General features: G+C 44.0%; 35 protein-coding genes and 2 pseudogenes (1 of these 37 running past the window's edge). 23 read left to right on the top strand and 14 right to left on the bottom strand.

Annotated features, from left to right (window positions below; translation table 11 throughout):
* Together lspA and coaBC are read left to right on the top strand one after the other, a co-directional pair.
* Window positions 1-36 carry the end of a signal peptidase II gene (gene lspA / locus KW136_RS01940; RefSeq protein WP_216796776.1) on the top strand. Its footprint begins 477 nt before the window's first position, so the window shows 36 of its 513 coding nt (coding positions 478-513); the start codon falls outside the window, past its left edge; the stop codon is at window positions 34-36.
* Between the two features lie 49 nt (window positions 37-85).
* On the top strand, window positions 86-1,321 hold the full coding sequence (gene coaBC, locus KW136_RS01935; RefSeq protein ID WP_216796775.1) for a bifunctional phosphopantothenoylcysteine decarboxylase/phosphopantothenate--cysteine ligase CoaBC: 1,236 nt from the start codon (window positions 86-88) through the stop codon (window positions 1,319-1,321).
* 484 nt (window positions 1,322-1,805) lie between these two features.
* On the opposite strand, the pseudogene KW136_RS01930 reads toward coaBC, so the two are convergent.
* The 4 genes and pseudogenes from KW136_RS01930 to xseA all read right to left on the bottom strand — a co-directional run.
* Window positions 1,806-3,392: pseudogene (locus tag KW136_RS01930) on the bottom strand (AAA family ATPase); the annotation flags it as partial.
* Window positions 3,393-5,366: 1,974 nt separating this feature from the next.
* Window positions 5,367-6,620, bottom strand: a complete 1,254-nt coding sequence (gene icd / locus KW136_RS01925) for an NADP-dependent isocitrate dehydrogenase (RefSeq protein WP_216796773.1) — start codon at window positions 6,618-6,620, stop codon at window positions 5,367-5,369.
* A 1,089-nt stretch (window positions 6,621-7,709) separates the two neighbouring features.
* Complete coding sequence (locus tag KW136_RS01920; protein ID WP_216796770.1) at window positions 7,710-8,294, bottom strand: superoxide dismutase; 585 nt, start codon at window positions 8,292-8,294, stop codon at window positions 7,710-7,712.
* Between the two features lie 275 nt (window positions 8,295-8,569).
* Window positions 8,570-9,946 carry an exodeoxyribonuclease VII large subunit gene (gene xseA, locus KW136_RS01915; protein WP_216796768.1) on the bottom strand — a complete coding sequence of 459 codons (1,377 nt, stop codon included), beginning with the start codon at window positions 9,944-9,946 and terminating at the stop codon, window positions 8,570-8,572.
* Window positions 9,947-10,355: 409 nt separating this feature from the next.
* On the opposite strand from xseA, the gene lpxK reads away from it, so the two are divergent.
* From lpxK to adk, 4 genes are all read left to right on the top strand, one after another.
* Window positions 10,356-11,387, top strand: a complete 1,032-nt coding sequence (gene lpxK, locus KW136_RS01910; protein ID WP_420885620.1) for a tetraacyldisaccharide 4'-kinase — start codon at window positions 10,356-10,358, stop codon at window positions 11,385-11,387.
* The gene (locus tag KW136_RS01905) at window positions 11,368-11,562 is read left to right on the top strand and encodes a Trm112 family protein (RefSeq protein ID WP_216796766.1); all 195 of its coding nucleotides are present in this window, start codon (window positions 11,368-11,370) and stop codon (window positions 11,560-11,562) included. The genes lpxK and KW136_RS01905 overlap by 20 nt, the downstream gene beginning before the upstream one ends.
* A gap of 4 nt (window positions 11,563-11,566) precedes the next feature.
* The gene (gene kdsB, locus KW136_RS01900; RefSeq protein WP_216796764.1) at window positions 11,567-12,370 is read left to right on the top strand and encodes a 3-deoxy-manno-octulosonate cytidylyltransferase; all 804 of its coding nucleotides are present in this window, start codon (window positions 11,567-11,569) and stop codon (window positions 12,368-12,370) included.
* 204 nt (window positions 12,371-12,574) lie between these two features.
* Window positions 12,575-13,246, top strand: a complete 672-nt coding sequence (adk, locus tag KW136_RS01895) for an adenylate kinase (protein ID WP_216796762.1) — start codon at window positions 12,575-12,577, stop codon at window positions 13,244-13,246.
* Between the two features lie 665 nt (window positions 13,247-13,911).
* Here the strand turns inward: adk and murJ are convergent.
* Window positions 13,912-15,462, bottom strand: coding sequence for a murein biosynthesis integral membrane protein MurJ (murJ, locus tag KW136_RS01890; RefSeq protein ID WP_216796760.1), 1,551 nt, complete (start codon window positions 15,460-15,462; stop codon window positions 13,912-13,914).
* 325 nt (window positions 15,463-15,787) lie between these two features.
* Between murJ and rpsT the strand changes: the two genes are divergently transcribed.
* On the top strand, window positions 15,788-16,063 hold the full coding sequence (gene rpsT / locus KW136_RS01885) for a 30S ribosomal protein S20 (protein WP_216796758.1): 276 nt from the start codon (window positions 15,788-15,790) through the stop codon (window positions 16,061-16,063).
* Between the two features lie 264 nt (window positions 16,064-16,327).
* On the opposite strand, the gene KW136_RS01880 is transcribed toward rpsT, so the two are convergent.
* Window positions 16,328-16,675 (bottom strand): DUF3579 domain-containing protein, encoded by a 348-nt coding sequence (locus KW136_RS01880; RefSeq protein WP_216796757.1) that lies wholly within the window; start codon window positions 16,673-16,675, stop codon window positions 16,328-16,330.
* 391 nt (window positions 16,676-17,066) lie between these two features.
* Between KW136_RS01880 and argF the strand changes: the two genes are divergently transcribed.
* Entirely contained in the window at window positions 17,067-17,999 is a 933-nt protein-coding gene (gene argF, locus KW136_RS01875; RefSeq protein WP_216796755.1) for an ornithine carbamoyltransferase, read from the top strand.
* Between the two features lie 214 nt (window positions 18,000-18,213).
* Here argF and murB read toward each other — a convergent pair whose 3' ends face one another.
* Both murB and plsY read right to left on the bottom strand, forming a co-directional pair.
* The gene (murB, locus tag KW136_RS01870) at window positions 18,214-19,227 is read right to left on the bottom strand and encodes a UDP-N-acetylmuramate dehydrogenase (protein ID WP_216796753.1); all 1,014 of its coding nucleotides are present in this window, start codon (window positions 19,225-19,227) and stop codon (window positions 18,214-18,216) included.
* Window positions 19,228-19,717: 490 nt separating this feature from the next.
* Window positions 19,718-20,356 carry a glycerol-3-phosphate 1-O-acyltransferase PlsY gene (plsY, locus tag KW136_RS01865; RefSeq protein WP_216796751.1) on the bottom strand — a complete coding sequence of 213 codons (639 nt, stop codon included), beginning with the start codon at window positions 20,354-20,356 and terminating at the stop codon, window positions 19,718-19,720.
* 2,170 nt (window positions 20,357-22,526) lie between these two features.
* Between plsY and tsaE the strand changes: the two genes are divergently transcribed.
* Both tsaE and miaA read left to right on the top strand, forming a co-directional pair.
* Window positions 22,527-23,033 (top strand): tRNA (adenosine(37)-N6)-threonylcarbamoyltransferase complex ATPase subunit type 1 TsaE, encoded by a 507-nt coding sequence (gene tsaE / locus KW136_RS01860; protein WP_246583202.1) that lies wholly within the window; start codon window positions 22,527-22,529, stop codon window positions 23,031-23,033.
* Between the two features lie 825 nt (window positions 23,034-23,858).
* On the top strand, window positions 23,859-24,848 hold the full coding sequence (miaA, locus tag KW136_RS01855; protein ID WP_216796749.1) for a tRNA (adenosine(37)-N6)-dimethylallyltransferase MiaA: 990 nt from the start codon (window positions 23,859-23,861) through the stop codon (window positions 24,846-24,848).
* 85 nt (window positions 24,849-24,933) lie between these two features.
* On the opposite strand, the gene purM is transcribed toward miaA, so the two are convergent.
* Window positions 24,934-25,998, bottom strand: a complete 1,065-nt coding sequence (gene purM / locus KW136_RS01850) for a phosphoribosylformylglycinamidine cyclo-ligase (RefSeq protein ID WP_216796747.1) — start codon at window positions 25,996-25,998, stop codon at window positions 24,934-24,936.
* A 632-nt stretch (window positions 25,999-26,630) separates the two neighbouring features.
* On the opposite strand from purM, the gene KW136_RS04155 reads away from it, so the two are divergent.
* From KW136_RS04155 to panB, 5 genes are all read left to right on the top strand, one after another.
* Window positions 26,631-26,825, top strand: a complete 195-nt coding sequence (locus KW136_RS04155; RefSeq protein ID WP_246583195.1) for an HdaA/DnaA family protein — start codon at window positions 26,631-26,633, stop codon at window positions 26,823-26,825.
* A 9-nt stretch (window positions 26,826-26,834) separates the two neighbouring features.
* The gene (locus tag KW136_RS01840; RefSeq protein ID WP_216796746.1) at window positions 26,835-27,527 is read left to right on the top strand and encodes a histidinol-phosphatase; all 693 of its coding nucleotides are present in this window, start codon (window positions 26,835-26,837) and stop codon (window positions 27,525-27,527) included.
* Window positions 27,528-27,529: 2 nt separating this feature from the next.
* On the top strand, window positions 27,530-29,158 hold the full coding sequence (gene pcnB / locus KW136_RS01835) for a polynucleotide adenylyltransferase PcnB (RefSeq protein WP_420885627.1): 1,629 nt from the start codon (window positions 27,530-27,532) through the stop codon (window positions 29,156-29,158).
* A gap of 90 nt (window positions 29,159-29,248) precedes the next feature.
* On the top strand, window positions 29,249-29,731 hold the full coding sequence (gene folK, locus KW136_RS01830) for a 2-amino-4-hydroxy-6-hydroxymethyldihydropteridine diphosphokinase (RefSeq protein WP_216796745.1): 483 nt from the start codon (window positions 29,249-29,251) through the stop codon (window positions 29,729-29,731).
* 216 nt (window positions 29,732-29,947) lie between these two features.
* On the top strand, window positions 29,948-30,766 hold the full coding sequence (gene panB / locus KW136_RS01825) for a 3-methyl-2-oxobutanoate hydroxymethyltransferase (RefSeq protein ID WP_216796744.1): 819 nt from the start codon (window positions 29,948-29,950) through the stop codon (window positions 30,764-30,766).
* A 497-nt stretch (window positions 30,767-31,263) separates the two neighbouring features.
* Here panB and dnaJ read toward each other — a convergent pair whose 3' ends face one another.
* The 3 genes from dnaJ to grpE form a co-directional block, all read right to left on the bottom strand.
* Window positions 31,264-32,391, bottom strand: coding sequence for a molecular chaperone DnaJ (gene dnaJ, locus KW136_RS01820; RefSeq protein WP_216796743.1), 1,128 nt, complete (start codon window positions 32,389-32,391; stop codon window positions 31,264-31,266).
* Between the two features lie 149 nt (window positions 32,392-32,540).
* Window positions 32,541-34,442 (bottom strand): molecular chaperone DnaK, encoded by a 1,902-nt coding sequence (gene dnaK / locus KW136_RS01815; protein WP_281421779.1) that lies wholly within the window; start codon window positions 34,440-34,442, stop codon window positions 32,541-32,543.
* Between the two features lie 85 nt (window positions 34,443-34,527).
* Window positions 34,528-35,145 (bottom strand): nucleotide exchange factor GrpE, encoded by a 618-nt coding sequence (grpE, locus tag KW136_RS01810; protein ID WP_420885626.1) that lies wholly within the window; start codon window positions 35,143-35,145, stop codon window positions 34,528-34,530.
* Window positions 35,146-35,965: 820 nt separating this feature from the next.
* Between grpE and KW136_RS01805 the strand changes: the two genes are divergently transcribed.
* The 6 genes from KW136_RS01805 (at window position 35,966) to proC (ending at window position 48,945) form a co-directional block, all read left to right on the top strand.
* Window positions 35,966-36,862 (top strand): NAD kinase, encoded by an 897-nt coding sequence (locus KW136_RS01805; protein WP_216796738.1) that lies wholly within the window; start codon window positions 35,966-35,968, stop codon window positions 36,860-36,862.
* Between the two features lie 80 nt (window positions 36,863-36,942).
* The gene (recN, locus tag KW136_RS01800; protein WP_216796736.1) at window positions 36,943-38,595 is read left to right on the top strand and encodes a DNA repair protein RecN; all 1,653 of its coding nucleotides are present in this window, start codon (window positions 36,943-36,945) and stop codon (window positions 38,593-38,595) included.
* Window positions 38,596-39,601: 1,006 nt separating this feature from the next.
* Window positions 39,602-43,897 (top strand): YhdP family phospholipid transporter, encoded by a 4,296-nt coding sequence (locus KW136_RS01795; RefSeq protein WP_216796734.1) that lies wholly within the window; start codon window positions 39,602-39,604, stop codon window positions 43,895-43,897.
* 133 nt (window positions 43,898-44,030) lie between these two features.
* Window positions 44,031-45,497, top strand: a complete 1,467-nt coding sequence (gene tldD / locus KW136_RS01790) for a metalloprotease TldD (protein ID WP_216796732.1) — start codon at window positions 44,031-44,033, stop codon at window positions 45,495-45,497.
* Window positions 45,498-47,416: 1,919 nt separating this feature from the next.
* Window positions 47,417-48,121 (top strand): YggS family pyridoxal phosphate-dependent enzyme, encoded by a 705-nt coding sequence (locus tag KW136_RS01785; RefSeq protein WP_216796730.1) that lies wholly within the window; start codon window positions 47,417-47,419, stop codon window positions 48,119-48,121.
* 11 nt (window positions 48,122-48,132) lie between these two features.
* On the top strand, window positions 48,133-48,945 hold the full coding sequence (gene proC / locus KW136_RS01780) for a pyrroline-5-carboxylate reductase (protein WP_216796728.1): 813 nt from the start codon (window positions 48,133-48,135) through the stop codon (window positions 48,943-48,945).
* Between the two features lie 1,143 nt (window positions 48,946-50,088).
* Here proC and KW136_RS01775 read toward each other — a convergent pair.
* A pseudogene (locus KW136_RS01775) lies at window positions 50,089-52,133 on the bottom strand (ATP-dependent DNA helicase RecG).
* A gap of 248 nt (window positions 52,134-52,381) precedes the next feature.
* On the opposite strand from KW136_RS01775, the gene queA reads away from it, so the two are divergent.
* Both queA and tgt read left to right on the top strand, forming a co-directional pair.
* Window positions 52,382-53,437, top strand: a complete 1,056-nt coding sequence (gene queA, locus KW136_RS01765) for a tRNA preQ1(34) S-adenosylmethionine ribosyltransferase-isomerase QueA (protein WP_216796724.1) — start codon at window positions 52,382-52,384, stop codon at window positions 53,435-53,437.
* A gap of 62 nt (window positions 53,438-53,499) precedes the next feature.
* Window positions 53,500-54,630: a tRNA guanosine(34) transglycosylase Tgt gene (tgt, locus tag KW136_RS01760; protein ID WP_216796722.1), complete on the top strand. Its 1,131-nt coding sequence runs from the start codon at window positions 53,500-53,502 to the stop codon at window positions 54,628-54,630.
* Between the two features lie 1,813 nt (window positions 54,631-56,443).
* Here tgt and mnmA read toward each other — a convergent pair.
* Window positions 56,444-57,583 (bottom strand): tRNA 2-thiouridine(34) synthase MnmA, encoded by a 1,140-nt coding sequence (mnmA, locus tag KW136_RS01755; protein WP_216796720.1) that lies wholly within the window; start codon window positions 57,581-57,583, stop codon window positions 56,444-56,446.
* Window positions 57,584-57,671 lie beyond the last annotated feature (88 nt).

Genomic DNA, 57,671 nt, shown 5'->3' with positions numbered 1-57,671 from the left:
GAACTTAGGCGCAGGCGCAATGCCATGACAGCCTAGATTAAGAGACAATCTTAGCTGAGTTATACGCAATAGTGGAAGAAACAATATGAATCTTGCAGGCAAACATCTGCTGCTTGGACTAACAGGTAGCATCGCATGCTACAAGTCAGCTGAACTTACTCGTCTACTAACGCAAGCTGGTGCTACAGTCCAAGTAACGATGACAGAATCTGCCGCGCAATTCATCACGCCGATCACAATGCAGGCACTTTCTGGTCATCCAGTCTATATCAGCCAATATGATGCGCGGATCGATAACAACATGCCGCATATTGCTTTGTCGCGCCGCGCAGACGCAATCGTGATTGCGCCTGCATCGGCTGACTTTATAGCTAAGCTAGCTACTGGATTATGCGACGATCTACTGTCTACACTAGCTATAGCTCGTGACTGCCCTTTACTAATCGTGCCGGCAATGAACCGTCAAATGTGGCAAAATTCGGCAACACAACGTAACGTTGTTCAGTTACGTTGTGATGATATTATTGTACTTGACCCAGATGCTGGATCACAAGCATGTGGCGAAATTGGCAATGGCCGAATGCTTGAGCCTCAAGCTATATACGAAGCGATTATCGCTCTTTTGCATCCAAAGAAGCTCTCTGGGAAACGGATATTGATTACAGCGGGTGCGACTTTTGAGCCCATCGATCCTGTCCGTGGCATCACTAATCGTTCAAGTGGCAAGATGGGATTCGCACTCGCGCGAGCTGCTGCGCAAGCTGGTGGGCGAGTGCATCTTATTGCCGGCTTAGTTGAACTTGCAACTCCATGGGGTGTGAGCCGGGAGAATATACAGACAGCACAGCAAATGTATAACTCTGTTATGGCGACGATTGCTGACATAGATATTTTTATCGCTGTTGCTGCGGTTGGCGACTGGCGTGCCGCTCAAGTATCTGAGCATAAGCTAAAGAAGGCGGCTGGTCAGCCGCTACCACCGCTGCACTTCGTTGAGAACCCAGATATTCTTGCTAGTGTCGCTGCTCTGCCTACGCCACCTTACTGCGTTGGCTTCGCGGCGGAAAGCAGTGAGCTTAGTATTAATGGTGAGGCAAAGCGGCGGCGTAAAAACGTCCCGCTTCTTATCGGTAATCTAGGTCCGAAAACATTTGGGAAGGATGGAAATGAAGTTGTGCTATTCGATAAAACTGGCTCGACACCATTACCTCTAGCCGATAAACAATCACTCGCGCGCACGTTAGTCGATGAGATTGCGCAACGCGTACTAGGTAACACTTTGCATGATCCAGGGGCTATGCATCAACTCTCGGATTGCTAAGCGGTCGGCATACTACCTAATTTTTATCATTATAACTTGTAATACTTAGTTAAATATCACTGATAACAGCTACTCCAGATCGAGTTATATATCAGGCAGAACAATGCACTTAGCTCGTTAACTTATATATCGCGTCAGGTTTCTCTAGGCGAGAGCAACGAAACTGCCAGGTTATTTTTTTAGGTTAACTTATAGAAGACTCGCGATAAGACTTGCGTGCCATAGCACTATGTCGAAAACGATTATAGTGATATGGTTTTTAGATCAAGCACTTTGGTGCTCTGCTAGCTACAAGAGTTGACATCTAACTTACGTTCGTACTCTTCAGCTAAAAAATGTTGAAAGACAACCTAATTGAAGAGTATTTAGTATGCTAAGGCAAGTCGGATTGTCTCCTGGATCAGTCTCTGCATTAGATATGCGCTCATTAATGGGTCAAAACCATGGTTAGCTAAGTGCTTACGAAATACCTTGGCATCATGGGATCCATTACTTGTAGCAGCACATTAAAAATGTCATCGTGCGCCTTTTCAACTTCGTCGAGCAATAGTATGAAACATGGCCTTTTTTGTGATTGACTCCGTTAGAAGCCTACCTTGATTAAATCCAACATAGCTAGGCGGCGCACTTATTAGCTGACTTACCGCATGACGCCCCATATACCAAGAGATATCGAATCGTATTAACTTTAATCTAAACGTAAAAGCTAATTGATGTGCCACCTCCGTTTTACCAACACCAGTAGGCCTAGAGAATAAGAACATATAAATTATCGGTTTATCTATCTCAAATACTATACTTTTCAAGCTATTATCCAGCATTTTTAGCTTGCTACGGTTATTCTGAGATATACTTTATACTGGTAACCGAGTGATCTTAGAAATAAGAGTTTTTATCTTGGCTTTGCTAATCCTTTTCTTTTACTTAGCTTTGGGTAAGATCCGTTGTGTGGCTCCCGCCTTGTCAATCACGTCGATGGCTTTCTCTGGTAAATGACGGTCTGTAATAAATCGTGTGGACAACTCAAACTCTATCGAGAGAGCACCAGATAAGTATGTAATACAGTGGTTCTCCTCAAAACGAAATAACTAGGTTTTAGAGCACGCAGGATCGCTACTGTTTGCTCAGCTGTTAGCTCTCTTGCGTCAATTTTCTGGAAACGCCGGGCTAAATTCCGTATTTTTTCAAAAAAATTTTGCAATTCGGTGAAGGTTGTTGCCCAGATATACTTAAGTTGACCAGAGGTTAAAGCTAGTTTTAGAAAGTTGACGCATCAAGTGTGCCGCCTAAGGCGGTGCCCACGCCAATTCATACATGAATCTCATCGATAAATAGAATAGCATTCGAACAATCCTTTAACTCTCTTAGCACCGTTTTCAGTCTCTGCTCGAAGTCGCCCAGGTACTTTGGCCCTCTAGCAGCGTTCCTATATCAAGTGAATACATGTCCGCATCTTCTAGGAAAATAGCATACTGCTGAATATGATTCATCATGCCAGACTTTTAACGATAGCAATCTTACCTACTCCAGCTTCACCTAAATTAGGAGATTACTCTTGCGACGTCGGCATAGCACCCGCACCATTCGCTCTATAATGGGTCGATATTTCCATTATGCGCTAGATGATTTAGATTTTTAGTAAATTGTGCTAGCGTCGTTTCTACTAGCATCGCTACTATTCACTAATGACTTACTTGTCAGTTTTACTACATCTGGCCCCACAGTCTTCGAAATGCCATGCGCAATAAAGTTGACCACCTCTAACCTAGTTATGATATATTTTTGCAGATAGCGTAGGCCTATGAGTCTTTTCTCTTAAAGATCGAATATAGGTCACTTTTTATCCTTGCTTGATGTCGACTGCACACACATAATCGTACAGTAAATTACTCGCTGGAAACTAAGGGTTGGCTGAGTATCAACATCATGTTTTTAGTACAAGTAGCGTGTTGTCATTACTAAAATTTTGTAGGCTCTTACGCATATTCTTGATATTCTCGTCATATCCACGAAGAACCTCTACTGCAGTAGGGTTATCTAATAATGCAAGCAATAAGTGCTTGACAATGATGCACTCATTCCTGCCTTAGAGGGCCTCTATAAATACCGTATGCAGACTGACTTCTAGCTCCCTGGAAATCATACCTTCTTCATCATGCGCTGCATTACAACTTGGTTAAACTTCGCATGTCTCGAGATGCACTTGGAATATACTCCGCATAGGGGTATAATAATTTTAGAATTATCATTCATTAAAATGGCGCGATATATCGATGGCTGATTAGCTTTTTTTCTTGCTGATCTAGTACCGTAACTTCTTATTTCTGGCGAATGGTAGAAATATACCGATTCTAATGAACTTGTCTACTTAAGTAAGCCCGGAATCTTATTAAAGATAATCCCCTATTCTCAGGTAAGAAAAAATAAGGTTTGACTAACTTTTCTTATGAAAAGTGGTACTGAGATAGCTCTAATACAGCATAATGCAGCTTTTGAATTTTTAGGCTGATAATATATAGCGTTAAGATAACTATTATACGTTATACAACCCTATATTTAATAGGCTAGATAGTAGGTTATCGACCATAAAATTATTAAATCTTTTGTAGATTATTAATAATCAAGTCATAACTTGATAAGAATACTGTAAAAAATTATTTTTACGCTTGTATGGAAAAGAAAGGGTAATGGATAAATTGGGTTAATAACTAAAAATGTCAATAAATTAAGTGGTATCTTAAAAAGAATATTTATTATTTTTAGCTTGAGCCAGTAAAAATCTTTTAGCACATTTTTATGTTTCTAGATAAAACCTTTAATGTACTTAAAGTAGCTAAAATTATTAGCTTTACGATTTTTCGGGAATAAAAATAAATCTCGAATACTGCATCAAAAATCATCTTTAGCAACTACGCAACTATGCAGTACTAATGCTTCCCTCACGTGCAGCTGGTAACTCATTGTCAAGGACCAGTTTAGCAATACCTATGGTTACGCAACTAGCTGGCTATATAAGCCAAATACCTAGTTAACGAGATACATCCTACATATTATTATAGAACATATTAAAACTTAAGCATCAAGGCACCTGACGCGTATAAAGCAGTGATATCTAGTTTGCGTAGTCTTTTCGATGAAAAGCGGCAACATAAACACGTTGATAGGAAGATCGAGTACAGTGTTCGTAACAAACAGCACTTAATGGTGCTAGGAAATGCTTGATACGTTATCTTTCGATAGCCTACAACGGATACCATCATATAGTGACACCATTGCCTGTAATATAAAAATCTACTGGAGTAGAAGCGCTCGCGTTGCGCATTGTCTGTTGGATTTATCGTCTTGATTTTGCTGTAGACAATGCTGACCCCACCAGTCTTTGACTATATTAATTTCGGAACGCGTCAGATTTACTCGTTAATGCTACACATAGTTTCTAAGAATTTCTGTAAGCTATTTTTGTTTAGCGATAGCCCGTTTCGGGATCCGCTTGTCAAACGCACAGTGATTTTTATATATTTTACCCACTTTAGATTAAACTAATTAGAACACTTACTTGAATCTCAATGGAGTCGTTTACAGGTCTCCCCTCTAGTAATACCAGTACTATGGTGGTATTAACATGTACATACGTGTTCGACTTCTAGCGAAGTTGGGTCCGATGTCTGATATATATAAAATCAATAGATTATTAATTCATATTATTAATCCTAATATAGGCTACAGATCCTTAAGCGCGTTCTTCTTTAAGGTAATACAAATGCGCGATGCATCGAAGGAGTGAGTTATATGCATAAAGCGCTGCCTGAGCTAATTTAGGTTGTTCTAATAGGAACTAGAATTGGTATATTACCTTTTGCGATTAGTCAGGGATCTTCTCGAAGACAGCACGGCTACAGATTAGTAGCGAGTTGCTTGAGCCAACGTTATTAACGTCAAGACACCATATTTAGCGCTGTAAACGGCCGATATTATTCATATAATACAGAATCTACATTGTAGACATACTATGTTAGTGTAAAATACCGGTCCGTTTAGAGTTCGATTACATATTTTCAATTAATACTTGACCGAAACCGGAACATGAGACTTGTATTGCTCCATCCATAAGACGTGCGAAATCATATGTCACTCGTTTTTGCAAAATCGACTTTTCCATCGAGGAAATAATTACATCAGCCGCCTTAGTCCAACCTAAATGTCGTAGCATCATCTCGGCTGAGAGGATTTCAGAACTAGGATTCACGTAGTCCTTTCTAGCATATTTTGGAGCCGTCCCGTGAGTCGCCTCAAACATCGCGATAGAATCTGACAGATTAGCGCCCGGCGCACTACCAATACCACCGACCTGAGCCGCTAATGCATCTGAGATATAATCTCCATTTAAATTCAGTGTAGCGATTACATCATATTCAGATGGGCGTAGCAGTATCTGCTGGAGAAACGCATCGGCGATCATATCCTTAATCAGTATTTCAGTACCACTCTTCGGGTTCTTAATTTTCATCCATGGACCACCGTCAATCAGTAGCGCACCGAACTCTTTTTGAGCGAGGGCATATCCATAGTCGCGGAATGCGCCTTCAGTAAACTTCATTATATTTCCTTTATGCACAAGCGTGACCGACTTTCGGTTATTATCAAGTACATACTGAATAGCTTTACGAATCAGTCGCTCTGTGCCCTCTCTCGATACAGGCTTGATACCAAGCCCTGATGTTTCGGGAAAACGGATTTTCTTAACACCCATTTCTTCACGAAGAAAGCGGATTACTTTCTTTGCCTGCGCAGACTCCGCAGCCCATTCAATCCCCGCATAGATATCTTCCGAATTCTCCCGGAAAATTACCATATTAATCTTCTCGGGTTCACGTACTGGTGATGGAGCGCCCTTAAAGTACCGCACCGGACGCAGGCATACGTACAGGTCTAACTCCTGGCGCAGCGCGACATTCAGGGAGCGGATTCCGCCGCTAACTGGCGTAGTCAAGGGCCCCTTGATTGAGACGACATACTCTTTTAAGACCTGTAGTGTTTCTTCTGGCAACCACACATCAGATCCGTAGATCTTGGCTGCCTTCTCACCCGCAAAGATCTCCATCCATGCAATCTTTTTTTTCCCGCCATAGGCTTTCTCAACCGCCGCATCGACTACCCTGATCATTACTGGTGTAATATCAAAGCCAATACCATCGCCCTCAATATACGGAATAACTAAATGGTCCGGAACGTTAAGCGAAAAATCCTGATTAATAATAATCTTCTCACCGGATGGAACTTTGATGTGCTGATATAGCATATTCGACTCTAATAGTGGGGACAGATTAAAAGTGTACTACGCATCAGAAACATGCTTTATTTCTGAGTCGACTGTCAAGATAGCTTGCAATAGCCTTATCTGAGATTTGTAGGTTGGCAGTTCCGTATCGGAGAGCTATTTCAGCACGCCAGAAGATTTAATCTTATTAAGATATCGATCTAGTGTCCCGTAATACTCGCGCGTATTTCACTATTTACTGCGGATGTAGATTTCGGTATCTGTATGTAATTTAGTGATACATATTGAGGTATCGTATACTTGTCTAGTAGGTATTCGATAGAAGGCAGCAAGAAATTTCTATAGCGTACTGATGATGGGCAAACGGGTATATCGTACTAATCTTGCCTTTAGGCAATAAAGATTTACTATTAAACAATAGACTGTGAACTATAGACCATAACGATATGTAAACAAATATTGATAAAGTCATTTTACATAGCATCTTATCTAACTAACGACGGCGCAATTTATTAGCAGTATATTACGGCCTAGTTTTAGAAAAATAGATTAAGTTATATTTAGTTATAACCGCTAGTTAGGATAGAGAGGCGTGGTCGTAGGATTGCTGTTAGAACTCTAATATTATATTAGTAATATTTTCTTAGCATTTAGCCAGTGATACGACCCTGTCTAGTCTGCACCCGCGTCGATGGCACAATCACGGAAGAAGACAACTACTGTTCAACCTATAACAATATTTACTTACTAGCCCATATGAATTTACTTATTCGGAATGAAGTACTTACTTACACGGTAGCATTTAATATACATTAGTGTAGCAGTTAATCTACTTAGTTCTAGTAAGAAACTTTACTAATAGCGCTTTATTATAAGTTATGTAATAATTAGTACATCTAATCTATTAGATGTACTAATAGTAAGTAATTAATTATTCGACTTTAAAAATTAGTTAGGCCTACTATAGTAGGCGATTCCGTTCTTTAATCAAAAGTCAGGCTTTTGGAGTGTTTAACGGTCTTGTATATATTGACATTGCAGGAATAACGTGTCGCTTACATAATGGCGACACGTCATAGATACTCTAAGCATCAACTCTAGGTGAGAATGTCATACGTTAAAGTTCTGAGCGGCAAAATTCCAGTTTACAACTTCCCAGAACATCTCGACAAATTTCGGGCGCGCATTACGATAGTCGATGTAGTATGCATGTTCCCAGACGTCTAGCGTTAACAATGGCATTATATTATCTGTTAACGGCGTCGCTGCGTTGCTTGTAGAGATAATATCTAGCGAGCAATCAGGATTTTTTACAAGCCAAGTCCAGCCGGATCCAAACGTGCCGACCGCTATTTTTGTAAAAGCCTTTTTAAAGGTATCATACGAATCCCACTGTGCATTAATCGCATCATTAAGACTTCCTGTTGGTGCACCGCCGCCCTGAGGCGAAAGGCTATTCCAAAAGAATGTGTGGTTCCACACTTGTGCTGCATTATTAAAAATACTACCCGTTGATTTCTGAATAATCTCCTCTACCGATAGGCTATCAAACTCTGTACCCTGGATCAGGTTATTTAGGTTTGTAACATAAGCCTGATGGTGTTTGCCATGATGAAATTCTAAAGTCTCTTCTGAGATGTACGGAGCCAGCGCATTCTTCAAGAATGGCAAGGGAGGTAGTGTGTGTTTCGTCATAGTGAAAACATCCTTTATAACAGATTGGAAACTAGATAAATGTATACTGCCGGCCATTCGATTTTAGATGAGCACGAATAATCTCGCAAATTTCTATCTTTTTTATATACAGCACTATCTTTTATTTCTATAAATAAGTCTTCACTATCCAGCAATTCAGAAATTAATACTCATATTTATACAAGTTTGTAATACCCGGATGACAGATGAATTACTTCCCCGTCCGCATTCGCATTGCCTGCCAGTTTTGCCGAGTTGAATCACCCAAATATCCACTAGAATTCGTCATTTAGACGCAGCTGCACATGCGCAATACTAATATCTGCACTGCCTTGAGCAAGATGCGCTGTTACCCTCTGACCCGCCTTAAGCTCAGCTGGTGTTCGCACGGCTGAGCCGCTATTCAGGTCTATCAACGCCGCATAGCCACGTTCTAGTGTACGTTGTGGGCTAAGTAGCTCTATACGGGTTGCTAATTCATATACTTGAGAGTTTCGACGTTCATTATATCTATGCATCGCGACGTGTAAGTTCTGCCAGAGCTGATTCATACGTTCGGTTGCCCGGTCTATATCTGGATGACCGCACTTCCAGCGCAACAGAACCATCGTTAGCCGTGCGCGCGCATCGCGCGCCGGACGCTTGCCGGCCAAACGCAATCGCAACGATACCTGCCTTAGGTATTGCAACTGCCTAGCGATCCGCTCAGCAGGGCTTACGAGGCGGTGTGCAATCGAATCTAGGTGTTGAGCTCGGCGCTCTATCATCCGTCTGAAGCCGCCCGCTAGCGCTGCATGGCGATTTACCAACTCACATAATAATACAGCGCGCGGCGCACTAACTAGTTCTGCCGCTGCCGTTGGTGTCGGCGCGCGAATATCGGCCGTAAAGTCTGCAATTGTGAAATCAGTTTCGTGCCCGACTCCAGACACAATTGGTAAGACGCTAGAGGCGATGGCCCGCGCGAGCGATTCGTCATTGAAAACCCATAAGTCCTCAATAGAACCACCTCCGCGGCACAAGATTAGTACATCGACTTCAGCGCGTCGGTTAGCTGTACCAATTATTTCTACGACACGTGAAGCTGCTTCAGCGCCTTGTACCTGTGTTGGATAGACGATAATCGGCACATGTGGTGCGCGTCGTGAAAGCGTGATTAATACATCCCGCAGCGCTGCTGCTTTCGGCGACGTAACAATGCCAATAGCCCGCGGGTGCAACGGAAGCTCGCGTTTTCGTTCAATGGTGAATAGGCCCTCTGTCTCAAGCTGGGTCTTTAGTTTTAGGAAAGCCTCATACAGCCGGCCTTGCCCGGTATGCCGAACTTCCTCTACGTTAAGTTGCAACTCGCCGCGAGGCTCGTAAATCGCAACTGTGGCACGAACCTCGATCAAGTCGCCTTCTTGAGGTATTAGCTGTGCATATTGAGCGCGTCCACGGAACATTACACAACGAATCTGTGCATAATGGTCTTTGATTGAGAAATACCAGTGGCCGCTAACCGCCCTCGTAAAGTTCGAGACTTCACCAGCGATCCAGGAAAGAGAAAACGTGCGCCCGAGTAGAATTCCAATAGCGTGGTTCACATCAGAAACAGGAATCACTATATCTCGGCTTACAAAAGGAATAGAAGAGGGAAGTTCTGTTGTCATAAAGATGATAGGATGTGCTGCACTGAGACGGTAGAGCAGCTATCTACATGTACGCTTATATCAGTTTTAGCATCACACCTACCATCTATGTCGACGCCAGTGCACTAAGTTTTTTTACACCAGACTTTACGCACTACCCTAGTGAGCTGAAAATCACTGACAATTTTCCGTTCACAGACCGCGCTACCCGGCGTAACCCTAGATCCTTACAGGGTTATTTAACATACATAGAGATAGCAGATCTAATTATAAAGAAATATGATCTGGAGTCTCTAGGCCCGGAATAGTGCCTAATTCTAGTTGGTTCTCTCATCGTATAGTCTGCGGCGCTATTATAAAGAGCTACGGCCTGCTGCTGTACCTATGCTTAATATCCAATATCTCTTCCCCCTATTTTCACACTAGTACTATGGCTATACTACTGCACCGTGTCATCGTTACTTATCTCAGTCTCATGTTCTCGCGTGAATGGCAGCGCCGTGGTGTGCTCGCTTACATGTTATGGCCTTTTTCACAACTGTTCTCTAGTATCTCTGCGCTGCGCCGTTTCATGTATGCTCACGGCTGGATCAAAACGCATCATATTAGCGTACCGGTCGTGGTAGTGGGCAATATAACGGTTGGGGGAACTGGCAAAACTCCAACAGTCATCGCACTCATTGATGCATTACGAGATGCAGCGTTCATACCCGGCGTAGTGTCGCGAGGTTATGGCGCACGCATCCTGCAGCCTACCGAGGTTAACCTCGCGTCGACACCCGCGTTGACAGGCGATGAGCCGCTATTAATTGCCCGCCGCACCGGTGTACCGGTGTGGGTTTGCCAAGATCGTGTTGCGGCGGCCCGTGCACTGGTACAGGCTCACCGAGAGATAGACGTAATCATTAGTGACGATGGTTTACAGCACTATCGGCTAGTGCGAGATATTGAACTAGTAGTCTTTGACTATCGACTGGCTGGAAATAAGTTCCTGCTGCCAGCTGGACCCTTAAGAGAACCGTTAAGTCGTACCCGAGACGCAACGCTGATTAATTACTCTAATCGGCATAGCCTACCATTATGGCCGTCTATTTTTACGTTTGCTCTAAAGCCGACCGACGCATGGCATCTAGATAATCCGGACCTACGCCGGCCACTAGTCCAGTTCGCCGGTAAACGCGTGCTCGCTGCTGCTGGCATCGGCGCACCAGAGCGTTTTTTCGAAACATTGCGTGCAATCGGCCTCGTGCTAGAAACACGCCCGCTACCTGACCATTATAATTTCGATAAAAATCTGTTCGTGACCGATATAGCTGATGCAATCCTTATTACTGAAAAAGATGCGGTAAAATGCGAGCTTTGGCATGATCCGCGTATATGGGCAGTACCTGTCGACGCTATATTGGATCCTCGTCTAATTGCGCTTATTGTGGAGAAACTTCGTGGACACTCGTCTGATTGAAATCCTTGTCTGCCCCCTATGCAAGGGATCTTTACAGCATAAGCGCAGTGCGCAAGAACTAATTTGTAATTCTGATAAGCTCGCATACCCTATCCGAGATGGCATTCCAGTGATGTTAATTGATGAGGCGCGTCATATAGTTAAAGACACATTAGGCAATTCAGGTAGAAATTAAACCAATGTCTATTGTAGTTGCGTTTACCGTTATCGTGCCAGCTCGTCTCGCCTCTACTCGTTTGCCGAGAAAACCTTTAGTCGACCTAGCTAAGAAGCCTATGATAGTGCACGTAGCCGAGCGGGCCCGTGCTTCAGGTGCAAGTCGCGTATTAATTGCTACCGATGCTCAAGCTGTACTGGATGTGTGCCAGGCCTATGGGATTGAGGCACTGCTAACTCGAACAGATCATCCGACCGGAACTGATCGACTAGCTGAAGTGGTTGAGGCCTGTAGATTTTCCGACGACGCACTAATAGTGAATGTACAAGGTGACGAACCACTAATCGAACCTCGTCTAGTCGCGGACGTTGCTACGCACCTAGCTGCCAACCAGGATTGTGCAATTGCTACCGCCGCTCATCCCATTACTGAGCTAGAAGAAGTTTTTAATCCGAATATTGTCAAGGTAGTCCTTAACGCTCGCGGTCTCGCGCTATATTTTTCTCGTGCGCCAATTCCATGGTCACGCGATGTGTATCAGCCCCAATGGAGGTCGGAAAATAGTGCTTTACCCGTAACTAGACCGCTTGCTCTAAGTACTGCAGCCGTACATCGCCATATAGGCCTATATGCATATCGGGCAGGCTTTCTACGCCGCTACCCAGGACTGACGCAATCTCCTATTGAGATTACCGAGGCACTTGAGCAACTACGAGCACTATGGCATGGAGAAAGAATTGCGGTATTGCTTACGCCACAAGCATCTCCAGCTGGAGTTGATACTCTAGCAGACCTAGAGCGAGTTCGCGCCATGTTTGCTACGTAAGCACAAACTGCATGGCATAAGCGAAGGCTTTACGCTGGTTGTTATACCCTGCTAGGGGTAGGCGGGGGATAGGCAGTATGTATAGAGCGTCTCAAGCAATAATAAATTTTCAAAACGCATGTTAAAGTTGTAGCTAGTTAAATTGGCGTTCAATGCTGATTGGTTACTCAAAAATTCATCAGTCATATCGGAAAGATAATCATCATGCGTTTAATCTTATTAGGCGCCCCTGGGGCGGGTAAAGGCACCCAGGCAACCTTTATCAAAGATAAGTTTGCGATCCCCAAAATTTCAACCGGTGACATGTTACGAGAAGCCGTAAAAACTAGAACAGAGATCGGCATTGATGCCAAGCCTTATATGGACGCTGGTGAGCTTGTGCCGGATATGCTGACTATTAAATTAGTTAAGGAACGACTACAACATCCAGATTGCAAGCATGGCTACCTATTCGACGGCTTTCCACGTACGATCCCGCAGGCTGATGCAATGAAACAGGCCGACATAGTAATCGACTACGTGCTAGAGATTGATGTACCATTTAATAAAATTATTGAGCGTATCAGTGGGCGACGCACACACACATCATCTGGACGTACATATCATATTAAGTTTAACCCCCCAAAATTTGGTTTGGTTGATGATATTACTGGCCAACCCCTAGTCCAGCGTAATGACGATAAGGAGGAAATAGTTCGAAGGCGCCTAGACGTTTACCTCATGCAAACGTACCCGTTAATTAATTACTATATGCAATGGGCAAGACGTGGTGAGGAAAATGGGCTGAGCCCTCCAAAGTACCGAAAAATCTCTGGGCTTGGTACGGTAGACGAGATTCGAAAGGACGTGTTTGAGATACTACAACCACTAGTATAAAATGCAGGGTAACTCTAAGAATCCTCCATCTAGGATGGAAGTGATGGTTTCTATTCGATTCCTTCCATACGGCAAGCCGCTCTACTTTAGAGTAGAGCACTTATTAGTACTGTTAATATAAAAGACTGATTTAAACCCTGCTACTACTTTTATAGTGTACAGGTCACGTCAGCCGTTCCATTCTCTTGAAGAGCCTAGTTGAGTGCCATAAATCAAATTCCAAGTTATCGCCAATAGTCCCTAGCAAAAGCTAGGGACTATTGGCTCCGGATTATAAAAAATTTACCAAACTATCTCTCATTTGATTATTCGTTTAAAAAACTCAAGCAGTTATGAGACTGCTGGCATTACATTGCTTTCTAATGACCATGAAACCACGCACACTTAATAGTGCAATGTATATTGCCCGCTACCTATAAGCAGGAGCTTGTAGCAAACGAAACTAGATTCCGCATCATTATTTAAATTTTAGGAAACTCTTAATTCCCATGAGAATAAATGATGCAGCCCTAAAAGTTTTGTTCTAGATCATCATATTATGTTAAGTATCTACACTGCTGCAGCACTAGCATATCAATGTCTGAAAGGTTTTTACTATATTTTAGTTTAGTGGAGGTTCTTATACTTTTATAAGTAATCTACTTAACCATTGTCGTATAAACTTATTATTTCGCACGGTGATAGAGGCATTTATACTTAAATCCCATTAGGGATAACATCATAAAATATAGTATGACAAGTATAACTAACGTTACACTTAATACAGCAATACGAATACCTGGGTAACGCCCTAGTTCTACCCAATCAAATAATTGGGCAAACCAGTGCATTACAATTGCTAGCGTGATGCACGCGATAATCAACTGCATAAAAAATACACCCCACCTGGCTGATGGGGTGTAGATTGATCGCCGACGCAAGCCAAAAAATAGAAGCAGCGCATTTACGCATGCACCGATACTAATACTTAGCGATAGACCCGCATGTGCAAGATGGGGGACTAATAAGGCATTACACAGCTGTGTAATGCCCATTACGATCAATGCGATTTTGACTGGTGTTTTAGTGTCTTGTTTAGCATAAAAACCAGGCGCAAGGATTTTAGTCAAGGTCAGCCCGAGTAACCCTACTCCATAAGCAGACAGCGCCTGCGATACCATTGATACGTCATGACTAGAAAACTGTCCATAATTAAATAATGTAGCCGTCAGGGGTTTAGCATAGATAAACAACGCGACAGCGCTAGGAGCGGCTAGTAGAAATGTAAGTCTTAAACCCCAGTCAAGCAGCGCAGAATATTCTGATGCGTCAGCATTAGTATGTGCTTTCGACAAACTAGGTAATAAAATTGTTCCAAGCGCACCACCTAGAAGCGCTGCCGGGAACTCCATCAGTCGATCCGCATAAGATAACCATGATACGCTACCAGCCTCTAGATGCGAAGCAATATTAGTGCTCACTATCAGTGATAGTTGGGCGACAGATACCGCGAAACTAGCTGGCATCATTTTCCATAGGACACGCTTTATTCCGGGGTGTGCCAGCGCGATAACTAGATTAAGCCTAATCCTTGGTATCATGTGGACTCGCTTTAGTCCTAGAAGTTGAATAAGTAGCTGTAGAATACCGCCAGCCAACACTGAGAAAGCAAGTGCGTAGATTGGAGTATCTAATCTCGGCGCAATAACTAATGTGCTGATAATAAAGCTAATATTTAATAAAACTGGAGAAAATGCTGGAAGCGAAAAATTATTATAGGTATTTAAAACGCTAGTTGCTAGCGCAGTCAGTGAGATCAATAAAATATACGGAAACATGATCTGAGTCATTGTCACCGCAAGTGCGAATATTTTATTATTGTGATGCAACCCCGATGCAACCACCCATACAATAAATCCAGAGCTAACAATTCCTAGCATCGAGAAGCCAACCAAAACCCAAGTTAATACGATACTTGTCGCATCAACTAATGCATGCGTTGCACCATGTCCTTTTTGACTCTTAAACTCAGCTAAGATTGGTACAAAAGCCTGCGAAAACGCCCCCTCAGCAGAGAGTCTGCGTAGCAGGTTCGGAATACGGAACGCAACATTAAAGGCATCAGTGTATACGCTAGCCCCAAAAGTGCTAGCAATTAATATTTCGCGCACTAATCCAGTGATCCGTGAAAGAAGGGTAAAGCTAGTAACAGTAAAAAGAGTGCGAAGTAGATTCATACGCTAACATTATACGGATCCTATGCTAAAAAACGACCAGGCTATGTGCTGTTAGCTGCGCCCTCTAATCAAGAAGTAGCAGACACTTGCCTATCTTCAGAACTAGGGTGGATCTCTATTGCTAGGGTCCTGTGTCAATGGTAAATTAATCACTTCCCCACTAATAGCTCATCCATCTAGCTAGATGCTTCTGCCTAGCGGATTTAAAAGAGTAAACGTCGATTGTGTGTCCTCAATTTTATTGATACACTAAAGTGCCTTGTTAGGCACCACAATAGCCCGCTTCTTATGATTATATTCCGTTGTAAACAGGATAAAAACCGTTATGGCTAACTCCGCGCAAGCGCGAAAGCGTACCCGTCAGGCTGCGAAAGCTAACTCACATAATTCTGCGCTACGCTCCAAAATGCGTACCGCGATTAAGGTTGTTCGTAAGGCGATTAACTCCGGCAACAAAGAAAGGTCTATCGAGGTGCTAAAGCAATCGTCAAAGACACTAGATATTATCGCTGATAAAAAAATTATTCATAAGAATAAGGCCGCTCGCCACAAAAGTCGCCTAGCTTCCGCTATAAAAGGCCTTATGCAAACTGCAGCATAAACCCCTTGCAGCCCGCTTTTTACATATATTACAGGTAATCAATCGGGCTGCAAGAAAACAGTTTAGTGCAATAATGCAGCACTGAGTAGACTTACGTAATCATGCTAGTTTTTCCAACTCGATTAGGAAGTAAAACTATGAACCTAAATCGATCGTCGTATACCAGGAGCAATCTAGGCTGCTGTACTACCGTATAATTAAGATAAATAAATATCCAAAGAAATAAGACGGCTATCTACTAAATCAATTACCAGATCTTAATACTTAACTACTGTTGCGTATAGTGACAGCTCGCTGTGCTGGATGTTCGAGTGGCAGCTCGCAAGCTTCGGTCATCAGCAGATCATTATCTCGAGCAAATTTCATTACGAAATCGAAAGCCATGGGCTCTACATCGCGCAGCCGCGAATCGACAATCACTGTCTTAATATCACCGAGCATTACGGGCCGTACATATAGTGAATACTTTAGTCTCGCGTTAGGTCCTGTCGCACCTGGACCAAACGAAGATACCACGCCGCATAGCCGTTCTGACCAGTCACTCGGCCGAAACTTTTTTCCACTCTTAGTAATGCCTTGAATGAAATATTCAGTTGAGGATGAGTTGCCCATGTGGAACACCCCGAAAGACAACCCCCCCGACGACACCTAGAGGTTCCCGCAGCATACAGTGCGTGTGTTTTCACACGCCCCACTATCGCGGTGATACCTCGGCGGTAAAATCGCCAAGAAACTTGCTTGTTATAAGCCCATATATTCCCTAGCCGCAGCACACCACTACACGCTAGACGCTTAATCCGCGGTTTTTTGTCGTTCCGCTATAATTCCACAATAACTTGTTAGTAAACTATATATTTTCCGCATCTAACTATTAGATGTTACACCACGTGGATAGGCGGCTCGTCAAAGTCAAAAAAATCCTTTATGCTGCATAACGTTTATTAAACATAGCAATGGCGGCGCTTCACGTACTAACCGGCGTCAGTCGGCTATATTTGTTTCTATGACTTCTACTAAGATAATTCGACACTACCTGCGGTTCCAAGATTTTTCTGCCGATGATTACGATTACGTGTTGGAGCGCACTCGGATTTTGAAACGGAAGTTCAAAAACTACGAAACTTATCACCCATTGCACGATCGAACGTTAGCCATGATCTTTGAGAAAAACTCAACGCGTACACGGCTCTCGTTCGAGGCCGGCATTTTCCAACTGGGGGGGCACGCCGTCTTTATGAGCACGCGAGACACACAACTAGGCCGTGGCGAGCCAATTGAAGATTCCGCACAAGTGATATCGAGAATGGTCGATATCATTATGATTAGAACCTTCGGTCAGGATATTCTGCGGCGCTTCGCGGGTAATTCACGAGTGCCAGTTATAAATGGATTGACTAATGAGTACCACCCGTGTCAAGTGCTAGCTGATGTCTTCACATTCTACGAGCATCGGGGATCAATTCGTGGAAAAACCGTCGCCTGGGTAGGTGACGCGAACAATATGGCCTATACATGGATCGAAGCTGCGTATATTCTCGGTTTTAAGCTTCGCGTTTCTACACCGCCTGGATATAGGCTTAATCATGCATTAATTAACTCAGTACATCTAAGTTCGGTTGAAGAAATAGACGATCCACGTGCTACATGCAACGGTGCTCACCTAGTTACAACTGATGTATGGACAAGTATGGGTTTCGAAAAAGAGAATGATATACGCAAGGCTGCATTTGCAGAATGGTGTGTCGATACGAAACTAATGGCGTGCGCACAGCCCGATGCGCTTTTCATGCATTGCCTGCCTACGCATCGCGGCGAGGAAGTAACTGCTGAGGTTATTGATGGTCGGCAAAGCGTTGTGTGGGATGAGGCCGAGAACCGACTGCACGTACAAAAGGCTTTAATGGAATTTTTAACGCTCGGGCGCCTAAATCATTAAATTCTAATATCGGGCGCGCATCACAACAGAACAATAAACTATTCCACTGTACTGTTGTGCGGTGCGCCAATAGATTCAGATGAGTCATGCATGCCCCGCACATGCTACGGCACTGACCTGACCTAGATCTAGGTTTATGTTAGACTATATAAATATAAAAAACTTATGTTTGTAATTGCAGGACGGATAGAATTATTGCTGAGGATGTGAATATTTAAATAATACGCGGCTCTATATCTAGCTTCAAGCCGAAGCGCCGGCTGACATCAGAACGGATTGCCCGTGCCAACGTTAATATCTGTTCCCCGGTTGCACCGCCACGATTAACTAGTACAAGAGACTGACTCTTATGTACGGCTGCTTTGCCAATGGAGCGCCCCTTCCACCCACAGCGATCAATCATCCAACCAGCCGCTAGCTTAACTCGCCCATCACGTTGGTTATAATATACGATATCCGGCTCTTTTTCCCGAAGTACTAAAAACTGCTCAGTATCGACAATCGGATTCTTAAAAAAGCTTCCTACGCTGCCTAAAATTGCAGGGTCAGGTAGTTTTTCACGACGGATCTCGGTAATCACGTCAAAAATTTGACGCGCGGTTGGCTTGCTAATATTATTTACAGCAAGACGACTTGCAACATCCGCATATAAATTACGTGCGCACCACCGCTTCGGTAAGCGGAATACGACGGACAGAATAATTAGCTGGTCGCGAACGGCATGTTGAAATATGCTATCACGATAGCCGAATGCGCACTCCTGAGAATCAAGCTCTACAATACGGCCATTAATCATATCTAATGCACGCAAGCGTTCGAAGCGCTCAGCAAGTTCAAGGCCATATGCGCCAATATTTTGCACTGGTGCAGCGCCAACGGTACCGGGGATCATCGCGAGATTTTCCAATCCAGGCATGCCTTGTTGTAGTGTCCAATCAACGAAGTCATGCCATCGCTCTCCGGCAGCGACCTCAATAATGTAGGCATCATCTATCTGTGCGATGACACGCCTACCACGCAAGTTAATCACGAGAGCTAAGCCATCAAAGTCTCGTGTAAATACAATGTTACTGCCTAAACCAAGTACTATGCGCGGCATATTAACCATACGCTGATCAGCGCGTAATGCAGTAAGATCGGCCTCCGAGCAGATTGGGCCACCTATGCGCGCGCGCACATCGAATCCAAATGTATTAGAACTTCGCAGTGAATAATTCGTCTGCAGCATATTAAACTTTACATTAGTATTTGTTAATCTGAGATATCTAATCCGGGATATCTCAAGGCGCTTATAATTCACCGAAACTATCATACACAGAGTTAGCCTTGGTAAAACAGACATAGCGCCTACTTTTATTAAAGTGCAAAAATTAATAATCTTATAAAACTAATTTTAGTGCTATATAACGATTACCCTAGTACATGCCTAGTCTAGGAATTACAACACTAGCATATCTGTAGTTTTTTGCCAAAAATATAAATTTAGTACTATCTCTGTTTAATACAGTATTTACATTAACGCGGTTTATTTCAAGAATTTACTTAAGTAGTGAAATAATCAAAGAGACAATAATATTAAGGTACAGTGAACATATAAGATACGCGCAGCGTGCGTATCAATTAGAAATTTGAGAATTTTAATTTGGAAATGCGATATTAAAAAGTGCGTGAGCAACGCGCTTGACTTCAGTTATTTCTAAGATTGTATAGCGAGTTACTTAATAAGCCGAACCATTGCTGCTGCAGTTTAGCGCTCTTTCCTTATCGCCGATCCGTCTTTCCCGTTTAGCTAGTAGATTACTAATGTTTTTTCTGTGTCGCCATACTAGTAATATGCCCATTAAAATAATAGCCACAGCAATTGGATTACAGCCAAATAGGGATAGATAGCAAAACGGCACGAACAGCGCCGTAATAAGCGCAGCCAATGATGAGTATCGAAATAAAAAAGCAATGATCAACCACATGGCAGCAGTTGCTATGCCGAGTACCGGTTCAATCGCAAGCAGCACGCCAGCTGCAGTTGCCACACCCTTACCACCCTTAAAGCAGAAAAATACAGGATATATATGGCCCAAGAATACGGAGATCGATACCAACGCTACCGCGCATGCGTCAAGTTGGTATGCGGGACCGATATTCTTTACAAGCCACACAGTAATCCAGCCCTTAAAGATATCTCCAAATAGAGTTAAAATAGCCGCCACCTTGTTACCGCTCCGAATTATATTAGTTGCACCAGGGTTTTTTGAGCCATAAGTTCGGGGATCGGACAGCCCCATTACGGCACTGACTACCACTGCAAACGATATCGAACCAATTAGGTAAGTAATAACAATAATAAGTAACTTGGCCATAAGAAAGACGTAACACTCGCTTAGAGTACAATGTTCTACCTAAAGCTGCTTATCAAACCTTAGGTCTGCATAGAACTCGCTGTGCTAATATGTAATATATACACCATTAAAGATATGGTGCTGCTCATTATAAATCCTAAGATATTCGCCTATACCCTCTAGGGTCTATTAGTGTAACAAGGACTAAACTAGTAGTGGCACCCTTCCATAAGATGGGGGAATCGGTACACACCCGGTGCCTGTTATACAGATAAATATCTATTAGTGCGATAAGAATCGCACGGTTTGTATGTAATACAATATCCGCTCTCAAAAAGCTGAATAGCGGCAAGAACCGAGCATTAGTAATGCGGCGCGTATGCCGGTATTAATGTCATTAAGAATGACAGCTTGACACTATATTTGCAGTGCTATTGCTGAATACTTCAGCCTACTAATCGAGGTATATTGCACATTGCAATAATTAGTGCAATAACCCCATAAATAATGTATGGACTAATAAATATCGGTATTGTAGGCTGACGCAGCATTCTGTAAAAAATGAAACTTATTAATTAGAATCACGACCCTGCGCGTAGCATTTTATGCTATACACCCTATTATTTTATATATCGGCCTATTAAAGCCGGTGCTTGGTTATGCGCTTAGCACATTGCACATATTTGTTTAAGTACTTTTGTACGACGCAGGTGTAGATTAAGTATCGCTGTGTTTAAATAGTATGCGCACTGTACATAAATTTTTATTATTAATATTCTAGAGGTGCCGGCCGATCTACCCTACTTTCATATGCTGTTTATAAGAGTATATTGGCTCTGAGAGTATTCAGAAGGGGCGTACTCGACGTATCTTACGAAAGTAGCACTATTTAGTCTTAGGCCTTATTGTACATACCACACTTTTTTAACCTAACTTTAACTATCTTAGTATAGACTGAAAATAGAGCGGCTGCAGGACTGAACATATGTGTGGTGTTAGATTAACCGAGATATACTGCTTGCGCAGTACTCATACAGAGTAGTATCTAAATATTGACAGGAGCCGGTTTCTAAAACTTGTTTTACTAGCGCAGAGAACCCTAGCGTGTACTCACGAAGAGCAGACTCTCGCACCGTATCCAGTAGGCATTTATTCATCACTAAGGCCAGCTAAAATTTAGTAACTAGTTATAGGAACGCCGCATCTAGCGTATTACTAAATAATTCATACTAGAGCTATTGGGAAAAACGCGTCACTCTCTTATGCTCTTCTTGTATTACGACGATATGAGCTAATTGTCTATTGAATATGCTATTCATGTTTATAACCTACTTTCTACAAAAGAAAATGCTATAGGTAGCGAGCAGACAATACCGAATTCCACAAACCCGCTAACCTGCATGATATGCAAAGCCGCTAAAGCTGCTAAAGCTGCTAGGTGGGTTCCGCAAACCTTACCCACTCTCATCGAAGAATTCGATTGGTTTCATGCTATTACAAGCTCTTGCGCATATTTAAAGCTATATAACTTGCGCGCTGGGATGCGCTAGCTTACAGTTTCTCTATCCGTGTATGTAAGCACTCAAATAATGCACTAGCCTCGCTATCCCAAGCAATGCGCTGCTATTATCACCATCAGAATTTAACTTCTTGCATAAGTACACCCCCTAATGTTATTAATAAGACCCGCCATCCTATATGGGTAAATCTATTCTAATATTTTTAGATAATTACTTATAGGTACTACTAGCTAAACCAGCTTTATAGTAAATTGCTACAATGCATATAAATTGAGGGTGGCGAAGCGTCTAAAATCAGATAAGAAGCATCTATCAGATAAGAAGCATCCTCACTCACAATACGTGGTTAGAGTATTGCTTGGGTAGTTGCAGTCTTTGTACCCTAATAGGGTTATAGACATACATTCAGCTAGCGGAAAAGTGTAAGCTGTGTATATATTATTTATTTTTCTATAAAAGATAAATTAATTCTTTAGAGAGTGCTACAAGCCAGCCTAAGACAGGAACTGATATCACAACCACATTATGCTTAATTAAAGATCGTGTCTTATATGGGTACAAAATGCGTTTGTAACGATGATGGATCAGTCTTGGTACGAGGCAATGGTATCTCTGAATCTTTGGCCGTTATTGAGCCATCTCTATTATATGTAGTGAAAAATATACAGGCTTTGCCTTATCCATTGAGGGAGCGCATACTCATTCTAGAAGATGAGTATGCGGCTAATGACTTCGGTCTAACGATTGCCATGGCGCTCCTAGAAGCGATGCATGCTGCGCCAGCATGTGGTATACAAGTGCACTTAGTTGGTGACCTGGGTGCTGGTAAGACAACCCTGGTACGTGCTATGCTGCGTGCGCTAGGATATACACAGCACGTGCGCAGTCCAACCTATACGCTGGTTGAGTCCTATACAATCGGGAATATTAAAAGCGTCCCACTATTAATTTATCACTTCGACCTGTATCGTTTTGAGGATGCATCAGAATGGGAAGACGCTGGTTTCCGCGAGTATTTCGAAGCTCAAGCGCTATGCCTAGTCGAGTGGCCAGAGCGCGCTGGTAGTATTCTGGGTATACCAGACTTGCATATTGTTTTGGAAATTCAAGGTAAAGGCCGCAAGCTAACTGCACGAGCTTATAGCAAAATTGGAAAAGCGTGTCTTTCCCAATGCTGACTAAACTAGTCTGCTTAATTTCATCCACTGACATCTCATTCCGATATCTCTCTAAATCTTGAATATAGGAGGTAAATTAATGGAGCAATAATTACCTGTGGACTGGCTGTAATATTAAGCATTTATATATAGTATAATGTATGCTAATCGATCTAAAAACAGCCAGCTTATGCTAAGCACTACTAGCTATTTAGACGAGAAGTAAAGATCAAAACCTTTGGCGCATAGTGCGACTACATAAATAATGTAATACCGAATAGTATCGGGGCACTGCTTCACCACACATTTATCGCTTTAGAATTGGTCTAAGCTAGCGATAACGTAGCTTTTATACCTCATACCCAGAATAAATTGGCAAAAAATAGCTATCTAATAATTTTTATAAAATATATAAATATTATTAGATAGCTACGGGCAAGCGAAATATGAGTAATAAATAGCCGAGCACAATCATATCAACACGGCCTACAGCAATTTTTAAAAACATTTAAATCATATACTTGTAAGTATATGATTTTATGTTAGATATATCAACTTACTGCTGTCTTAGTGACATACTGGCGCTCAGTGCCAACTAATCTGCAGATATATAGCATAGCTGCTCCTAAGTACTAAACACACACCAGCATAAGCTTCTCAGTACGCTAGTATATCACTATGTAGTTCGCGCCAATTAGTACTTAGGTATTGATGAGATTAGTTAGATGCTATAACTAATAGAAGCTACCGAGTGTACCCGTTAATGTAATTATAATCGTTTGGTGCGCCTTTATCTCATACTTAACGAGTTAAACCGATTGTTTATAAGAGGCTAATAGTTACACTATGTTATCCGCTCATGTTATCGCATGCCTGCTTGGGCCAACTTCTTCTGGTAAAAGTGCTGCTGCGCTTGCGCTAGCACGCTATGCACCGGTCGAGATTATCAGTGTCGATTCAGCACTTGTCTACCGTCAAATGAATATTGGGACTGCTAAGCCTAGTGCGTCTGAGCTTAGTGTAGTATCTCACCATCTGATCAATATCATTGACCCGTTCGATAACTATTCTTCAGTACAATTTCGCACTGACGCACTGCGTCTATGCTCACAAATTATCGAGCGCGGCAAACTACCATTACTGGTAGGTGGAACAATGTTGTACTATAAGACACTGGTAACAGGCCTAAACGACTTGCCGCGAGCTAACGCATCTATCAGATCTGTACTGAACCAGTATGCCGCATGCGTAGGCTGGCCTACTCTGCACGCAAAATTGGCGCAGATTGATCCTGTATCGGCGATACGAATCGCGCCTAATGATTCGCAGCGGATCCAACGTGCCCTAGAGGTGTGGTGGTTAACCGGTCAGCCAATGTCTTTGCTATTGCAGCGATCTTCTAACCTGCCCGTTAATCCAAGTGACTTACACCCAACGGATATAAGTGCCAGTGTGCCGCTGTTACCTCGATTTTCAGCTGTTTCTCTGGAACCAGCTGACCGCTCCATACTCCACGCGCGTATCGCACGTCGTTTTGACACTATGTTAGATAGTGGGTTAATCAACGAAGTTCAACAATTACGCGAACGCGGCGATCTACATTCTAAATTGCCATCAATGCGCTGTGTTGGATACCGACAAGTATGGGCGTACCTGGATGGCGAGTATACTTATAAAGTAATGCGTGACAAAAGCATATTCGCAACACAACAGCTCTGCAAGCGCCAATTAACATGGCTGCGCTCGATGCCTGAGCGCATTGTCATTGATTGTGATAAAACTGATGCTGGCTCACGTGCTGCTGATGCTGTATGTCGAATATGGGCCATAAAGTAGACACTGCTATTTTTAGGGCTATAGATAGCCATCGAAAGCGAGCAACTTTCTTCTGCAAAAGCGTCGTCGATTCTATTGCCTATAGTCATACCACGATTATTTTCGCCCCCCCAGTATTATGCTTGCATACTGTGCCGAGTATCCATACTTGTTCGCCACTTTCCGAGAGCGAGTTGACCGCTATCTGTGCGTGCTTTGCGGCAACAATGACTACCATCCCAATTCCGCAATTAAAGACGTGATGCATTTCTTCGTCAGTTATACCGCCAAGCTGCTGTAGCCACGCAAATAGTCTCGGCAACGGCCATGCGCAGCGCTCTAGCTTCGCACATAGCCCTTCAGGAAGAACGCGCGGCATATTTCTGATAAGCCCCCCACCTGTAATATGGGCGATACCCTTTATTGGGAGTTGCTCCATTAACCTGCTAATAGCTTTTGCGTAGATGCGTGTAGGTGCCATCAGCGCATCGGCCAGCGATCGCTCCCCATCGAAATCGGCGCGCAAGTCCGGTTCTGCACACTTAATAATTTTTCGAACTAGCGCATATCCATTTGAATGGATGCCGCTCGAGGCTAGGCCCAGCACAATATCTCCGGCGGTAATTGTTCTACCGTCGATAATCTTGCTTTTTTCGACCACCCCGACCGCAAATCCAGCAAGGTCGTATTCACCCTCTGGATACATCCCAGGCATCTCGGCTGTTTCGCCACCGATAAGTGAGCATCCAGCTAATTCGCATCCGACTGCAATACCCCTCAGCACACTCGATGCTATCTTGATATCGAGTCTACCGCAGGCAAAATAATCAAGGAAAAAAAGTGGTTCAGCCCCTTGCGCTAGAATATCGTTAACGCTCATCGCTACTAAATCTTGACCGACCGTATCATGCTGATTTAAATGAAACGCTAGTTTCAGTTTTGTGCCTACACCGTCAGTACTAGAAACCAACACCGGCTCACAGTATTTATTTGGCACTTCGAAGAGTGCGCCGAATCCACCAATTCCTGACAGCACGCCATCTCGCACTGTTTTTTTTGTAAAGGGCTTAATACGCTCAATAAGCTCTTCTCCTGTGTCGATGTCGACGCCCGCATCACGGTAAGTTAGGTCTAACGGCTGAATACTAACAGTGGATTTCAGTTGATTCATGGCGAAAGCGCGAGAATCTCGCGTGAAAGTCCGTAAAACGGAATTTTACCCGATGTGTGTTGCCACCTGCACGAACTCATTAAACCGCATTCTAGAACCCTTGCCACCCTTGCCGACCTTGTCTGCTTCTTAGCGTCAACTGATACTCGATCTAGGCACACCGCCGGCGAAGACATTCAAAAACTTCTTCGCCGGTAACCATGGCGAATTAGTTGCCCGTATCGCTAGCTGGATATAGCTCTTTCAGCTAAACCCAGCACAGAGACCATATATTCTATGTATGGGGTGGCATAGGTAGCACGGGAGAATCCATTTACTTCAAGCGCTGGTTGCTAGCGCATCTAATAACCGCGCTCGCTTTATCGAACCACTTAGTCTGATCTCCGTATTCGGATATGATTAACATTTGAGATCTATGCGGTCGACGATGTTGATCAACTCGCTGGTGCGTAACAGATAGTTTTGTAACCCCCCGTTTACGCAGTGTGCACTAGACCAGGCATTGCTCTAGTAGCCACTGGAAACGCCGCCGCCCCCTTCACCTAGCGATGCGCGAGGACATACGCACTCGCCTGGGTTAGAGTCTATTATTTTATCTTTTAACGTACTAGTTTGACGATAATAATGCAACTGTGCTTAAGTATGCTGCTTGTGAACGTGGTTTGATGTTCACCGATGATGTGTCAAGATGGCTGCTTACACACTACCGCCGTAATATGCCTAGTCTAATGCGTATGCTAGAAAAACTCGACCGTTTTGCCTTAGAGCATCAGCGCGCAATTACACCGTTACTCCCACGCGCGATGCCAGCCGACAGCTTCCAGTAAAATATCTCTATGAATAAAATAAAACGCAGCCTTGCCCTATTTGACCTAGACCATACGTTAATCCCTATCGATAGCGACTATGAGTGGGGGCGCTTTATGGTCAGGCTTGGAATTGTAAACGCTGATAGTTTCTCACTCGAGAATGACCGTTTCCACTCTGATTACCAGGCAGGGAGGCTAGATATCCAGATGTACTTGCGCACTATGCTTGCCCCACTGGCTAGATACTCTCGGCAGCAGCTAAATAGCTGGCATAATCTGTTTATGCGTGAGGTTATTAATCCTCAGATCAAGCCTACTGCACGCGCATTGGTGGCGAAGCACCAAAAAGAAGATAACCTATGTTGTATAGTGACGGCTACGAACTCTTTCATCACTACACCAATCGCAGAATCATTTGGCATTAAAACGTTGATCGCGTGTGAAGCTGAAACGACGGACGGGAATCCTAGTAGCCCATACACAGGAAACCCGATAGGTGTTCCAAGCTACCGAGAGGGCAAGATTACTCGAGTACGGGCGTGGCTAGATTCAATCGAATGTAGCTTGGAATGCTTTGCAAGCACTTACTTCTATAGCGATTCGCATAACGACATCCCACTGCTTGAAAAGGTTACAGACCCGGTAGCGACTAATCCGGATGAGAAGCTACGCGAGTATGCGCTCGCTCGTGGTTGGAGTATCCTTAAACTCTTCCAATAGAAGTGATTACGAAATTTATCAGAAAGTTGTTCAGCTTACGATGCGGCGATAACGATAAAGATCGCGCAAATGCTAACCCGAACATCGCTATAGCAGACCATTGTTACGGTATGGGACAGGACGAGCAATGCAACGTACCGTCTGAGGCGCTGGCAGTGCAGGATGCTGGGCTGCCGCCTAGCAAGCCATCGAATGGGATGTTGTACCCCACCCGGGCTATTAGCAAATATACCAGCAGACATACGCTCGCTAGCTATGAAGCCAAAATACCGGTGATCGTTTCAGCCGATATCCATCATATTGATCTATCGTTGATCTCGCATAACGCAATCCGTGTGACTCATATGCTCCAGAAATCTGGTTTTCAAGCATTCATCGTTGGCGGCGCGGTACGCGATCTTCTGCTTAATATTGTACCAAAAGATTTTGATGTCGCTACAGATGCAACGCCTAATGAGATCGTTAAAATATTCCGACGCGCTCGGTTAATCGGCCGGCGTTTTCAGATTGTTCATGTTCAGTTCGGGGCTGAGATTATCGAGGTATCAACGTTCCGTGCGCCAATAGAGATAACGCCAGTCGGTGCTAAAGAAAGCTCAGATAGCAAGCCTAATGCGCTGTCGCACAAGATGCGATGTAGTATAAACCGGCGTATGCATGCGGTAGACTCAAGCGGGCGCGTTTTGCGCGATAATGTCTGGGGTAAACAGCATCAGGATGCAACACGTCGCGACTTCACTATCAATGCAATGTACTACGATCCAGTGATGCAAATTGTACTGGATTACCATTGCGGGATGGACGACATTCGTGGACGAGTACTCCGAATGATTGGAGAGCCGGCTACCCGCTTTCGCGAGGATCCTGTCAGGATGCTGCGTACTGTACGTTTCGCAGCTAAACTGGATTTTATAATTGAACCATCAACGCAGGCGCCTCTTGCTGAATTAGTGTATTTAATTAATAACATACCGGCTGCGCGACTGTTTGACGAGATTCTTAAACTTCTGCTTTCTGGATATGCACATAACTGCTTAAAGCAGTTACGTGCGCTAGGCTTGCATCACAGAGTGTTTCCTCTTTTAGAGGTAACACTTGAGCAGCCAGATGGAGAGCAGTTTATTATGCTTGCTCTAACTAATACCGATGAACGCGTACGATCCGGTAAACAGGTCTCACCAGGTTTTTTATTTGCGTCGTTGCTATGGCATGCAATGCAACTACGCTGGAAGCAATACGAGGCTAGCGGTGAACCTTCGATTCCGGCTCTATATCAAGCTTTAGATGAGGTGCTAGACCAGCAAACTGCAATGCTTGCGATACGGAGACGATATACCACCGACATGCGTGAAATATTGGAGCTCCAGCCACGGCTGGAGAAGCGCTCCGGTCGCAGTGCGTTAAAACTTATAGAGCATCATAGTTTTAGGGCGGGTTATGATTTTCTCTTGTTACGCTGCGAAGCGGGCGAGCTAGACGAATCTATCTGTCAATGGTGGAAAGATTTTATCGCTGGCGATCCGAATTTTCGAGAGGTGATGCTGAAACAGAGGGAAAAAGAACGCCAGAACCGCCGGCGGCGCGGCAGCGGCTCACGTAACCGTAAAAATTCTAGCGCAAATATCTTATAGACCTTGTCTTGAGCTGAAAGCAAATCTCATATTCATAGAGGCACTTCGAAGCTTATGAAAACGTCCGGTAGTATATAACAGGAAGCCGCTATGACTGTTGCTTATCTTAGCTTGGGCGCTAACCTTGGTAACGCGCGCCAGACCTTGAAGGATGCTGTAATGTACCTTACACAGCAGGAACCTATCATGACGCTTGTAGAATCAAGCCTATATCGCACCGCCCCGGTTAATGCCGATGGTAACGATTTTTATAATTGTGTAGTGAAGATTAACACTACACTTGCTATACGGCAGCTACTGACTCTGTGTCATAGCACGGAAAATTATTTTGGTCGCAAACGCTTGTACCAAAACGCACCTCGAACACTGGACATCGATATTCTGTTATACGGCACTATACAGATTGACTGGCTCGATCTGAAAGTACCTCACCCTCGATTAATCGAGCGGGCATTCGCTTTAGTGCCGTTACTTGAATTGGAGGCAGAGATTGAAATTCCTAATCTAGCCCGGGCAGATTATTACTTGCCTAATGTTTCCTCGCAGCGTATCGCAAAGATTACCCCCTACTAGTATTTATTCTAATGTTCGATGATATGATCTTAAACTATAAGCATGATTGGCTTTAACTAGTCGTGACTAACTAGGCGATTTCTGAGTTACCTTTATATATTTTTTATCCTTATCGATACTATTAGATGCTTATAGCAGTCTAGCATGCTATTCATCTCAGACTATCCAGGGCAGAAACTTTCTTTATTAATAAGACCCTCTAAGGATTATTTAGATATGAGCTATCCGATGAATTCCGGTCGTTGTACTGTTACTGTTCCGCTCCTGCAGAAGATGCGTGATTCTGGAGAGCTAATCGCAATGCTGACGTGCTACGACGCAAGCTTTGCAGCATTACTCGAGCGCGCAGGCGTAGATATACTCCTAATTGGTGACTCGCTTGGTAACGTACTACAAGGCCAGGCTACGACCTTACCTGTTAAGCTCGAGGATATTGCATATCACACTGCTATTGTTTCACGCGGTAGTTGCGGAAATGCACTAATTATTTCGGATTTACCGTTCGGTAGTTATGGTACATTCGTAGAGGCATATTCAAGCGCCGTTAGACTTATAAAAGCGGGTGCGCAAATGGTTAAACTTGAGGGTGGTTTATGGGTTGTTGATACCATTCGTTTTCTAGTCGAACGGTCGATACCAGTGTGTGCGCACCTAGGACTTACACCGCAATCAGTACATACGTTTGGCGGCTTTAAAGTCCAAGGTAAAAACGATCTAGCGGCAGAACAACTAAAGAAGGATGCTGAGTCGATTGAACGGGCTGGAGCACAGCTGCTTATTCTCGAAGCAATCCCAGCAGCGTTAGGAGCTCAGATTACTGCATTACTAACAATTCCAACTATTGGTATCGGCGCCGGAAGCGAATGTTCAGGCCAGGTGCTGGTATTGTACGATATGCTAGGCTTAACTGCTGGAAAACTACCTAGGTTCGTCAAGAACTTTATGATTAGTCAGCCCTCGATCGAGGAAGCCGTCTATTCTTATGTTCGCGCTGTAAAAGAAGGTACTTTCCCTGCTAAAGAGCACACATTTTAAATCGATATCGTACAGCTAGAAATCAATTTTCCTAATTTAGCTTTGGTTAATAAAAACGGGCTGTTATATAGCAAGCCGTCGATATTTATATTATAGGTAAAGAGCATCTAACACAGATGTAACTCGTTAAGAAAGCACAACGCACGCGGATATAAAATTAATTACATTAGTTGTAATTACACTGACATATGTAGCCCGATCACTAAATAACACTAGGATAGAAAATGTTTAGCAGTCTGAGATATCAGCATGTAAGCTTTTATATGCTGCAAGTGCTGGGATGTACAACACTGTGCACAGAGCTTTTATTTTATGAAGAATGATAATGAAAACTATGTCAAGTCGGCTTTATATAGTGCGTCTGTGTCAACTTTAGCGGTCCCTAAAGTTGACACAGACGCACTATACTTGGGATATTGTCACAGACCTAACAAGCTAATAAAGCTATTATAATGTAAATCGTTCTCAGATTCGCTTATGCATTAACTGATATTATATTATTCAAAGAAACTTTTTACACGATCAAACCAACTCTTACTCTGCGGGCTATGTCGCGCCCCCCCTTCAACCAAGGACTTCTCAAATTGACGCAGCAGGTCGCGCTGTGTGTCGGTTAACTTAACTGGAGTCTCCACCTGTACATGCACATATAAATCACCAGGTAGGCTCGATCGCAAACCTTTAATTCCTTTCCCCCTCAAACAAAATGTTTTACTTGATTGCGTGCCCTCTGGTACGGTAAAACATGCTTTTCCAGACAGCGTTGGCACCTCAATCTCCCCACCCAGTACCGCGGTGGTGAAGGCAATGGGCATCTGGCAATGTAAGTCATTACCATCACGCTCAAAGACGGTATGCGGTTTAATATGAATTTCTACGTAGAGATCACCGTTTGGACCATTATTAATACCCGGCTCACCGTTACCAGAAGAGCGGATTCGCATCCCATCATCAATGCCCGCAGGAATCTTGACCTCTAGTGTTTTAGTTTCTTTAATCTTACCGTCGCCATGACAATAAGTACAAGGATCTGGAATATGCGTTCCAATACCATGACACTTTGAACATGTTTGCTGGATACTAAAGAAACCCTGTGATACACGCACCTGGCCCTGCCCATGACAAGTTGGACATGCTTCTGGCTTAGTTCCCGGTTTCGCGCCAGCACCATAACATACCTGGCAGGACGTCCAATTCGGCACTCGAATTTGTGTCGAATAGCCATGCGCAGCCTGTTCTAGAGAGATCTCCATACTGTAGCGCAGATCCGCACCATGGTATGACTGTGTACCAGCACGGCGACTGCCACCTCCAGCCTGCCCAAAAATATCTCCGAAGATGTCACCGAATGCATCAGAAAAGCCGCCGAATCCTTGTGCACTAGCCACACCCATATTTGGGTCAACTCCTGATCTGCCATACTGATCGTATGCGGCGCGCTTTTGCGTATCAGATAGGATTTCGTAAGCCTCTTTTACCTCTTTGAAACGCTCTTCCGCACCCTTATTTCCAGGATTTCGGTCTGGGTGATACTTCATTGCTAGCTTTCGATACGCTTTCTTAATGTCGTTATCAGAAGCATTCTTAGCGACACTCAGCACGTCGTAGTAGTCCTGTTTGGCCATATCGAATCAATGCTAAAATGGGTTTAGCGAGCGCCATAAGCCCGCTAAACGCCTTGTCTTTTTTCACCGTGCCAACGCACGATGGCATACTAAATAGCTGGTATGCTACCCAGTACGCAATGCGCACTGGGTAGCCCTTACTGTTTTGCTTAATTTTTCTTTACTTCCTTAAAGTCGGCATCGACAACGTCATTCGCTGGCTTGCTTGTCTGGTCCTGTATATCGGCGTACATTTTTTCACTGAGTTTCTGTGAGGCTTTAGAGAGTACTTCAATTTTTGCCTCGACCTCTTTCTTGTCTGAAGCATTTTTAAGTGTTTCTTCTAATTCCTTTAGCGCAGTCTCGATTGCAGCTCTCTCATTCTCATCAATTTTATTACCGTAGTCAGATAAGGCTTTTTTCGTGCTATGCACTAGCGCGTCACCTTGATTATGTGCGTCAGCCAGCTCTCGTAGGCGATGATCCTCTTCGGCATTGACTTCAGCATCCTTTACCATTTTCTCAATCTCAGACTCAGATAAGCCGGAATTTGCCTTGATAGTAATTTTGTTTTCTTTGCCAGTACCTTTGTCACGTGCATGTACATGCAAGATACCATTTGCATCAATATCAAATGTCACTTCAATCTGCGGAATTCCCCGGGGTGCGGGCGGGATACCCTCTAAATTAAATTCGCCTAACATTTTATTGCCAGCCGCCATCTCGCGCTCACCCTGGAAAACTTTGACCGTTACCGCGGATTGATTGTCGTCGGCTGTTGAGTACACTTGTGTATGCTTGGTTGGGATCGTGGTGTTTTTATTAATCATTTTTGTCATCACGCCACCAAGGGTCTCGATACCTAGCGACAATGGCGTTACATCTAGTAGTAGCACATCAGTACGATCGCCAGAAAGAACTTGACCCTGAATCGCAGCGCCTACTGCGACCGCCTCGTCTGGATTCACATCGCGCCGCGGCTCTTTACCAAAGAACTCCTTAACTTTATCCTGTACCTTCGGCATCCGGGTCATACCACCTACTAAGATCACATCATTAATATCAGCGACTTTTACGCCTGCATCTTTAATTGCAGTACGACACGGCTCAATTGTGCGCTTAATTAACTCCTCGACTAAGGCCTCTAATTTTGCTCGGTTGATCTTTAGGTTTAAGTGCTTTGGTCCAGATGCATCCGCTGTAATATATGGAAGATTAATTTCGGTTTGTGCTGAGCTTGATAGCTCGATTTTAGCCTTTTCAGATGCTTCCTTTAGCCGTTGAAGCGCGAGCACGTCTTTAGAGAGATCAACGCCTTGCTCCTTTTTAAATTCACTAATAATATAGTCGATAATTCTCTGATCAAAATCTTCTCCACCTAGGAATGTATCACCGTTGGTTGATAATACCTCAAATTGCATCTCTCCATCCACATCTGCGATCTCTATGATCGATACATCAAACGTACCACCACCAAGATCATAGACCGCAATTTTTCGGTCTCCTTTTTCGGTTTTATCTAGCCCAAACGCTAGCGCTGCGGCAGTGGGCTCGTTAATAATTCGCTTTACCTCCAGACCAGCTATACGACCCGCATCTTTTGTTGCTTGCCGTTGACTATCGTTGAAGTATGCCGGCACAGTGATCACTGCCTCTGTTACTGGCTCACCGAGGTAATCCTCGGCTGTTTTCTTCATCTTACGTAAGACTTCAGCAGAAATCTGCGGTGGCGCGAGCTTTTTGTCGTGTACCTGTACCCAAGCATCACCATTATTTGCCTTAATAATTGGATAAGGCATCAGACCAATATCTTTTTGTACTTCTTTCTCTTGAAAACGACGACCAATCAACCGCTTAACGGCGAACAGCGTATTCTTCGGGTTGGTCACAGATTGGCGCTTAGCTGGAGCACCGACAAGAATCTCACCATCACTCATATATGCGATAACTGAAGGTGTTGTGCGAGTGCCCTCTGCGTTTTCAATAACTCGCACTTGATTTCCTTCCATAAGTGCCACGCAAGAATTCGTGGTACCAAGGTCGATCCCAATAATCTTACCCATTTTACTAATCTCCTGGCTTTGATCTAGCAGACCAGCGCAGAACGCTAGTCATTTATTCACACGTGATCACAACATAGGTACAACAGCGCTAATTTCAATGCCCTGCCGTAGACTCTGGCGCAGCCACGGTGACTAGCGCTGGACGCAGTACGCGGTCAGCGATTACGTAGCCTTTTTGTAATACACTGACGATTGTATTAGGTGCCTGCTCAGTTTGTACTATTGAGATTGCTTGATGTCGATGTGGATCGAATTTTTCGCCGATAGGATTAATCTGGATAACTCGGCCCTTCTCTAAAGCACTTGTTAATTGACGTAAAGTCAGTTTTACTCCCTCTCGCACCTTCATCAAGTCTCCTGCGATGTCCGAGAGCGCGGCCTCGAGACTATCGACAACTGGTACAAGATGTTCAGCGAAACTTTCAATGGCAAACTTATGCGCCTTAGCAAGGTCATCTTGGGTACGTCGCCGTACGTTCTCTGTCTCCGCGCGTGCTCGAAGCAAACTTTCATGCAGTTCAGCAATCTTGGTATGCGCTTGCTCGAGAGCCTGGGCATTGGTAACGCCTAGATGTGCCGCTACATCGTCTTCATCATGCTCTCCGGATGGCCGCAGATGTATGTCAGTTGACGACGGTGCTCCATCGCTAGAGAGTTCGGCATCCGATATAGGAAAATTCTGGCTGACTTGCTTTTCTTCCATAGTAGACATGGTCAATTTCAGTCAATAGTTTAATTCGACTATTCCAGCTCTTAGCTGACCTAACGGTTATTAGGAGCGGGATATATACAGTTTTACTTAGCTGACTTGGGGGTCGACGTAAGACTTTTCAATAGCCCACCCCAAAAGTCACATCGTCATACGATATAGTGGCAGACGGGATACAACACAGTAAGTCACTATATGACTCCCAGTCATACGCTACATATCTGCGCTGTTTACATGCAGCGCTTTTTCTTTTGCACAATATTGCCGGCAAATATGTCTTTTGCTGACTTTTTCAATTATTAAGACGCGCTAGCTCTTGCTAAGCGCTTTAGGAATTTAGTGCAAGAGTCTTAAATAATTTTTCTCTATAGTATCTCTATTAGTTTACTGGCCGGCTTATGATTAATAAATAGATTACAAGCTAGATACTGCTTGGCTGATGCAACAGGACTAAAAGCACCTACAGTGCACTAGACCAGATGATATGGCGGCGTAATAGAAGAATCAGTAAGCTCAGGATAATCTATCAAGTGTCTCATGTAAGTGATTTTTATCTAGGAGTAGCACATTATCGCAGTTGTTTCTAGTTGCACTACTAAGCTTAGGGATCTAATCTAGATTATCTGCATTATTCTACTGAGAAGCCCTCGACTTCTTCATGGCATCTGTGGTGTTGTTATTGAGCAATAAATTTACATAATGCATGTTGCTATAACTAAATAGTTTAGTCATTTACTATGTAAAATAGTCGCAGCAGGCTCGCTATTAAGGCCCAAATTACTCGGGCATATAGTTTTTCAGAAACCTGTGATGTAATGCGAGCATGAAAATTAGTCCATTTAAAATCGTTGCACTGATTGGCCGCAACAACTCTCTCAGCGTCGGTAAGCTTCTTATCGCGCTCGCTGGGCGCCTGACGCACTGTGGGTTTCAGATCGTCTTCGAATCTAAGACAGCATGCGAAAACGGACTGCACTCCTATCCAGCTCTTTCTCTAGCCGAGATCGGCACTCATGCCGACGTCGCTATTGTACTTGGTGGCGATGGCACAATGCTGGGTATCGGCCGGCAACTCGCTCCATACCGTACCCCTCTAATCGGTGTCAACCACGGCCGGCTTGGCTTTATCACAGATATCGCAATCGATGATATCAACCAGTTGCCGCAAATGCTATTGGGAAGTTATGAGCGTGAGGAGCGCTCATTAGTAGAGGCTCGAATCATGCGAAACGGAGCTCCGATTTACCATGCACAGGCGTTCAACGACGTTGTTGTCAACCGGAGTGGCTTCTCTGGAATGACAGAGTTACGCGTGTCGGTCGATGACCATTTTATGTCGGACCAGCGATCGGACGGGTTGATCGTTGCCACGCCCACCGGTTCAACTGCGTATGCGCTTTCTTCTAACGGTCCATTACTGCATCCCCAATTGCAAGGGATTGTGCTAGTGCCGATCGCACCACACGCATTGTCGAACAGGCCGATCGTGCTGCCTGACACGTGTCGGATCACGATCCAGATTATTGGTGGGCGAGATGTGAACGTTAACTTTGACATGCAGTCATTCACCGCGTTGAAACTTAAAGATACTATCGAGGTCCGACGCTCTAGGTATACAGTGCCGTTTCTACATCCGCTTGGATATAGTTATTACCGGACTTTACGTAAAAAACTGCATTGGAACGAGCACTCATCTCTAGGTGAGGGAAAATCTGGCTAAACTAGCGCAGATATTGCTCGGCGCTTAATATTTTACAAATCCGGCTAATTAGCCTTGCACAACGACCGCTTTCTTCGCCTATGTTGCGTCATCTATCAATCCGGGACTTTGTTATCGTCGCCTCGCTCGACATCAAGTTCGATCGCGGCTTTACAGTTTTTTCTGGTGAAACCGGCGCCGGCAAATCGATCTTGATCGATGCGTTAGCGCTAGCATTGGGCGGTCGAACCGATGCATCGGTAGTCCGAATTGGACGGAGGCGCGCAGAGATCACTGTTGAGCTTGATGCACATGAAGCAGCTGCGCAGTGGCTTACTCAACATAAGTTTGATAATAGTAATGAGCATGTGATGCTACGCCGCGTAATTGATACTCATGGTCGTTCACGTGGATTTATTAACGGTACGGTAGCTTCGCTTAGTGAATTACGAGATATCGGCAGAATGCTCGTGGATATTTATGGTCAACACGCATATCAGTTTCTTATGCGTAGTGATGCACAGCGCGAACTATTTGATTCCTATTCGGGGTTAAAAACTCTGGCTGCGGACGTTGCCCGGGCGTGGCACGGTCTGCGCGACGCGGCAGCGGCTACAAAGATTGCAGAGATACAAGAGGGTGAGATGCAACTTGAGCGCGAACGGCTAGTGTGGCAGCTTTCAGAGCTTGAGAAGCTTGCGCCGAAGCCTGGAGAATGGACTCAAATCAGTGTTGAGCACGACCAGCTAGCGCATACAGAAAACTTAATTAATGGTGTGCGGTCAGCACTAGACGCCCTATCTGAATCAGATAATGCCATGATTACACAGCTTGGTGAAATTATCGCCAAATTGCGTGGCCTGGCCGAAATAGACAGTACACTTAACGACACATTAGAGACCCTAGAGCCTGCTAAAATTCAACTACAAGAAGCAGTTTATTCACTAACCCACTACGCACAACGGCTAGATCCCGACCCCACTCGACTTATGCGGATTGAGGCTCGGCTTGATGCGCTATATTCGACTGCACGCAAATTCCGGACACAACCAGATGCACTAACAGATGAGTTAGTAGCATGGCGTACACAGTTGCAGTCGCTAGATGTAGTGCCTAATATTAATACCTTGCGAGCTGCGCAAGTGTGCGCAGAGCAAACCTATATAATTCTTGCAGAGCGACTATCTAAAGCTCGAGTTAAGGCAGCTAAGACACTAAGCATTGCAATGACAACCTGGATGCAAGACCTATCGATGGCTGGTGGTCGGTTCGAGGTTGTATTAGGATTATTATCCGAAGGCAACCAGCACGGGCTTGAGCGGGTCGAGTTCCGAGTAGCTAGCCATGCCGGAACGCTATTAAAGCCATTAGCAAAGGTAGCTTCCGGTGGCGAGTTAGCGCGTATTAGCCTCGCGTTGTCAGTTATTGATAGTACTTTGAGCCCGACGTCAACACTCATTTTCGATGAGGTCGATAGCGGAATCGGCGGCGCGGTGGCTGAGGTTGTTGGACGCTTGTTACACCAGCTAGGCCAAATCCGGCAAGTATTGTGTGTTACCCACTTACCACAGATTGCCGCCTGCAGCGAGCATCACTTCAGCGTATCTAAGTTTACTGATGCTGAGGGTACAGCGCACACGGAGGTGACTGCGCTGGATTATGCTATCCGCGTCGAAGAGATCGCGCGTATGCTCGGAGGTATCGAGATTACTGATACTACACGAAAGCACGCAAAAGAAATGCTAGCTTCCTAAGGTGTCTGCACATGCCGAACACGCTCCTATAACTCGTGGCTATCTCGTATTTTCTCGACAGGCTTCTCTACCCAAATTTAAAAAATATTTGTACGATGACTTATAGAGCTATTCGTCATAGTTAGCGACTACAGATATATTAAAAACTCAGATCAATAATAGTAATTGCAGGTAGTCGCCTGATCGGGGGGGAGGTTGTACAATTTCTCGCTGTGCGAACATATTGAAAATACTAACTTAGTACCCCGAGATTTCAGGGTTGATCGAGGACCTGATCCGAAAAAACTTAAGATCTCGGTCCTATAAAAGCACAACGACGATCCTTAAGCATGTTTCTAGCTAGATTTGTACCTTACCTAGATCGCCCGAGAGCACTCTCAAAAAATGCTACCAGTGCAGGTAAACTGTTTGCCCTGTATGATTAGGTGACGCTATTAATCACACGCCGCCTTTAGTTCATATCTTAGATATGCTATACGTTATACATTAATAGACTGCATAGTGTATGTACATATCTTCGCATGTGCATAAAGTGTTCCTTCAATATACTTATGCAGTATAAGAGTAGATCCAAATTACTCTTTAGATACGGCCGCCTCTCTACATAGGGCATATATACGTCCACGATAAAAATATACGCTTAAGAATAAATATACAATGACCTCTAATTTAAGTGAAAAGTCTACTTTGAAAGTAGCGTCTAGAAACTACCTTACCTTGCTGCCTATTTCTAGTCAAACGATGGTTATATACGATCGTTACGACGCATTTAGCACGTATGCTATATAACACCCAAACTGTTGGCATAGTTTATACAGCATGGGATGAGGGACAACAACTTAGCTACGCCTATTGTATTCTGCGTTACTGCTGGTACTGCTATAAGACAAATAAGGCGCACTTGATTATCACCGTTCGAAAAAGCTCGATGTGTACTAATTCGCATGCTATACATTAACATTTTGCTTTTCTTTGCCCTCTCCACTATACATTTCACGCCCCTTGCATGCTAGACCGCCAGGAAAGACGCAATTCTAAAGATGCGCGCAATACAACAGCGAGGGGTAGATGGCTACATTGGCCAAGCAGCTGGATTCTACAACGTATATTCAGATTCTGTGCGATCCTAGCTATCACACTATACCTAGGAGTGGCAGCTGCGTATTTTAGTTTGCGCTACATTATTTTTCCTAAGCTAGATTCAATGCGTCCGTATATCGAGCAGTGCATCTCAGATACGCTTCATGCCAAAGTCCACATAGGCGGGCTAACTGGTCGTTGGAGCGGACTACAGCCTACAATAGAAATTAACCAGCTAATAATTATGGGTCCAGACGGACAGCATATGCTATCTGTTCCCATGGCTATTGCAGCGCTATCATGGCGTTCATTACAGCATCTAGCGCCAGTACTATCAAGTCTAATAGTAGAACAACCTGAGATCTTTGTAGAACAATATGTTGATGGCACTTATACGATTGCCGGTGTACGGGTTGATCCCCGTGAGCATAGTAATAGCGCATTCCTATGCTGGCTGATGGTGCAGCGCGTCATATTATTGCGTGGTGGAATCCTGCACTGGACTAATGTGTCATGCGGCTTGCCGACACTGACATTTCGTGGTATCCGCGTAGCCATTAATAACCACGGCCTCAGTCACAAGTTCAGCATTCAAGCGAAACCAGATGGACATTTTCTCCATAGGCCGATTGTATTGTGCGCTCGGTTTGATCATTCGCCACTGAAACTGCTCACGGAGCCGGCGGGTTGGAGCGGAACGATATTTGCTTCGAGTAGCAACATTGTCTTACCCGGACTAACCCGCTATATAGATACGCGCATAGATGTGCAGAGCGGTATTCTGGATGCGGTCGCGTGGTTTAACTTCTCAGCTGGAAAATGGAGTAATGCGCGAGGTATATTGTCTGGATCTGGGTTACGGATTCGCACAGACCCGAAGCTACCGCAACTAGACGTGCCTAGTATTCAGCTAGATTGGTCACTGCGTCATAATGACATACACAATATCGATTACACGCTAAATTTGGGCAATATACAGCTTGAGCTCGGCGGGCAGGCCCCACTTGATGACGGCACACCGATTACTCAAGTGCTAAGAATTAGCAAATTTAACGGCCAGTTCCGCCATAAAACACTAAGCCGAGGACAATTAATCGGTATTAGTGGAGATACGCTTGATGTCGGGCTACTTGCGCAGATTATGCAAGCTTTACCACTACCGGCTCATATACTTAATGCATTAGAGCGACTCAATCCTCGCGGCACACTAGCAAACTACGCGATACAAATTGAGCGCCGTGCTACGCATAGCAGAGAAGCCTCTAGAATAGCTATGACTGGGAGGGGCATCGACCCAATTATACGTTATCGTATCAATGCCGAATTTAAGGGAGTCAGCCTAAGCGCGCGGGAGATGTTGCCTGGTGCAGAAAATATATGGGGTAAAATTAGCGCTGATCAGAATGGCGGTTATGCCATAATCGATACCACTAATGCCGCAGTTATAATCCCGGAAGCATTTGATAATCCACGATTTACGTTTAAACGATTTATAGCCGAGGCGACATGGATCACGCATCCACTAACCTCAAATTTGTTCTACCCGGCCGTTACAGTCAATATCTCTCGATTTATGGTCGATAACCAGGATCTATGCGCCAGAGCGAGTGGAATATATTCCAATCCGGGGCACGGATATGGAAGGCTCGACATAGAAGCAATATTCGACCGTCTATCGCTTTCTCATCTTGCTCGGTATCTACCAAATGGCGTCGGAAAATATAATCGAGCCTACTTAAACCATGCGCTGATAGCTGGAACCGCGCGCAATGCGACAATCTCTATCCACGGCGAACTATCGAAGTTTCCTTATATACGTGATCCACAGGCCGGTATATTAAAGATAGTTGCGCCGTTTCAAAATGGTAGTTTTAATCCAATGTCGAGTTTGCCGAAGAGGGTAGGTAAGTGCACGCCAGAAATATGGCCCGTATTCGATGGCATCGACGGTCTATTCTGGATGAGTCAGCATGCATTGCACTTTAATATCCAACGTGCACACCACCAACGTGTCATTCTCACTAAGTTGACGGGTCATATTGATGATTTATCTACATTGCACTCGGATCTTGCGATCTATGGCACAGCTACTGGCCCGCTAGCCGACATGATTAATTATGTTAATCGTAGCTCACCATCAGCACCATCTCACCACCTAACCAAAATCTTGAAGGCTAAGGGCAACGTAACGCTTGCCCTTCGGCTGGCGATTCCACGCTATCAGAACAGCGCACATATCCGCGTGAACGGCTCACTGAAGCTAATGCATAATACGGTATCGTTTGTTTCTGGCAAGAAGATCGGGGCAATTCCCGCCATTACGCAGATCCATGGCAAGGTAGATTTTACCGAGCATACAATAACGATTGGACGCATTACTGGCCAGTTTCTTGGCGGAAATATTTATGCAAACGGATGGATCCATCCAGATAAATCGGGCTGCTTTAATATATCGGGCAACTTGTGTACTAATGCGATCCGATCTGCAGTTCCGCCCGGCCCACTAGCTACGCTACTCACTCGCGTATCTGGATGTGCTCCTTACTCGGTAGCCGTACACACGCGTAATAACAAACTGCCTAATATCTTAGCTACTGCAGATCTAAGCGCGCTCAAGCTGCAATTACCAGCGCCATTCACGAAGCAGGCTGGCTTACCCATGCCGTTTTCATTACGCCTTCGGCCCTCGGCTAAGAATAGCAACCAAACCTTGATAGATACTAGTAGACTAGATGCACAACTCGGTCCGATCAACCTTATTTATCTAATAAGGCGAGGAAATAACAATAAGCCAACAATTATGCATGGTGCAATCGCCGTGAACCAAAAAGCAGTCTTATCTAATAAAAGCGTAACGACTATAGCGGCAGATTTATCAGCCTTCGATGCAGATGCGTGGCGCGCGCTGCTCACTAGCAGATTGTCCCACACTAGCACTATACCAACTGAACTAGTTACTTCTACGCCATTGCATCCTACCACAGCTCACACTAGCCCAGTGCTTTGTAAGCTAGACATAGATGCTGAGTCTAATTTACTAGATAACGTGGGGGCACTTATTCCTACCTGCGCCACCTTGCACTTCAATACATTAACATTGTTAAACCGTTGTTGGGAAAATATCATAATTAATGCAACGAAGACATCAGAAGTATGGGAGGCTAATATTGTATCGGATGCAGTATCCGGCTATATTGCATGGCACGTACAGAAACCGCGTAGTGCATACGAGCAATTTTACGCGCGGCTAAAGAAACTAGTAATTCCAGAGAGTTTTAAAGCAACACCAAGGAGCTCAGAACTCGCAAGGCTGGCGCAGGATCTCCCATTAATAGACTTAGTCGTTAACGATTTTACTGTATGTAAACATAATCTTGGAAAGCTCAATATTCATACACGTAACATCGATGAAAACGGCATGCGAGTCTGGCGGTTAGATAAGTTAGATGTGATAAATTCGGCAGCTAAGTTATCGGTCACTGTAACCTCTCAAATAATACGCCACACTAGAAACCAAAACTGCAGGAATACTAGTAGAGACAATAACTTACGGAGCACCATACTTAATTTCGAGCTTGATATCATAGACGGGGGCACTTTACTTGATTATCTCGGTATGCCATACATACTTAAGGGAGGCAATGGTTCTCTGCTAGGTAGAGTGCACTGGCAAGGCATACCGACGCATATTGATTATGCAACGCTGAGCGGAAACCTATTGCTCAAACTGGCTAATGGACAGATCTTAAAGATTGAACCTGGCGCAGTGAAGCTGCTCAGCGTACTTAGTCTGCAATCGCTTGCACGTCTAGCGACGTTAGATTTAGGAGCGTTGTTTGGAAAAGGACTACCATTCTATAATGTATCCGCTAATAGCGTGATTAGAAACGGTATCGCTAGGATAGATGACTTTTCATTGAATAGCACATTTGCTAAGATCACCCTACAAGGCAATGTGAATTTTAAACGTAAACAGCAGAACTTTATGGTAAAAGTATCGCCATCGTTAAGCGTAGACACGGTAGCACTAGCCACAGCCGCAATCAACCCGCTACTTGGATTGGGAACATTTATTTCTGGTGGTGTTCTATCTAATATTATTACACAGTCGTTCGAACGATATTATATAGTAACCGGATCGTGGTCCTATCCTCAGGTTGAGCTGTTGACGAGCGATCGCGCTAAGACAGAAAGATTCTCATCTCATGCGTCATGGCAATAAACAACTCTCTTTTCTGAGAAAGTAATGCTGGGCAAAAACCTACATCTCTTCTAACAATAAATCACTCGCGCTTTAAAGCGCGCTATCGAAACATTAACTCTCGTCTATTTACCAGACAAATGGGCGCGTCCGCATGAATATTATTGAACCAAACCCTTATCATCTAGCTACTGCTAAAAACCTTCTTCTTACAGATCATGAGATTGATGAGCCCATGCTTCTGCGCACATTGGGCGATATTTTTTCTAATTGCGTCGACTACGCAGATTTGTACTTCCAAACCACCCGTAGTGAAGCATGGAGCCTAGAGGAAGGTATTGTTAAATCGGGCAGTTTTAGCATAGACCAGGGTATAGGTGTGCGCGCGATAGTCGGCCAGCATACAGCTTTTGCATACTACGATGATTTATCGCCTCAAGCGCTAAAACAAGCCGCCCAAGCTACACGCTCAATCGCTCGTCTAGGTGGCGGAAAAGCTTGCGTGCGCGCCACAGGCGCATTGCATAGTCATGCTAGTCGAAACTTATATCAACCGACTGATCCGCTGAACTCTCTGAATTCAAATGCAAAAGTAGCCTTGCTCGAACGTGTCGAAAAAATGGCGCGCGAGAAAGATACGCGCGTTACGCAGGTTATGGCAAGTTTGACAGGCGAATACGATGTTGTTCTAGTAGTGCGCAGCGACGGTGTACTAGCTGCTGACGTGCGGCCCCTTGTTCGCGTATCAGTTACAGTTATTGCTGAGCAGAATAAAAGACGCGAGATTGGTACTAGCGGTGGTGGAGGCCGCTACGGCTATGCCTACTTTACTGAAGAGGTGCTAGCGCGCTACGTCGATAATGCTGTGCATTCCGCACTGTCAAACCTAGAAGCACTCCCCGCACCTGCTGGCACGATGACGGTTGTGCTCGGTCCAGGATGGCCAGGCGTGCTACTACATGAAGCAATTGGTCACGGATTAGAGGGCGACTTCAACCGTAAGGGATCATCAGCGTTCGCTGGACAGATTGGTGAGAGGGTTGCTGCTAACGGCATTACAGTAGTCGATAATGGGACGCTGGCAAATCGGCGTGGATCGTTGAACGTTGATGACGAGGGTAATGCTACACAATGTACAACATTAATAGAGGACGGAATCCTGACCGGTTATATGCAAGATACGCTTAACGCTCGGCTTATGAAGACCAAAGTAACTGGCAATGCTAGGAGAGAATCATATGCAGCGTTACCGATGCCTCGAATGACAAATACCTATATGTTAGGGGGCAACAAAGATCCTCTCGAGATTATTGAATCAGTTAAGTATGGTCTATACGCGGTTAACTTTGGCGGCGGACAGGTGGACATAACGAACGGCCAGTTTGTATTCTCAGCCTCTGAGGCTTATATAATTGAGAATGGCAAGATTTCCTATCCTGTTAAGGGTGCGACACTGGTAGGAAACGGACCAGAATCGCTTAAATATGTTTCCCTAATTGGGAATGACATGTCGTTAGACATGGGCGTAGGCATGTGCGGTAAGGAAGGTCAGAACGTGCCGGTTGGCGTTGGGCAGCCGACACTGCGTATAGATAATATGACGGTGGGTGGAACTCTATAGAACTAACTATAGAAACACGGCACGTTCCCTAAAACGCACATTAAATAATACAATGAGTACTATCCCTTATCGGCTCTCTCTATTACCAATAAGGTTTAATCTAAATATATCAAGCCGCTTTTAAACGGAAATATAGGTTCGGACAAGTATATTCTCTATATTACGATGAATAGCGAACACTACTACAAGCGCCGAACACTACCCGTAAGATTTGTATAGTTAAACTGAAAAATTAAAAGCAGACTAATCATATCCAAATCTAAAAAGATCGTTAATTGCTTTATGAGATTACACTTAGAATAAGTAGCCTATATCCTATCGTTATAATTTAATCCATGCCTAATTATAATACGCAGGTGGCCTGAAGGTAGGTGTCGGTGTGCGGTAAAGTAATATAAGTGCTTTGCTTAGGGAAATTGCAAAAAACGTCTTCTTCTAAAATTTAGATCACTGATTATGCCGAAAGCAGGTAATGATATAGAGATCGATAACACTCACAAAATGTATTTGTACCACAATAAATAGTTTTTATAGACTAATATAACCAGGATTGGCAACCAAGCTGGGTAATAAGAATTAGAATATGTTCTGCTAAAGCAGCTATATGTTAAAAACTAATCTCTGATCATATACCTGGTTGACTCAAAAACAGAGCCGATGGCAGTTTGAGGAGTTTGAGGATCTTTATTTACTCAGTATTGATAATATAGTTATCAATACTGAGTAAATAAAGATAGATATTCGGCTAATTTTTTAAATTAACTAGCTTAGGATACTATATCTTTAGAAGATGAACCAGTAACTTATTCAAATGTATATTCTCAGTATGCAGGTCTTAACTGCTATTGCTGCTTAAAAAATTAATACTACATGTATTGGCTGGGAAAAATTGTGCGGGCGTTATATAATACGGAAATTATAATCTAGTAATATAATGTCTGAGTAGCATAAAGTTCTAGTAATTCCACATGAAGATACTCATTGCTTTCAAAATACCTGCTCGAGATATAGGGCCGCATGACGATTAATCTCTCTGGAAAAAGCTTGATATTATTAACTGATACGCATAGCTTACAATTAATTCGCAAGCCAGTGTATATACAAGATTATTAATGATGAATTACACAACTCACTGAGTTTTACTTTTATAGATATATATAGAAAAAGTCTATCGTTATATATAAGCGGGGTTTTTACGATATGATTTCAAAAGATCTCTGGACTTATTAATATTAGTGTTGGTCAATCGGTGCGATCATAATCATAATCTTATATCATCTTGTGCTCGTAAAGCATTTGCTAGAAAAGCAACCTAATGCACTCTTTTATTAGCTTAGAGCCGGCCTCAATATAATTATTGAGGCCACTCTTCCCATGCGTCTATTGCCAGACGTAATTTCTAAGAATTTCTGAGTTCCTATACACATAAAAATTTGTGTCTGTATGAGGTGAGCTACATATGTGTCTAACCACTGGGCAAACCTGGTATTGTGTTAGGGTATGGAAAGTGCTTTTTTGGAAAAATAAATAGTTTAGGGCGTTGTAATGCTATAAAAATAGACGCACGCCCAGAGCCTATAGTCATAGGCTACACGCATACTGTACATGTAGGAAAATTTATAGCTTAAACAAATGTGCTAAGCCTATAGCCTTCTAGGCGCTATGTAAAAACGCATTTTCGATCTCTATCTCCAGAATTTGAGGGGCGGGTTAGACAGCCTAGGCGAGCGCTTATCTAATATTTTTATTACAGAATACTTACCAGTGATAGTAGAATCTCTGCCTGAATTTCAGTAGATTTCTATAGGTTAGATAGCAATTCGACGTATTTTTATACGACCAAATTGAACTAAATGAGTTACGCTGGAGCTCTCTTGTCAAGAGCCTCTTTCCCGATTAAACTCATTTCTTCTCGCATTATGCCTTCTATTATTGCGCAAAACCTAGATGTAGTTCGCCGACGAATCTCGGCCATGTCTTTAGCTGCCGGCCGAGATTCGTCAAGCGTGCAATTACTTGCTGTTTCTAAAAATTTTTCAGCTGACGCTATACGTGCCGCGCATGCAGCAGGCCAGAAAGCCTTCGGTGAAAATTATATGCGTGAAGCATTAGGTAAAATGACTGCACTGTATCCGTTGCGTAGATTTATTGAATGGCATTTCATTGGACCGATACAATCGAATAAAACACGGGCGATTGCAGAGCAATTTGACTGGGTGCATTCAATTGACCGACTTAAAATTGCATGTCGCCTATCAGAGCAACGGCCTACCCACTTGCCACCGCTTAATGTTTGCGTGCAAGTGAATATTAGCGGCGAAGCATCTAAGAGCGGAGTCTCGCCTAGTGAGATCGCTGCGCTGGCACGCGATATTGTATTATTACCACGGCTTCAACTGCGCGGGCTAATGTCGATTCCTGAACCGGTGTCCGGTTTGCACATAAAAGGCGCTCCACACCGAAGATTGCGTGAACTATTTGATGCTGTCAATGCGCAAGATCTTCATCTTGATACACTATCTATGGGTATGTCCTCTGATTTCAGCGAGGCTATCTTAGAGGGTGCAACGATTGTACGAGTCGGCACTGCGCTTTTCGGAGATCGACCTTACCAGACTCACTAAGCAAAATCTTTATGAAAATAATATTTATTGGTGCGGGTAACATAGCTAGCGCGTTAATCGGAGGTTTGCTCAGACAGGGCATCTCGTCAGATGATCTACACGCTATCGATCCATCAGCCGGGGCGCGCAAGCGCTTAAACAAGCGATATCCGATAGAGACGAGTAAAGCTGCAAGCTCTATAGTAGAAAACTATGATGCGCTTATCCTCGCGGTCAAGCCACAAGTGATGAAAAAAGCGATAGAACCACTTGCACCATGGCTGAGTACACAATTAATTATCAGCGTTGCAGCTGGTATACGCTTAGCAGACATCTCTCGTTGGCTTAATGGCTACTCGCACGTAGTTCGCGCGATGCCCAATATCCCAGCTCTGGTTGGTGTAGGCGCGACTGGCCTGGTATCTCTACACAGCGCTGATGATGCCGATCAAGCTCTTGCTGAACGGGTGCTGCGAGTCGTTGGAGAGATTATATGGTGTGAAGATGAATCTCAAATAGATGCAGTGACAGCTATCTCCGGCAGTGGTCCCGCCTATGTGTTCTACTTCATTGAAGCTATGCGGAATGCTGCATGCGAGCTAGGACTTAACGATAAACAAGCTCGAGCTTTAGTACTTTCCACATTTTCTGGTGCCATTCAACTAGCCGCTCAATCTGATGAGTTTTCTGGCATCTTACTAGAGCGCGTGGTCTCGGAAGGCGGTACAACCGCTGCAGCACTCCAGTCTTTTGAGGCCGATAATATTAATAAGGCGATATCACGAGGAGTTTCAGCGGCTTATACTCGAGCGATACAGATAGGTGTGACATTTGGAAAACAATAACAGATAAAGCCTAATCAGACCATTGATCTTATATAATAATGTAAAGAAATGCTGCTGAATAGCATACCGCTAAGCCAATTATTATGCATGATCGCTGAAAAACACCGCATCCCGTCTTAGCCTTGAATTAAGATATTATAGGAATAATTGCTAAGTAAACTAATCCATCCAGCTCAATACACGATAGACCAATGTAGCTTGTAGCCAATCCATGCCTTAATCCTTAGCGTTACTACATGATTAGTATAAAAGTGACATTGCCGCAAATAAAGCTACTAGGACAAGGACTTTCCACGGGGTAATCTAGCTTGCTGTAATAGGGCAATTTTATATACGCCTCACATATTTATCTAAATCCCAGTCAACGTAATCGTTAATCGCATATTCAGATAACCGCATCAAAAGGGTACCAATTGTAAATATAAAAACAATATAACCGTCTGACAATACCCATAACACATTGATCATCGGATATAGCAACGGCCCGGTTCCAATTAGCTGATGAAAATGTCAGTAGACAGAAATATAACGACAGACACAAAATGATGATACCATGCTCCATTATTCTGGAATTCTGGATACAATTGTAGTCAATATGCTGCTTACAGCCTATATCTTAAAACAGCTTCGAGAGGCTACTAGTATCTAGAGAATAACCGGATAAATCAATAATAATAATAATACTACGCCAGCTAATAATAATTACTTAGTGGATCTACTTGGTTCATATATCTGCAAGTGGCCGGATATAGCCTTGATTATCTATGAGTTTAAGTAACTAGTTTCTTAATTGCTGCATTTGATTATTAAAAATCTGCTAAGTCAACGTTGTTGAATAACAAGTTCCATACGATGGATTACTCTACCTTTAAATATTTAAACCTTATATGTTTCCGTTTGAAAATTGATAGGATAAACCTACTTAGATAAGTAGATCTGTTTTAATTTCATATCTTGCGACATGCCTACTTACGAGTAAGGCGGGGGTGATATTGACCCTCCCTTTGCAAAAAAGTGTTCTTAAATAGAGTGATCTTTATATTATCTATCGATACAAGTAGATCCATCCTCAAATTAACTCAATCGATTGGTACTGCATACTACGCTAAGCTTGAAGAAATACTAAAGGTCTACATATGATCCTTACGCCTTCAAATATAACTCGCGCCCGTCAAGCCAACGCGCTAAGTGCTCGGCAGCAGCTTTCGGGTGCTCGACTAACAATCGCTCAGCTGCGCGCTGTGCCCGCTCGATAAGCCAAGCATCCTACTTGATGTCTACAAAGCGTAATAGCGCTGTGCCAGACTGACGCGCACCGAAAAATTCACCGGGACCGCGAATTTCTAAATCCCGAAGGGCAATCTCAAAACCATCGGTAGTCTCGCGCATCGTTCGTAGTCGTTCGCGTGCCGCTAACGATAACGGGCTAGCATACATTAGCAGACACATCGAAGACCGGCTGCCTCGACCAACCCGGCCGCGTAATTGGTGTAATTGCGTAAGACGAAAGCGCTACGCATGCTCAATGAGCATTAACGAAGCATTCGGGATATTAACACCTACCTCGATCACAGTAGTGGTTACCAACAAATGGATCTGATTGTGTATAAAGCCAGTCATTAACTCAGCCTTGTCGGCGGCTGCTAAGCGGCTACGCATTAGCCCAACTCGCAGTTGTGGAGTGCAGCAATAAGCACCTCATAGATATCTACTGCAGCCTGCAATTGCAGCACCTTGCTTTCTTTAATCAACGGACATACCCAATATACCTGACTTCCGCTTAATGCTGCCTTACATACACGGGCTATCACTTCGTCACGACGTATATCCGACACTAGCTTAGTAAGCACCCCGGCGTTCGCCCAGGTGGTAATTCATCAATTGAAGACACATCTAGGTCTGCGTAGTACGTCATCGCAAGCGTGCGTGGAATCGGTATTGCAGACATTATTAATTGATGCGGCTGAAATCCTGATATTGTAGTTTTAATTTGTGCTTGGGCACATAAGGCAAGCCGCTGCTCAACACCAAATCGGTGTTGCTCATCTACGGTCACAAAACCTAGCCGAGCAAATTTAACCCCCCTGAATAATCGCTTGCGTGCCAATTACTAGCAGCTGTACGTCACCGTTAGCAGCCGCCTCTAGTGCGATACGCTTATCACATGCCTTCATGCTGCCAGCTAACCACGTAGTGTACACACCTAGCGGGTCTATCCAGCTACGCAGTTTATGCAAATATTGTTCGGCTAGAAGTTTGGTTGGGCTCATTAGTGCCACCTGATAGCTGGCGTCAATTGCCTGAGCTGCAGTAAGCGCAGCAACTAGCAACTACTGTCTTACCACTGCCCACATCACCTTGTAGCAACCGCTGCATCAGATAGGTTGCGGTTAGGTCTGCTGAAATTTGCTCACTAGCCCACTGCTGCGCGCTGGTCAGCTGAAATAGTAATGCTATACGAAATCGTGTGACAAGCGTATTATGATCAGCGCTCGAACGAAGCGCAAGCGCTGATGCTACACGCAAACGTCGCTTGTTATGAGCCTGCTTTAGCGATAATTTCTGCGCAAGTAATTACTCAAACTTAATGCATAACCAAGCCGGGTGAGTGCGATTTATAAAAATTGCCTCATACATATCTGCGCGCGGGTTATGCAGAATACATACTGCATGAACCAGTCGTACTTGGGTAGATTGGCGTTAATACAACAGGCAATGGCGCGTCTTTTTGATTATGTGATGGGCCGGGTGTACCATCTCTATCCCGTATAAACCCACTCGCACGTCGCTATGCACTCGCAAGCGAGCACCAGGCACAAGTTGCTTTGTCTGAGAATCCCTAAATTTTAGAAACCGTAGAATTAGTACATCACCATCTTTATCGCGCACTCGTACTGGCATCTGGCGGCGTGGTCGATAGATAATTTTATTATCTACGACTTTACCTGAAACCTGCGAAGTCATCCCAGGCAGAAGTTTACTGATTAGCGTTAATCTTGTCTCATCCTCATACCGGATTGACATGTGTAGCACTAAGTCGATATCGCGATTAACCCAAGCCGGGCGAGTTTATCACGTGTCTTTCTACCTAACTTATGATCGGGAGGAGTAAGAGTATCAGTAGCGGGTTTGGTTAAAACTTGGGTAGCCGTACTCTGCCTCGTGGATACTTCTCTAATACGCTGAATGGCAAGGCTATAAAAAGCTTGGACTATCTGGGTGTGTTTATAAGCTAACAGCCTAGGATAATTATCGACTATCATAATATCATCAGGCGCGGCGTCAGATTCAGCTGAGTCAGGTTCAGTTGATCTAGATAATGAGGTTTTCAGATAACGGGACAAAGGTTTGTTCTATCACAAGTATAATATTAGTTTCTTGTTGAGATTCTATATCGTGCATCAGGGTAGTGGTATTGTTCTACTCGTCTAATTTTATGTACACGCTGCTCGATTTCAATTTTAATCTCCCTTCAGAGTTAGTCGCGCAAAATGCGTTGCCCGAACGTAGCGCAAGCCGATTACTTGAAGTAACGCCAAGTGGCTCGCTTCTAGACCACCGTTTTGCTGAACTGCTAGCTTGCGTTAAGCCTGGAGATCTACTAGTTTTTAATGATACGAAAGTGCTTAAGGCTCGATTTGATGGGGTCAAGGCAAGTGGCGGCCGCGTTGAGGTACTCATTGAGCGAGTGACCGGTCCGCGCACCGCGATTGCACAAATCCGCGCAAGTAAACGCCCTGCGCCCGGTTCAATCATCCGACTCGCGGGCGCGTTCGATGTAAGTATTGGTCAGTCCGTAAAACTATTTCATACGCTGCACTTCTCGCACGATTGCATCGAATTAATGAACTGGTATGGGAGGATTCCGCTACCTCCATATATTAAGCATTATCCAGATAGTTACGATGATATACGGTATCAAACCGTGTTTGCAATGACGCCTGGCGCAATTGCAGCGCCTACTGCTGGTCTGCATTTTGATGTACCAACACTCGTTGCATTAGAGATGCGCGGCGTCCGCTGTGCAACGCTAACGTTGCATGTAGGTTCTGGTACGTTCCAGCCCGTGCGTACTGACGACATTCAACAACACAAGATGCACAGCGAGTGGTATACCATCCCGCCAGCTCTAGTCGAAGTAATTAGGGCCACGCATGCTGCCGGACGCTCAGTAATCGCGGTCGGAACGACGTCCATGCGCGCACTGGAATCGGCAGCACTCGATGCTGAGCGTGAAGGCCGTGAACTCGGTTCTATCTGTTCAGAAACGGATCTCTTTATTACGCCAGGTTACCAATTCCGAGTTATTGACCGGCTTGTGACAAACTTTCATTTACCAAAATCGACCCTGCTGATGTTGGTGTCCGCATTCGCGGGTGTCGAGCCGATACGCCGCGCCTATGATTATGCTATCTCGAAACGCTACCGTTTTTTCAGCTACGGTGATGCAATGCTACTGACTAGGGCTACCCACTCTCTTGTACAACCATAAGTTAATATCACGCCACTCTCTCCTTTATTGCACACTGAGATAGAGCGAGCCTTGCATCCATCATGATAGAATTCAATGTTTTGCGCACCGACGGACTTGCACGACTTGGACAACTAATCCTAGATCATGGCACGGTCGATACGCCGATTTTTATGCCAGTTGGCACATATGGCGCTGTTAAAGCAATAGCTCCACGCGAGCTTGAGGATGTCCGGGCGCAAATTATCTTAAGTAACATGTTCCATCTATGGCTACACCCAGGACTTGATACGATCATCGAGCATGGCGGGCTGCATCGGTTTATGGGCTGGGAGCGACCAATTCTAACCGACTCCGGTGGCTTCCAGGTATTCTCGCTTTCTAAACTGCGTAAAATTACCGAGGATGGTGTAACATTCGCCTCGCCAATAAACGGTGATCGATTATTCTTGTCTCCAGAAGTATCAATGCAGGTGCAAACGGCACTAAACTCTAACATTGCGATGCAATTCGATGAATGCACCCCATACATGACTGATGGTGTGCCTATAGCATATGATGCCGCAGCGCGTTCAATGCAGATGTCATTACGCTGGGCTAAGCGCTCGTTTGATGAATTTAGGCGTCTTTCTAATCTAAACGCATTATTCGGTATCGTGCAGGGCGGTATGTACGAAGCGCTTCGCGAAGAATCATTAGATGGATTACTGGATATAGGTTTTGATGGCTATGCGATTGGTGGCTTGTCAGTAGGCGAATCCAAAGGGGATATGCTGCGTGTACTACAATATATCAGCTATAAGCTCCCAATTAATAAGCCGCACTACTTGATGGGGGTTGGCAAGCCAGAAGACTTAGTGGCCGGCGTTGCCGCTGGTATTGATATGTTTGACTGTGTCATGCCGACACGCAACGCGCGCAATGGTTGGCTATTCACACGGTTCGGCGACTTAAAGATCCGCAATGCAATACACCGTAAAGACACGCGCCCGATAGACGAAAGCTGTGCCTGCTATACGTGTCGCCACTTTTCTCGAGCGTACTTACATCACCTGCATCGTATTGGTGAAATCCTCGGCGCACAGCTTAATACGATCCATAATTTGTATTACTATCTCAACCTTATGCAAAGAATCCGAAACTCTATCAAAGAGGAAGCGTTTAATGTATTTGTCACTCATTTTCACGAAGACCGCGCTCGGGGCATCTCATAGTAATTCGCTCGATAAAATGGCGAGTCTAACATCCTAGCACTATAGCTGAGACAGGGCTAATGGTTATAAAAACGTCTAGTATATGCTGGACAAGCCGCATACCGTATTGTTAATCATCATCATATGAACGATTCGGTATACTATACTTTCACAACCGCTCAAATAGGCGCTTGTTACGGGCTTCTGAATATTTACAGTTACCCCGCAACGTATTATCTCTAGGGCATCTTTACATTATATTATACCCAGGGGCACTCTCTGCGTAGTATTGAGTAATGTGTGTATCTTTTGAGAGGGAGAATCCATGTAATAGACGATATAACATACTATAGACAATAGACCTTGCTAAACGTACACTAAATTTTTTTAGATAGTACATAGCCCATTTTAGTAGATAACACAATCACTCTATTGCTTGTGCTTACTCACAAGCAATCGACCTACCGTAGCCTATTTACTACATACAAAACCTATCGAGATGATGTTTGAGACATATAATAATGCATTGAACAGACCCAAGTGTGAGAATAGCTGCTGTTATATCGCTTACTAAAGTGTCTCCCGCAAAGACACATAGAGCATTTGTGCCGTAATCACCTACCATCTCTTTAAAGGGGGGCAATGTATATTCCTTAAATAAGCTCTCTATATTATTACGCGTATTCTTGCATGTACCTTTAAACAGCCTCTCGTTAAGGTTATAAGCAATATCACTACATGTAGTTATAGTTTTATATTTTTAATGCTACATAAAAGTCGCCTATATTCTATTTCAGGGGCTACGCATATAAAAATAGATCCAGCGCACCCTACAATACAGCCTGTAATTTAAGTGGTAGGAGTGGGTAAACTAAGTAAAAGTCCAGGTATCACGCAAGTATGTTATTAATCTCTCATCAAATATAAACTATACTTAATTAGTGGTGGTTAGCTATAAAATATTAATCTATCTTCGGGCTAGACTACAGCTAGTTCTACAGCTGCAATATAAAAGCCTATCCTAAAATATAGATAGAAAATCTTAAGCAATAATAATAGTATATCTGCTAAGAGACCTAAGCCCTATTAAGGGTGGGACATCTTAACAAATGTATTTATTTATGTATTTTATAGAAAACTAGAATACGTATATCTAACCGGTTATTGTTATCCTACCTATCCGGGCGTGTATCGAGCATATCCTCTTTCTACTTATCGTGTTGTATACATGTATGTCGCAGCACTAATAGTTTCTTTTTTCTGTTAGCCAGCCCCCCCTCCTATCTTATCTAGAGGCTTATAACAGCAAGGGCCTGTAATCAAAAATTACTTTACCCATGCTAATCAATACATAAGAGCAATAGATCTTATTTTCTACGGGTTATTTTATTGAATGGCTATATTCAGCTTATCTAAGAATGCATGAATAAGACGTTAGTATTTATTAAGATAGAGATATCCAGAGAATAATTTATACTTCGGACAATATACTGACAATTAGCAAGGACCGATTTTCAGGTCCTAGTATCAATGCTGATTAAGCTATATGCAACGTACACTATACTATTCATGTGAGCTTTTACTAAAGTAGCTTAACTTTCTCTCGGGAATCAAGTTCTCGTAATAATCTTTCCCGTAGCAAGTTGTATATGTGATCCTAGCAAAGCTCATAGTCGTACAGATTATCTGTAGTCTTCTGACTTAAGTGATTATTGCTAGATATTGTGTTAGTCACCGTATATTCTTGAGCGTGTTATTTTCATAAAAAATACAATAAACTTTTGATTATCGGAGTCGGCTAAGATTAATATAAGCTCGAGCCTAGATAAATATTTTACGAGGCAGTTGTATCGGTAGGCGTTTGCCGATACATTACCGTAGGTATGCGTGGCATCGATGTATCATCGATGATACCGCCGCCTAAGCAAACATCGCCATCATATAGTACTGCAGATTGCCCTGGCGTTACAGCCCATTGCGGCCGGGAAAAACGCAACGCGAAGCGTCTATCTAGCATATGCTGGAATATGCAGTCCGCGTCTTGCTGACGATAGCGTGTCTTAGCTGTATACGGCTGACCTTCCTGCGGTGCTGTACCTGAAATCCAACTAGCATCCTCCCCACGCAAAGCTGAGCTGAGTAAGCATGGATGATCGTGACCTTGCACAATGTGTAGCGTATTGCTCTCTATATCCTTACTAGCGACAAACCATGGCTCTCCGCTGCCATCACTCCAACCGCCCAAGCCAATCCCCTTACGCTGGCCCAATGTATAAAATGCGAGGCCAATATGTTTTCCAACGACCCTGCCATCGCAGGTCTTCATCTGGCCAGGGTAGAGTGGTAGATAGCGATGTAGGAACGCACGAAACGGCCGCTTTCCGATAAAACAGATACCCATCGAGTCTTTTTTTTCTGCGTTAGGCAGCTTGATTTGTGCTGCAATCTCCCGCACTTGCGTCTTCAACATCTCACCAAGCGGAAACAGTGTGCGGCTTAATTGCGATTGGTTTAGGCGATACAGGAAGTAAGATTGATCTTTAGATAAGTCTAGCGCTTTTAGCAGTTCAAACCGCTCGCCGATCTCGCGAATACGCGCATAGTGGCCAGTTGCAATAATTTGTGCACCCAGAGCTGTAGCGTGGTCTAAAAACGCTTTAAATTTTATTTCTGCATTACACAACACATCCGGATTAGGCGTACGACCAGCCGAATACTCTCGTAGAAACTCAGTAAAGACCCTGTTCTTATACTGTGAGGTAAAGTTTACTACTTCGATTTCGATACCGACGAGGTCGGCGACTGATACGACGTCAATCCAGTCCTGTCGGCTTGAGCAATATTCTCTATCGTCATCATCCCAGTTCTTCATAAATAAGCCGATTACTTCGTAGCCTTGCTTTTTAAGAAGCCACGCAGCGACTGAAGAATCTACTCCGCCTGATACTCCGACAACGACGCGTTGCTTCGCCATAATATATTACCTATGTGCTACTGCTACTAGTTAGCTTCCTACAAAGCCAGTTTCCACATGCTACAATAGTATGCTCAAATAAGTATGA

Source organism: Candidatus Vallotiella hemipterorum (assembly GCF_910593725.1).
Classification (GTDB): Bacteria; Pseudomonadota; Gammaproteobacteria; order Burkholderiales; family Burkholderiaceae; genus Mycetohabitans; species Mycetohabitans hemipterorum.
Note: the sequence above shows the minus strand (reverse complement) of the source record. Positions and strands in the feature narration are given on the sequence as shown.

Coding starts and splice junctions, on each gene's coding strand:
- coaBC (WP_216796775.1), top strand. CDS start 86: ATGAATCTTGCAGGCAAACATCTGCTGCTTGGACTAACAGGTAGCATC.
- icd (WP_216796773.1), bottom strand. CDS start 6,620: ATGCTATATCAGCACATCAAAGTTCCATCCGGTGAGAAGATTATTATT.
- KW136_RS01920 (WP_216796770.1), bottom strand. CDS start 8,294: ATGACGAAACACACACTACCTCCCTTGCCATTCTTGAAGAATGCGCTG.
- xseA (WP_216796768.1), bottom strand. CDS start 9,946: ATGACAACAGAACTTCCCTCTTCTATTCCTTTTGTAAGCCGAGATATA.
- lpxK (WP_420885620.1), top strand. CDS start 10,356: ATGGCTATACTACTGCACCGTGTCATCGTTACTTATCTCAGTCTCATG.
- kdsB (WP_216796764.1), top strand. CDS start 11,567: ATGTCTATTGTAGTTGCGTTTACCGTTATCGTGCCAGCTCGTCTCGCC.
- adk (WP_216796762.1), top strand. CDS start 12,575: ATGCGTTTAATCTTATTAGGCGCCCCTGGGGCGGGTAAAGGCACCCAG.
- murJ (WP_216796760.1), bottom strand. CDS start 15,462: ATGAATCTACTTCGCACTCTTTTTACTGTTACTAGCTTTACCCTTCTT.
- rpsT (WP_216796758.1), top strand. CDS start 15,788: ATGGCTAACTCCGCGCAAGCGCGAAAGCGTACCCGTCAGGCTGCGAAA.
- KW136_RS01880 (WP_216796757.1), bottom strand. CDS start 16,675: ATGGGCAACTCATCCTCAACTGAATATTTCATTCAAGGCATTACTAAG.
- argF (WP_216796755.1), top strand. CDS start 17,067: ATGACTTCTACTAAGATAATTCGACACTACCTGCGGTTCCAAGATTTT.
- murB (WP_216796753.1), bottom strand. CDS start 19,227: ATGCTGCAGACGAATTATTCACTGCGAAGTTCTAATACATTTGGATTC.
- plsY (WP_216796751.1), bottom strand. CDS start 20,356: ATGGCCAAGTTACTTATTATTGTTATTACTTACCTAATTGGTTCGATA.
- miaA (WP_216796749.1), top strand. CDS start 23,859: ATGTTATCCGCTCATGTTATCGCATGCCTGCTTGGGCCAACTTCTTCT.
- purM (WP_216796747.1), bottom strand. CDS start 25,998: ATGAATCAACTGAAATCCACTGTTAGTATTCAGCCGTTAGACCTAACT.
- KW136_RS01840 (WP_216796746.1), top strand. CDS start 26,835: ATGAATAAAATAAAACGCAGCCTTGCCCTATTTGACCTAGACCATACG.
- folK (WP_216796745.1), top strand. CDS start 29,249: ATGACTGTTGCTTATCTTAGCTTGGGCGCTAACCTTGGTAACGCGCGC.
- panB (WP_216796744.1), top strand. CDS start 29,948: ATGAGCTATCCGATGAATTCCGGTCGTTGTACTGTTACTGTTCCGCTC.
- dnaJ (WP_216796743.1), bottom strand. CDS start 32,391: ATGGCCAAACAGGACTACTACGACGTGCTGAGTGTCGCTAAGAATGCT.
- grpE (WP_420885626.1), bottom strand. CDS start 35,145: ATGTCTACTATGGAAGAAAAGCAAGTCAGCCAGAATTTTCCTATATCG.
- KW136_RS01805 (WP_216796738.1), top strand. CDS start 35,966: ATGAAAATTAGTCCATTTAAAATCGTTGCACTGATTGGCCGCAACAAC.
- recN (WP_216796736.1), top strand. CDS start 36,943: ATGTTGCGTCATCTATCAATCCGGGACTTTGTTATCGTCGCCTCGCTC.
- KW136_RS01795 (WP_216796734.1), top strand. CDS start 39,602: ATGCTAGACCGCCAGGAAAGACGCAATTCTAAAGATGCGCGCAATACA.
- tldD (WP_216796732.1), top strand. CDS start 44,031: ATGAATATTATTGAACCAAACCCTTATCATCTAGCTACTGCTAAAAAC.
- KW136_RS01785 (WP_216796730.1), top strand. CDS start 47,417: ATGCCTTCTATTATTGCGCAAAACCTAGATGTAGTTCGCCGACGAATC.
- proC (WP_216796728.1), top strand. CDS start 48,133: ATGAAAATAATATTTATTGGTGCGGGTAACATAGCTAGCGCGTTAATC.
- queA (WP_216796724.1), top strand. CDS start 52,382: ATGTACACGCTGCTCGATTTCAATTTTAATCTCCCTTCAGAGTTAGTC.
- tgt (WP_216796722.1), top strand. CDS start 53,500: ATGATAGAATTCAATGTTTTGCGCACCGACGGACTTGCACGACTTGGA.
- mnmA (WP_216796720.1), bottom strand. CDS start 57,583: ATGGCGAAGCAACGCGTCGTTGTCGGAGTATCAGGCGGAGTAGATTCT.